A 57,671-nucleotide genomic window follows, 5' to 3' on the forward strand; every position below is an offset into this window, starting at 1 on the left:
AGATGCATTCAACCCCGGCGTGAACGCCGGGGCTTTCTGCAAGAAACCCGGTAAGGAGTGAGGGTCGTCAACCTCGACCCAGTCGCCTGGGACGACTTCCAGCACCGGCTCGGGATCGACCGCAAGGCAGTGCACGGCATCGACGGCGGACACCGCCTCGTCCGCCGAGCCGACGGCAGGCAAGCCGAGATCCTCTCAGCTCGGTACCGCTGCACCGACCAGGCCGGTTCACGCGAACCGGCCAGTCCTTCTTGCCTCGCCCCTGCAGCGGCACACGCTTGCCGGCCCCCCTGCCGACCGGCGCCGCGGCCGACGAAGTACGGATGACTACGCAGGCGGCGAGAGCCTCTCCGGTGTAACCCTGCGCGATGATCAGGCCACGATTGCCGCAGCGGGGTGTCCGTCGGGGAGAATGCCCGAACGATGACGTCGACGCCTTCCGGAGCGGCACGGGCCGGGTACACGCCCTTCGCTCATCTCACCGTGCCCAATGCAGCCCTCTACCGCCGGGTGATGGGAGCGTTCCTGGCCGCCAAGGAGCGCTTCGCCGTTCACCTGCGGCCCGAGGACGTCGTCGCGGCGCTGCCGCCGGAGCACCGGCCCGCCGACGTGGACACGGTGGTCAAGGCGCTGGACAGCCTTGTCGACTGGGGCAACCTGCGGGCGGATCCGGACACTTCCCGGGTCACCGCGGTCGAGGACTTCTACCGCAAACGCTTCATCTACCAACTCACCCAGGCCGGCGAGGCAGCCGAGCAGGCACTGTCCGCCTACGACGAGGCGCTGGGGCGGCGCGGTGCGCTGCAGGCGGTGGCCCTGCACGACATCGTCACCCAGCTGCGGGCCCTGCTGGTCCTCACCTCCGAGCAGGAGGAAGGCGAGCCGGACCCGGCCAAGACCCATCTGGCGCTGTCCGCTCTGACCAGCCGGTTCGAGGCGCTGGCGGAGAACGCGCGGGCCTTCATGGGTTCCCTGCAGCGCACGATCGACCTGCACGGTGTGGAGGTCGAGGTGTTCCTCGCCTACAAGGACAGCCTGATCCAGTACCTGGAGCGGTTCATCCAGGACCTGATCACGCTGGGCGGGCGGATCGCCCTGCTCATCGGCGAGTTGGAGGAGCAAGGCCGGGTCGGCGTGCTGTTGCGGCTGGCGGCGGCCCGGGAGGCGGCCGACGCCGCCCCGGGCGAGGCCGAGAGCGCAGAGGCGCGCGCGTACGAGCGGTGGGCGGGCAGGTGGTCGGGGCTCGCCGCCTGGTTCGTGTCGGCGGAGGGCCGTGAGTCGCAGGCCCGTCTGCTGCGCGGCCGCGCTCTGGGCGCCATCCCCCAACTGTTGGCAGTCGTACGGCAGTTGAACGAGCGGCGGGCCGGGCGCTCGGACCGCTCGGCGGACTTCCGCACCCTGGCCCGCTGGTTCGCCGAGGCGCCCGACGACGCGGCGCGGCACCGGCTGTGGCGTGCCGCGTTCGGGCTGTATCCCGCACGTCACCTCACCGTCGACGCCGACACCCTCGACCGGCGCGCCGCCCACCCGGTGGCCGCCTCCACCCCGTGGGCCGAGGCCGAGCCCCTGCGGATCAGCCCGCAGCTGCGCCGCACCGGAAGCTACGAGCGGCGCGGCAGGACCCGCCGGGTGCAGGACCGGTCCGAGCAGCGCAAGCGCCTCGCCGAGATCGCCGCCCAGCAGGCCCAGGAGATCACGGCCGCCCGCGCCGGCCTCGCGACGGACGGCACCACGAGGCTGTCCGCACTCGGCGAGCTAGACCCGCTCGCCTTCGGCCTGTTCCTGCAGCTGCTCGGCGATGCCCTGGCCACCTGGCGGCCCGGCATGACAGCCACTGTCGCGACCAGCAACGACGGCACGATGGAGATCCGGCTCACGGCCTTGACGGACGGTACGAGGGCCAGGATCCGCACTCCTGGCGGCACCTTCCGCGGCCCCGACCACCTGGTCGAGATCACCGATCTCACCCGAACCGGTCAGGCGCGCGCCGCCGGCCCTTCTGGCGCGGAGGAGTCATGACCACACCCCTGGGCGAGGTGCTGGACGGCCGGCGCACCGCCGAGTTCCACAAGGCCGCCCGGGCGCTGCTGAAGGAGCCGCTGCTGCTCGCGCACGGCCCGCACGCAGAGGAGTTCCGGCTGGTGCGCCGGCACGCCGGCGACCTGCGCGACTGGTTCGACCGCAACACCGGCTGGCCGCTGCGCGTGGACGCGGACGCGGCGCGGCTGGCCAGGGCACCCGGCACCCTGGCCGATCCCACCCATCCGGCCCGCGAGGCCTCCCGCGCCCGCGCGCCGTTCACCCGCCGCCGCTATGTGCTGCTGTGCCTGGCGCTGGCCGCACTGGAGCGCGGCGAGGCGCAGATCGCGCTCGGCCGGCTCGCCGAGCAGGTGGTCCTGGACGCGGCCGATCCCCATCTGGCCGCCGCCGGGATCGAGTTCACGCTGGAGCGGCGCGAGGAGCGGCTGGATCTGGCGTCGGTGGTACGGCTGCTCATGCACTACGGCGTGCTGCGGCGGGTGGCCGGGGACGAGGACGCCTACGTGAGCGGGGCGGGCGATGTGCTCTACGACGTCCAGCGTCGGGTCCTGGCCGGACTGCTCGCCGCCCGCCGCGGCCCGTCGATGATCACCGCGGACGGTTTCGAGGACCGCCTGTCCGAGCTGACCTCCGAGAGCGCGCTGGACAGCGACGAACTGCGTTTCCGCGCCATCCGTCAACGGTTGACCCGGCGCCTGCTGGACGACCCGGTGCTGTACTACGCCGAGTTGGCCGACGACGAGCTCGCCTATCTCACCCGTCAGCGCGCCTTCATCACCGCCCGGATCACCGAACTGACCGGTCTGGTAGCGGAGGTGCGTGCCGAGGGCATCGCCATGATCGACCCCCTGGACGACCTGACCGACGTACGGATGCCCGAGCAGGGCACCCACGGACACGTCACCCTGTTGCTCGCCGAGTACCTCGCGACCGCCGACGGGGCGGTCAGCCGCGGCGAACTGGAGCGCCGGGTACGCGAGTTGACCACCGAACACGGCGGCTTCTGGTCCAAGAGCGCCAAACAGCCGGGCGCGGAAGCGGAGTTGGTCGACCAGGCCCTGGCCAAGCTGACCTCGCTCGGCCTGGTCACCGTCGCACAAGGCGGCGTCGCCCCGCTGCCGGCGCTGGCCCGGTACGCGGTCGGTGACACCGTCGTACGGGATCCGGGAGTCCCCGCCCCTCGTACCTCTCAGCGAAAGGCGTGACCGCCGTGACCGCCCTGCCCACCCCCGCGCCCGGCCGGTGGCGTCCGCTGCGGATCGGCCTGGTCGATCTCTTCTACTACGACACCGAGGAGTTCTGGTTCCGGGACGGACGGCTGCTGTTGCGTGGCAACAACGGCACCGGCAAGTCCAAGGTCCTCGCCCTCACCCTGCCCTTCCTCCTGGACGGCGACCTGTCCGCGCGCCGCGTGGAGCCCGACGCCGACCCCGGCAAGCGCATGGAGTGGAACCTGCTGCTGGGCGGGCAGCATCCGTACCCCGAGCGGCTCGGCTACACCTGGATCGAGTTCGGCCGCCACGACGAGGCCACCGGACAGGACCGCTTCCTCACCCTGGCCTGCGGATTGAAAGCGGTGGCGGGGCGCGGTATCGCCCGTCACTGGTACGCCGTCACCGACCAGCGGATCGGACCGGAGCTCAGTCTGCTCGACGCCACCGGCACCGCGCTGTCGCGCGACCGGCTCGCGGAGGCTCTCGCCGGGCGCGGCATGGTGTACGACACGGCCACGGCGTACCGCAGGGCGGTGGACGAGGCGCTGTTCGGGCTGGGTGAGCGGCGGTATGCGGCCCTGGTGGACCTGCTCGTCCAGCTGCGCCAGCCCCAGCTGTCGAAGCGGCCCAATGAGACGGCTCTCTCGCGTGCGCTGACCGAGGCGCTGCCGCCCATGGACCAGGCGGTGATCGCCGATGTGGCCGAGGCGTTCCGGTCCTTGGACGAGGAGAAGGAGGAGCTGCGGGCGGCCACCGAGGCCGAGCGCGCCGCCTCCGCCTTCCTGGACCACTACCGCCGTTACGCCCGCGTCGCCACCCGCCGCCGTGCCCGGCTCCCCCGCCACGAGCACGCCCGCTACGAACAGCTGAACCGCGACCTCGTGCAGGCCCAGACCGAGCGGTCGCAGGCCGAGGAGGACAGGGAGCAAATCGCCGTGCGGCTCGCGCAGTTGGAGGAGAGTGCCGCACGGCTGAAGGCGCAGGAGGCCGCGCTGCGCGAGGGCCCCGAGATGCGCAGCGCCCGGGAGTTGGAGCAGGCGGCGGCGGACGCGCGCCGCACCGCCGGGGAGCTTTCCCGCACCGAGGTGGACCGGGAGCAGGCCGCCCAGGCGCACACCCGCGCCCTGGGCCGCCTGGAGAGTGCGGGCAGACGGTTCGCGGCGGCCGAGGAGCAGGTCGCGGACACGCTCGCGCGCGAGCGGGAGGCGGCCTCGGCCGCCCGCCTCGACGGTGGCCTGCGCATCGAGGGCGCGCCGGAGGCCGAACTGCGGCGGGCGGCCGAGGAGTCGGTGGCGCGCAGGCGGCGCACGGTCGACCACGTGGAGGAGATGGCGTTGCGCGCCGAGGAGGCCGCCGCCGAGCGGCGCGTCGCCGCCCGCCGGCTGGACGAGGCGCAGACCGAGGCCGGGCACACCGCCGAGCGGCAGGCCCAGGCGGAGGCCGCCGCAGTCCGGGCGGGCCGGGAGCTGGTCGCCGCCGTACGCGAACACCTGGACGTGTGCGAGGAGTTGACCCCGCAGGACCCGGTGGGTCTGCTGGACGGTCTGCAGGACTGGGTCACGCATCTGCGGGGTCCCTCTCCCGCGCGGGTGCATACCGCCGACGCCCATCGTGCGCGAGCCGCGTACCTGGCCGACCGAGCGGCGGCTCTCGGCCAACGGCTGACGGAGCTGACCACCCGGCGCGCCGAGAGCGAGCGGGAGCTGGCCGACCTGGAGGCGGGCGGCCAGCGCGGTCCCACGGCACCGCACACACGTGCACCCGGCGCGCGTGAAGAGACGCCAGGGGCGCCCCTGTGGCGGTTGGTGGACTTCCACGATCACGTCACCGCCGGTGAACGCGCGGGTCTGGAGGCGGCGTTGGAGGCGTCGGGCATCCTGGATGCCTGGGTGTGTCCGGACGGCACCGTCCTGCACACAGACCTGCATGACGTCCTGCTGTCACCGGGCGCCCCGCTCACCGGGCCGGTGCTCGGCGACGTGCTGCGCCCGGCCGTCGACCACGGCGATCCGCGCGCCGTGGCGGTGGGCGAGCAGACGGTGGCACGCCTTCTGGCTGCCGTGGGGCTCGGCGCCGGTGGCGACACGTGGGTGGCGGCGGACGGCCGTTTCCGCGTCGGAGCGCTGACCGGCAGCTGGTCGAAGCAGGCCGCCGTGTACGTGGGCGAGGGCGCCCGTGAAGAGGCGCGCCGGGCCCGGATCGCCGCTCTGCGCGGCGAACTGGACGCTCTGGCAGGCCAGTTGAACGAGGTGGAGGCCGAGCGGGCAACGGTGGCCCGACGTCGCCGTACTCTGGATGCCGAACTGGCCGCCGTTCCCGACGACGCCGCCCTGCGCCACGCACATGCCCTGGCCTCGGCCGCCGCAGACGCCGCCCACCGGGCCCGCGCCCGCCAGGACGAACGCTCCGCGGAACTGGCCGCGGCGGCCGGGCAAGAGGCCGAGATCGCCACCGAACTCACCGACACGGCAGCAGCCGTGAACCTGCCCGCCGACCGTCCGCAGCTGCTCGTCGTCCGCCAGGCACTGGCCGACTACGCCGCCGTCCTGGCCGCTCTGTGGCCCGCCCTGCGCGAGCGGGCAGATGCCGGACGCACGGTGGTCGACGAGCGCGCGGAAGCCGAGGCTGCGGGCGCGCGGGTTGCGGAACTGGCTCTGCGTGCCGAGGAGTCGGCCCGCCTGGCGGCCGCCGCCGACGAACGGCACACCACCTTGCGTTCCACCGTCGGTGCCGCCGTCGCGGAGCTGGAGCGGCGCCTGGCCGCCACCGCCGAGGCCCTGGTCGCGTGCGACCTCGATCAGCGCCGCTCCCGCGACGAGCACACTGCTGCCGGACGGCGCGTCGGCCATGCGGAGGGCCGTATCGAGCAGTTGGAGAAAGACGTGGACGAGGCCGCCGCCTCCCGCGCCGAGGCGATCGCCGCGCTCCAGCGGTTCGCGGCCACCGGACTGCTGGCCGTGGCGCTGCCCGAGGTGGCCCTGCCCCCACCGGACGGCGGGCCGTGGGCGGCCACCCCGGCCGTCGCGCTCGCCCGTGCCATCGAGGCGCAGCTGTCGGGCCCGTCCGGCACCGACGACTCCGACGGCGCCTGGGAACGCGTCCAGAAACGGCTCAGCGAGGAGTACAAGAAACTCCAGGACGCCCTCTCCCGCGGCGGCCACACCGCCACCGCCCGCATGGTCGAGGACGGCATGGTCGTCGACATCGTCTACCAGGGCCGCCGACGCACCGTGCCCGACCTGGCCGCGGCCCTCTCCGCCGAGGTGACCGAACTGGCGCACATCCTGTCCGCGCACGAACGCGAGATCCTCGAAACCCACCTGCTCACCGAGGTCGCAGGCACCCTGCAAGAGCTGATCGCCGCCGCCGAGCGGCAGGTGCGGGCCATGAACGCCGAACTGCTGGAGCGGCCCACGTCCACCGGCATGAAGCTGCGTCTGGTGTGGCGCTCTTCGCGCAAGGCGCCGACCGGGCTGGCCCAGGCTCGGGAGCGCCTGCGCCAGTCCGCGGACGCCTGGGCGCCCGAGGACCGGGCTGCGGTCGGGGAGTTCCTGCAGGCCGAGATCGCCCGCCGGCAGTCCGACGACGCGGCGGGCAGCTGGCTAGAGGTGCTCACCGCGGCGCTGGACTACCGGTCCTGGCACGAGTTCGGCATCGAGCGCCATCAGCACGGCGCCTGGGTTCCGGCCACCGGCCCCGCCTCCGGCGGCGAACGCGTCCTGGCCGTGTCCGTACCGCTGTTCGCCGCCGCCTCCTCGCACTACGCCACGGCCGCCCCCGACGCCCCGCGCCTGGTGACCCTGGACGAGGCGTTCGCGGGTGTGGACGACGACTCGCGGGCCAAGTGCCTGGGCCTGCTGCACGCCTTCGACCTGGACGTGGTGATGACCAGCGAACGCGAGTGGGCCTGCTACCCCCAGGTCCCCGGCATCGCCATTGCCCAGCTCTCCCGCGTCGACGAGATCGCCGCGGTCCTGGTCACCCGCTGGGAATGGGACGGCACGGATCGCGTACGGGGCAATGAACCGGACCACCGCCTGACGACCCTCCCCATCCAGGCGGCTCCCCCGGCCGCCGGGTTCGACGCGGAGGCACCCGTACCCAGCGACGGCACCGACTCCGGCCGGGACCCGCTGTGGGCATGAACAGGACCGGGCTGCCCGGCTCCTCCGACGAACCCGGCCCGCGCATCGACCTCGACCGCCTCGGCCGGCTGCTCGGCGATCCCGGCCTGGCCTGGCTGATCGAGCGCGTCCGGCGCCGCATGGAGCGGGACGAACCCCTCACCGGCCCGCTCACCCTGACCAGCCCCACCAGCGCCGAACGCGCCGCCGCCGAACGCCTGTTGGGCCGCGCCCCACGCGCCGGACGCTCACTGACCGTGCGCCTGGACGCGGTGGATACCGTGGTGCGGCGCTCCGGCATCAGCCCCGACGGCCTCGCCGCGGCCGTCACCGCCCTCACGGGCCCCGTCACCCGGCTCGCCGACGTACGCGAACAGGAGACGAACGCCTGGCAGGAGGCATACGCCCCGCTGACCGTGCTACCGCCCGAACTGGCCGAGTGGGCCCACCAGTTGCGCAAGGACGGTCTCGTACGCCGTCTCGCCCGCACCCCGCACGCAGCGAAAGTCCTGCTCACCGACGCCACGACGGCCCTACAGCCACTCCCCGCCGACCCGGCGGTGTCCCTGCCCGCCTTCGCCGCCACCGCTCTCGGCGACGCTCACGCGCTCGACGACGGAACACCGCTCGCCACGATCGTCCTCTCCGGCATCCGTGCCCTGACCGGCTTCCCCGACGGCAACGGAGCCGAATGGCGCCGCGAGGCCTGGGCCTCGGCCGGCCTGCTCAGAGACGCCCTCTCCTCCACCGTCCTCACCCTGGGCCTGCGCGGCACCCCCGCTCTCGACTGGATGACCGACGCGGGCGAACCGGCCGTCCTGACACTGCGCCAACTCACCCACAACCCGCCGAGGACGACGCCCGAGGTCGTCTACGTGTGCGAGAACCCGACCGTCGTGGCCACCGCCGCAGACACCCACGGCCCCACCTGCCCGCCCCTGGTCTGCCTCCAGGGCCAGCCCTCGGCCGCCGCCCTCACCCTGCTGCGCCACCTCCACTCCCACGGATCCATGCTCCGCTACCACGGCGACTTCGACTGGGGCGGCCTGCGCATCGCCGACGCGCTACTGCGCCGCGTCCCCTGGCAGCCCTGGCACTACACCGCCGCCGACTACCGCACCGCGGCCGCCACCACACCATTGGCCCCACCCCTGACCGGCACACCGGCCACCGCGGCATGGGATCCCGACCTGACCGCGGCGCTGACCGAACTCGGCGTGCGCATAGAGGAAGAGACGGTCCTGGACGTCCTTCTGGCCGATCTCGAGCCCTGAGGTCGCCGCGCCGGACGACCGTGGCCATCACCGTCAACCGCCCGAGCCTTCCGGGCGGCGCTGGGCTCCTGTTCCGTGCCTTGGAGCGACGCGCTCGTTAAGGCATCGCTACATCACGGCCTCAAAGCTGGTCGTCGACTGCGGGGCCACCCTCCTGGGCGCCTTCGGCTGAGAGGACCACAGCCCGGCCGCCACGCTCTCGGCCATACGCACGAAAGCGTCACGCGTCGCGACCGGGACGTCCTGGCGCCCGGATGGTGTCCGGCCGAGTGGTGTGGGCGGTCAGGGCCCTGGAACGCGCGGGTGTCTGCCCGGGGCGTGCACCCGCTGTCGGTGACTACTCCCTGAACAAGAGGCAGGCCACCGCGTAAGTCTCCCTAGTGAACGGGCACTTCAACCGGAGGAGCACGCGATGGCCTTGTCCCAGTCTGACCTGATCCAGCTGCAGGGCCCGTCCTCGCTGTCAGTCGGCGAGTACCAGGCGCCCAGTCTCCCCCGACTGGAGGCAGACCGCGCGGCCGGGCAGACGCACATCGATCGGAGAAGCCTCCGAAGCCGCAACGGCGATCGCCGGCCGCCCCCGTGCAACCCGCGCGCCCTTCCGGGGGTGTTACTTACGGAAGTTCGCGCTCACCGACCGGGGCGCCGAGCACGACATGAAGGAAACGGGGAAGTCGGGGTGTGCGTATGACCAGCCCTTGTACGCCTGCCGCCTCTGGGCGAGAGGCTGCGAACAGAGCGGACCGGGAAGCCGCCGACAGGATGAGAACGGGCCGGAAGGAGAACCCGCCCGAGGCGGACCTCGATGTGGGGGACTTCGAGACGTACGCGACCGCCCGCTGGTCGTGGATGCTTCGCTTCGCCTATCTGTTGACCTACGGCGACCACCACGAGGCGGAGGATCTCGTCCAGACCACACTCGCCAAGGTGTACCTGCGCTGGGATCACATACGCACCCTCGGAGCACCCGACCGTTACGTCCGGCGCGCGCTGATCAACAACAACACCACGCGACAGCGCAAACGACGGGTCGTCCACTTCCTCACCCCGCACCTGACCGAGCCGGGCACACCTGCCGGCCATGTCAGCGACCACGACAGCTACGACATGCGCACCGAACTCCTCGCCGCTCTCGCCACCCTCCCGCCCCGCCAACGCGCCGTCGTCGTGCTGCGCTACTGGGAGTGCCTGGGAGAGCAGGAGACCGCGGACATCCTCGGTTGCTCGGCCGGCACCGTGAAGAGCCAGGCGAGCCGAGCCCTGAAGAAGCTGCGCGACTGCGCGGTCCTGTCCGACTACGCCGCGACAGCGGCACAAAGCTGAGGGGAAAGGGCCCACACGATGACGACTGACATGTCACCGCAGCCACCGGTACCCGAACTGTGGCAGGCACTCGACGACGCCGCGCACGGCTGCACCCCACCGTCGTTCCCGCACGAACGGATCATGCGGCAAAGCCGGACCATCGCACGACGACGCCGGTGGGCGGCGGCCACCCTTGGCGCGGCCCTGCTGGTGCCCATGGGTATCGAGATCGCGGCCCTGTCCGAGCCGACGGCCTCGCACAGCGTCACCAGTACCGACCCCACACCCGCGCACTCCCCCACCCGGCCCGCGTCGCCGAGCCCCCGAACTCAGGTGCGGATCGTAAGCCCCGGGGAGAAGGTCCAGGCCGGACTCGGCGTCTGGTACCTGCTCAAGCCCAGGGAGTTCTGCGACGCGGCACCCGGTCACACAAAACCCGTCTGTGTGGGCTACCTCGACGTCAACCAACCGGGCGCAGTGCCGATGACCATGAACGTGCACCCGCTCGCCCAAGGAACCGTATACATCCTGGCCTATACCGGTAAGACCCCGGCCGCCAGGATCACCATGGCCCTCAAGGGCCGGATGACCGAACTCCCCATCGTGCGGCTGGACGGCCGACCCGCCTACGTGAGCACCTACGCGGTCGGGCCCCCCGAGAACATCCCGCAGGAACAGAGGAGCGGGCAGCGCGCCAACCGTCCCGTCTTCCGGGCGTACGGCGCCGACGGCAAGGTGCTGGCCGAGATGTCGTCATTCTGAGCAGAGTCCGCCCCGGCCAGACATGCCCGTGTGGCCCCGGGCGGGCCTGGCCGGGGCCACACGGGCGGGCCTCTCACAAATGCCCACCATCCCGGGTTTCTCGCACACCGGTTCGTCCACTGGTGGGGCGGGACGTGCCCGAGCCGAACGGTCCGCGGCACACCCCGTACTCCCTGCACACCCGCTTCCCCCCACTGGGCCATGCATCACCCTCGAGCGGATCCACCGTGCCGTCCAGACACAGGCGGACACGACGCGCGACACCGCCTGGCCGACGCGGTCGACTCCGCCGGCGCGCAGACCCGCAGGCACACCGCCCAAGCCCGCAAAGACGACTCCGCCCCGCGCCGCCCAGATCTCCCACGGTTGTCGGCGGCGTGCCCGGTGTGCCGTCAGGGCCGAGACCGAGCACAAGTCCCAGCAGCGTCGTCGCGAACGCAACATGCCATCACGCTGTTGACGCTCTTTGAAAGTCCCCAACCCCCGCTCAGGCAGGGGACAGACGTGCTCGCGCGATTCCCCCACTGCTGATGCCGGGGCACGGCCGGAAGGCGGCTCTTCGGATACGAGCTCGCGGCGATCGGTCTGCTCAGTGGCGAGCCGTTCCTGCACCACCAGAACCTCCGCGCAGATCAAGCCGTTGATCGGCAGCCAGGACATGGGGCACGGAGTCCAGGAGGCGCGCTGGATGAGACGTTGAAACGGGCATGGCGTTGATCAAGATCCGTGGTGCGTGGTGAGCAGCCGCGTCTGTGCGGTCGCTCGTTCTCTCTGCCGCCAGATGCCGGGCGGTTCTCCGTGGTGGCGGCGGAAGGCGGCGGCGAAAGCGAAGGGGGAACCGTAGCCGACGGCGTCGGCGATCTGGGGCAGGGTGAGATCGTCGGCGCGCAGGTGGTCGCGGGCGATGGTCATGCGCCATTCGGTCAGGTACTGCATCGGGGCCTGACCAAGTGCCTCCCTGAACACCCGCGCGAAGGCGGCCCGGGACAGGCCGCTGATCTCGGCGAGTTCGGGGACCGTCCACGGGTGGGCGGCGTTGTCGTGGATGGCTTGCAGCGCGGGGCCCAGCCGTGGGTCCGCGGCGGCCCGGTACCAGCGTGGTGCGGTCGTGCTGCGGCGGAAGTCGCTGCGGATGGCCAGGACGAGGAGCAGGTCCAGGAGGCGGTCCAGGACGATCTGCTGGGCGAGTTCGTTGCGTACCAGTTCGCGGGACAGCAAGGTGATCACGTCCCGCAAGGGGTCGTCGTCGGCCGCTGAGAGGGTCATGACCTGGGGCAGCGCGTCCAGGAGCCCGCTGCCGACGTCGCCGGAGAACTGGTAGGCGCCGCACAGGAAAACGGTGGCCTGCGGGTTGTCCCCCGGGTGCGTCTGGGCGTGGCGTGCCCGGAACTCCTCCGGCTCCAGGCAGGCGGCGCCCGGCTCATGCCCGATGTAGTGGTCCGGTCCGCCGCGAACCAGCGTGACGCTTCCTGGGATGAGCTCCACAGTGCTGCCGGGGGTGTCCAGCCAGAGGTAGCCGCGGCCGCGGACGACCGTGTGCACCGACAGCTGTATCGAACCGCCCAGCCGCAGGCCCCACGGCGGTTCGGCGACCGTCCGCGCGAACACCGCGCCGGTGGCGCGTGCCCGCACCAAGTGGTCAGTCAGCAGGTCCATGGGGTCAGCGTGCCCAGAACGAACATCCAGGGTCAAGGTGTGAGAGCCTCACGTAAAAGATCGAGCGAATCGCACATGGATTATCTCGCTCCGGGCTTCGAGCATGGAGCCATGAACAACGAAGCACCCATCGCACTCATCCTCGGCGGCACCGGCCGGTCCGGTTCACTGCTGGCCGACGCACTCGCCCAGCGAGGAATCACCCCCCGTACCGCAGCGCGTAGCGGGGCTGACGTCCGGTTCGACTGGGACGACCCGGCCACCCACCAGGCCGCCCTGGACGGCGTCGACCGTCTCTATCTGGTGACACCCACCGCGCGTATCAGCTACGCCGGCCAGGTCAGGGCCTTCCTGGACCTCGCCGAGGCGGCCGGCGTGCGCCATGTCACCTACCTGAGCGTGTACGACGCCGATCAGGCGCCGCCGGAGGTCGACATCGCGGCCGTCGAGGCCGATCTGGCGTCCCGGCAGGGCATCACGCACTCGGTCCTGCGCACGTCGTGGGTGATGCAGAACTTTGCCGACGGCCACCTCCCCATCATCGACGGAGTGATGATGGTCCCGAGCGGCGGCGGAGGGGAGGCGTTCGTCGACGCGGCCGACATCGCGGCGGTCGCGGCCCAGACACTGCTGGACCCCGAGACCCACGCCGGTGCCGTCTACTCGCTCACCGGCCCGCAGGCCCTCACCTTCCAGCAGGTCGCGGACATCCTCGCTTCCGTGAGCGGCCGTCCCGTCGCGTACCACGACCTCGACCAGGAGATGTGGATTGCCGGTGCGCTCGCCGCGGGTGTCCCCGCCGACTACGCGGTGATGATGCGCTGGCTCACCGGCGCCATCATCGCCGGCAACGGTGCCACGCCCACCGGTGACGTCGAGAAAGTCACCGGCCGTCCGGCGACCGGCTTCCGCGCGTTCGCCGAGCGCAGCGCCCACGCCTGGACCTCGGAGGCGAAGTGAGCAAGACCGTTGACGACAACGCTTCCTTCGGGGCGAACAGCCCGTTCTTCCGCATCATCAAGAAGGGGCTGGACGGCCTGGTCGACGGGGAGGACTACTACGCCCTGCTGGCCGAGGACGTGGTCTTCGAGTACGTGATCACCGTGCCGGGCTACCCCCGCCGGGTCGAGGGACGCCAGGGGATCATCGACCTGTACAGCGACTACGGCAACTACATCAAGCTGCACAGCGCGGACAACCTCCGCGTTCACCGGGACCCCGAGACCTCGGTGGTCGTCCTGGAGTACGAAGTCCACGGCACTTCGGCAGTGACGGAACGGCCATACGACAACCGCTTCGTCTCCGTCGTGACCGTCAAAGACCGCAAGGTGACGCACTGGCGCGACTACCTGGACCCCATCGCCGTATTCGACGCACAAGGATGGCCGCAAGACCCCCGCTCGTAACGCCGGCGTACCCGCCGAGACCAGCATCAGTCGAGCGATTGACTTCCTCGCCAGGACGCCCAATGGCTGAGCCCGTCGCACGCCCGCGTCTTCTGTAAGTCGACGCGGGCGTGATGTCTGCCGAGGAGCCTCCTGCTGACGAGCAGCAGCCCTGACGATCTCCACATGGCCGGCTCAGGCCCACTGGCGATCAATAAACGAAGTGAGGAACGAAGAGCGGGACCGGGGATTTTCACGAAGCCTCATCAACGCCCGGAACACGCGACTGGGGCCAGACCCCGGCACCACGGCCAGCGGTACCGGTTGCGGAATCCATCCCACCTCCTGTCGCGGGCAAGCCGCACTCACACAGTGACGACTGCCATGGACAGGTGCGTTGCGGTCAGGAACGAGGCACCCGCGATCACCGTCCCTTCACGGGATGGGCGACACCGATGACGGAATCGCCCACCTGCGCCGCAGCAGCCGCGCACATGATGAACGACCTGGCGGGACCCGACCACGCGAGGGGCGCGACCAAGACCGCCCCCTGGGGTACTCCTCTGGTCGTGAAGATCCGGGTGAGGATCATCAGAGAGTGTCTTCCGGCGGCCGAGTCTGTCCCTCGCGCAGCCGCCTGTCACTGACCCGCTCCGGACCCTGCGGGCCGCATTAGTAAGCACCTGTGCCTGCTGCGGCCCGGACGGACGACCCTGCCGACGGTGGCGCCGTGGCATGCTTCGCATCACCGGACCGAAGTCCAGCGAACGGCTGCGCCACGGTCGGCGCCCAGCAGCAACCGCAGCCATTCCCTCGGAGCGCTCACTAACGCCCGCACCCCGACCTCCGTCAAGCGTGCGTTACCTGCGTGCCCAGGCAGACCGTCCGGCGGTCCAAGCCCGCACCCGACGCAGAGGCCCTCCAGCTGGGCCCGGCGCCGTGCCGCTGCGGGATGCCCCGTCGCTTCCACGAACGCCGACACGGCGACTTCTCCCCTTCCGCATTCCGCCACGGCGCAGCCGCCGCCACTGCCAAGCCCCACTCTCCGGGGAAACGGGGTACTTCAGTCCGCGGACGTCTCCAGCGGTGTCGGCGGGGCCGTCACCCTCTTGGCGAGGAACTCGCGCATGAGGTCCTCAACTTCTTCGAACTCCCGGCCCGGGGCCGCGAAGCCACGGAAGAGGGTTTTGCAGTACTCACGGGAAAGGGACTCCGCATCCCACTCACCGTCGAGTCTGACCCATTGGTAGGTGTGGTTGTGCATGTTGAGGAACTGGAGCGTGGCCAGCCTCGGGTCCAGCTCGCGGAACGAACCATCCTCCATCGCGAGCACGAGAAGCCCCTGCACGATGTCCTCGAACTCCCGGCGCTGGCCCAGCAGCCGGGCCAAGTTGGCGCCGTCCAGGTTGCGGTAGTCATGCTCGTAGACCCAGACGTGATCGAGCCTGGCCAGGATGTTCTCCACCAGTGTCTGCGACAGCATCCGCAGCTTCAGGACCGGGTCGGCTTCCACGTCCGCGATTCGGCGCGCGGAGGCCAGCAGGGGTCTCATGACCCGGTCCTGGATCTCGACAAGAAGGTTCTCCTTCGAGCCGATGTAGTAGTACAAGGCACCCTTCGCCAGTCCGACCACGGTGCCCAGCTCAACAATGCCGGTCGCCGCGTACCCCTTCCGCGCGAACAGCGCCGCCGCCTTATCGATGATGTCCTGTCGCCTGACCTCATAGTCCGGACCGTGTCCTGGTGGTCTCCCCATAACGCGCCACCCTAAGCCGTCCCGCCAACGGCCGCCCCCGCCGACATGATCATGGGCCCAGCCCCTCGAACTCACCAGACACCAGACCCACCGGACCCGACAACGTACATCCCGTGGCCACAAAGGATCAGCCCGACGACAGCCCGTACTCCCCCTCTCCCCAAACTGTCAGACATCAACAGCGCCACAGACCCACTGCCCCGCGCCAGCCTCATCACGACCCTCGCCAAGACGGGCATCACGGTGCGCGCCGCCAGCTGCATCGTCCTTAAGCTGCAAGCCGCAGGTGGGGTGGGGCGCAAGCGGCCCAGGCGGCGGTGAGGATCTTCTGTCCGTCCCGGCCGTACTCCTCGGCCCGGGCGGTCACGGCCGCCTTCCCGCCCGGCAGTTTGCCAATCTCCACCCGGCGCCCGTATCGCTTGGCCCACTCGGGCTCGATCTGCGGCGCCAGCCAGGCGGGGGCGACCTCGGCCAGTTCCTCCAGGGCTGCTCGCAGCGACTCTCCGACCAACTCCAGGCGGCTGAGGGTCCGCACCGCGGCCAGTACATGGGTGGCGTCGGTACGCTGCCGGCCCCCGGCCTTGAGGAGGCCTGCCGCCACCAGGCGCTCCAGCATCAGCTCCAGTAACTGGTCGGCGGCGCCGTCCTGTTCGGCCAGCCGGGCCCTGAACTCGCACAGGACCGAGTGATCGAATCCAGGATCTTCCAGCTCAAGGCCGAGCGCGTATTTCCAGTCGATCCTGGTGCGGACCGCGTCCGCCGCCGCCCGGTCGGACAGGTTCTCCGCGAACTGCAGCACCGACACCAGCGCGAGCTGCCCCGGCGACAGTCCCGGCCTGCCGTCATCCGGATACAGACTGGCGAACTCCTCGTCCGCGAACAGGACATCCAACCGGTCCCGGATGAGCATGGCCGGGGTGCCCTTCGGACACGCCGCCCGCGCCGTTTGCACCGTCCGTACCGGAATTCGCTGGTGATCCTCCGGCCGCAGCGACACCGCGACCACCTCCACCGACGACACCACCCCGCGCACTCCCAGCCAAGCACCGAGCACAGCCAGCCGTCAGCGGCTTACCAACATCACCAGCAGAGTCACGGCATTGGGCCTAGCCCGGGGTGGTCATGTCTACGCTGAAGGCGTGACATTGGTGTGGGTTACGGGCAATTCAGGGACTGGTAAGTCCACGGTCTGCGGGGGGGGTTGCGAGCGCGTGGCTACTTTGCACTCGACGCCGACGAGGACGGGTTCAGTCGCTGGATCGACCGGGCCAAGGGCAAGGTTGTGGTGGATTCTCCGTATCCGGTTCCTGGGGGCTCGCTCGACCGATACGGGTGGGCGATCGTCCGTGAGCGCGTTGAGACCCTCGTCGAGGAGTCTCGTTCCCGAATCGCGTTCTTGTGCGGGTCGGCGGAGAACGAGGCAGACGTCCGCGATCTTTTCGACCTCGTCGTGTGCCTGGTGATCGACGAGGAGACCCTCCGCCACCGGCTCGCGACCCGCACTACGAACGCGTTCGGGCAACATCCCGAAGAGCTCACAGCGGCCCTGAAGTGGAACCCTCGGATGCGAGCGATCTACGAAAGCCGTGGCGCTACGATCATCGATGCATCCAAGCCGGTGACCGAGGTGGTGGGCAGGGTGGTCGACGCAGTTCAGGGGCTGACAGGGTCCACCCGATAAGCAGAAGTAGTACTTCACCGCATCGCTCATCGGCAGCCCAACCGCCACGCCCCCGGACCCGGCGAACCCCTACGGTCACAGCACTAGCGTCAACAAACTCGGCACCTACCTGCGGCCGAGCGTCCTCGTGGTCGACGAGGTGGGCTACCAGCCCCTCGAACATTCCGAGGCCAACCTGGTCTTCCAGGTGATCTCCAAGCGTTACGAGAAGGGCTCGATCATCCTGAGCTTGACTCTGTCGGGGATCTTGGAGTTTCCCGGTGAGCCGATCGATGCTGCTGTCGCGGTGCCCGTTGTCCCTTCGCCCGCGTTCCGGTGAGCAAGGCCCGCCTCTGACTGCGCAGGTTGCGCGGGCGAGCAACCCGGGTGGTACGACGGCGATATGGGTGCGTGACCGGCTCGATGGGCTGTGGCGCGACGAGGACTTCGCCGACTGGTTCGCGCGGGACGAGCGTCCGGGTCTCTCGCCTGCTCAACTGGCCACCGTCTGTGTGCTGCAGTTCCTGCTGGGTCTGTCGGACCGGCAGGTGGCCGAGGCGGTCCGCTGCCGCATCGACTTCACACGCGATGGCCATGGAACTGGACGAGCCCGGCTTGCATCACAGCGTGCTGGCCGACTTCCGCGACCGTCCCGCTGAAGGCGACCGTGCTGACCGCCTCTTCGACCTCGCGCTGGCCCGCCTCAAGGAGGCCGGCCTGGTGCGCGAGCCCACCACGCAGCGCACCGACTCCACCCACGTCCTGGCCGCAGTCCGGGACGTGACCCGCCTGGAGCTGATCACCGAGGCGGTCGGTGTCGGCGTACGCGTGAACGTGCTCAACCCCGTACAGGTGAACGTGCTCAGTTGGTGATGGCTGACCACGGGCTCTCTTCAGTCCGCTATAGATGGTCGACGGCACCGGGCGGCCAGGCCACTTCTCATGCCACCTTGATGACAACCTTGCCCGCGGCGTGGCCGTTCTCGACGGAGGCGAGTGCGGCCAGGGCGTCGGAGAGCGGATGGACCGCAGTGATCACGGGTGTGAGAACTCCGTCGAGGGCCAGCCGGGCGGACCGCTCCAGACTCTCCCGGTCGAGGCGCCGCTCGACGAAACGCCCACCGAGATCGGGCACAGACATATCACCCACGGCGATGACGTTGCGGGGATCCCGGGCCAGCGGAGCGACCGTCCGCAGCGAGGCGCCCCCGACCAGGTCGACGATCCCGTCGAAGCCTTCCGGAACCAGCTCGCGTGCCGCGGCGACGACGTCCCCGGTGGTGTAGTCGATGAACCGCACCCCGATGGCCTCGGCCTGCTCGCGCTTGGCAGTACTCCCGGTGCCGATCACACGCAACTCGCGCCCGATGGCCAGCCGGGAGACGACGAGGCCGACCCCACCCCCGACCCCGTTGACCAGGACCGTGGCACCGGGCGGGAGGCCAAGCTGGTCGAGGACGTCCACCGCGGTCGTCCCGGTCACGGGCAGTGTTGCCGCCACGGTCGCGGACAGGCCCGCCGGGATGCGCGCGGTGTTCGGCGCGGACAGCACCGTCGTCTCGGCATAGGTGCCGCCACCAGTGAGTGCGAAGCCGAAGACCGCGTCACCCACCTCGAGCCCGTCGACGTCCTCGCCCCGGGCGAGAACGGTTCCCGCTGCCTCCATCCCCAGCACAAGGGGAAACGGACGCCCGCCGTCGAGCCCGGGGACCAGACCCGAGCGCAGCATGTGGTCGAGGGGATTCACGCCAGCCACGTCGACCCGGATCAGCACCTCGCCGCGACCGGGGACGGGATCGGGACGATCGAAGAACTCCTGCACCTCGGGCCCGCCATACCTGCCGAAACCCCACGCCTGCCCCATCTTCTGCCGCCTCCCATGTGACCGACCCGGTGATTCCGGGCCCTGCAGCCATCCTCACCTCTCACATCGATGTCAGGGGCAAGCGACTGAGACGCAGGTCACAGGATCAGGCCAACGGTGCCGCCGGCTCCGGCGACGTGGACAGCTCCGCCCGGTGTCGGCTGTTGGCCCTGATCAGCACGTCGAGCGCATCCCGGGTCTCGATCAAGTGCGCGATGTCGGCGTCGATCCGGTCGCGCTCACGCATCATCGCCGTGAACGTCTCCTCGGCGACGCCCAGGTCACCCGGGACGTCCACACACGGCAGCACTGTCGCGATCACCCGGCTGGACATACCCGCGTCGAACAGCTGCCGGATGAGCGAGACGCGCTGGACCGCCGCAGCGGAATAGTGACGCTGCCCGGTATCGGAGCGTGAGCTGGTCAGCAGGCCCTGCTCTTCGTAGTACCGCAATGAGCGCGGACTCACGCCCGTGCGCGTGGACAACTCGCCGATCCGCATTCCTGAGAGCCTACGCTCGCGTGCTCCAGGCGCAGACCGCCGGCGAGTCATGGACACCCACGGACGCCGCCCCAACCGCAGGGTTGTCGTCCCGGTCCCACAACTGAGCACGTTCGTCTGTACGCTCCTGAGCACTTTTCTCAGTACGCCGACAGTCGGCGCCGCGCTGGAAGAAGTCGCCGGGACCTCCCCTCACCTGCTGGACGAGTTGGTCGACGAGGACTGGGGGCGCCGCTACGGCCGGCCGGTCCGCCTGGGCAAGAACCCCACCAAGCCCAAGACCAGGATCCTTGCCACCGAGAACGACGCCGTCCGGCTCCTGGAACACCTCTACCGGCGCGGAGCACAATCTACGTCCGGCCCTCGCATCCGGGCCCTGCGGCAGATCATGACCGTGGGATTTCCCCCACGAGAACTCCGCGACCTGCGACTTCGCGTCCGCACCGAGCAGCAGACGCCCGAGTGGAAGATCCGCTATGCGGTGCGTTCCGGGGTGGAGGGCACGGTCAACGAATTCGCCCACGGACATGGGATGCGGCGTTGCCGCCGCCGAGGACAGGGAAAGGCCCACATCCAGCACGTCCTGACGGCCATCGCCGTCAACATCGAGCGCCTCAGCGGACTGACACCAACCGAAGAAGCCCCCGCACCTCGCCGGCCGACTGCTTTCCAGAACTCCCTCGACGAGCGCGACATGTCCCGGCCGAAGTCCTGGCGAACCCTGGGCACCTGACCTCGACGGCTCCAAGATCCCCGACAGAGTCAAGCTCAGGTGATTGCATCGATGTCCACCGGAGTGGACGTGGCGCTCGGAGGAGGGGTGAGGACCACCATTGGCTGACCGAGGGTCGGAGGCGGTGGGGTCAGATCGGGCGACGGCAGATCAGGCGGAGTGGTCTGGCGCAAGAGGGTCTGGTCGAAGTTGACCAGACCCGTCCTTTCCATAACCGTAATGTGATCCAGTACGGTGTCGTTGGCCTGATCGGCCAAAGCCCGAACGAGCGTATTCTTCGTGGTGGACCGGATTTTCGCCACCGTGTTGAAAATCGACCCGTGTGTCATTCGCAGGATGTTGGCAAAGTCCGTATCAAACTGCTCACGGGTGTCTGCCGTCAGTGCGGAAACAAAGCCCTGCTGCTGAGGGCTCGCGACATTGGGCAGCATAATATTCAATAGCGGTGCTATCTTTCGGCAGGTGGTGTCCAGCGCGGAATGTCCGTCGATGAGGTGCCGACTCGCAGTGACAACGGCCTCCGTATTGCCTTTCTGCAACCCGAGCTGGCCAACGGGATATTCCCACAGCCCAGCCGCACGGACCTTCACAACAAAGTCCCGGTCCGACTCGGTCAAAGGCCCCCACTGCGTCACGGCAATCACGCTGTCGTGCGAGGCGGGGCCACCACTGGCGCCCGACGAGCCCGGGTAGATGAGAGCCGCGGCCGCAAGACTCACTGCGCCCCCGACAACGAAGGCTCCCGTCATATTCCACGAGAAACGCACTGTACCTCCAGCAGGTCGTAGATCCGTCCACAGACGGGTGCAACCAGCGATACGCACACAGCACGCTGATGACTCGACGACTCGAAGAAAAACGACAGACCCCGGGAGGGCCGTACGTAAGGTAATGCCCGTTTCTGGATGTTTTGGATGCAAGGACGCCAGTGGAGATTCTGTCGGCTATTGCTTCCTGGCGAAGTTGCCGGTAAAGGCCTCGGTGAGGATCCCGAGTCGGGGGTAGTCCGGGTGCTCGGGCAGGTCCGGCGCGACGGTGGGGAGCCGGTCGGCGAGCCCGGTGACGGCCTGCGGGTGATCGTGAGGCGCTCCAGGTGCATCTCGGCCTCGCGTAACCGGGTCTGCAGGTCGTCGATCTGTGCACGGAGGTCGTCGTCCAGGGCCTGGGCGGCGTCTGCCTGGATGTCCAGAGCATCGAGCAGGGGCCAGCTGTTCACGCTGCCACCGCCTGCGCCGCAAGCCAGGTGGGAGTGTTCATGGCGGTGAAGCGTCGGGGCATGACGTGGGTCATCGCCTTGTAGTCGCGGACCAGGCGCCGGTGCACTATCAGGATCCCGTAGGTCTGCTCGACCCTCCATCGCTTCGGCTGCGGCACGAACCCCTTGTCCTGCGGGTTGCGTGCGACGATCTCGACGCCGATTCCCAGGCCTGTGATGTGCATGACGACCTGATCCTGAAGCCGTGATCGACCAGGGCTTTGCGGACGGTTCCGCCGGCCTGCTCAGCGACCCGGTCCAGCAGGACGATCCCCGCGGCGTTGTCGGGGGTGTTCGCGGAGAGGACGACGACCGCGATGACCACGCCGAGGACGTCCACGGCCAGTCCGCGTTTGCGGCCGGGCACCCGCTCGGCCGGATCGTGGCCACTGGGGACGGCGAGGACCCCGGCGGCCACATGGACATTCTGGGTGTCCAGGACCACCAGGATCGGGTCCTCTAATCGGCGGGCGCGTTCACCGACCTGGCAGCACAGGAGTTCATGGATGACCTGGTCGGTCCCGTCGTCCCGCCACGCGGCGAAGTAGTAGTACATCGCGCTCTTCTACGGCAGGTCGTGCGGGAGACAGGCCCACTGGCAACCGGTCCGCCCTGGCAGAGGATCGCGTTCACGATCTCCCGCATGCCGTAGGCGCCCTGGTGGCCGCTGACCGAGCGGTGCCGGTCCTTCCACGCGGTGATCACCGCGCTCGATCAACGACCACTGCTCGTCCGATAAGCCACTCGGATACGGCTTGCGTTCACTCACCCGAACGCATCACCAGATCAACAACCGCGGACCGGCAGATGTCGCCCCGCCGCCACACCATCAAGCGACAGCAGAACCACTCAAAAATTCATGAACCGCCCAATAAGTCGGAGGCTGAATAGCTGTAACTACCTACAGTGATTTGTAACAGAAAGTGACCATTAGGCGGATCCAGCAGAGCTGCGATGTCGCTCGCCAGCCGCACGCGTGTCGTTGCGGCCGCCGGACAACGGCAAGGATCCCCCGCTCCGCTTGAGGCGGGCCCAACCCTCGTCGGCGATACTGGGTCCATGGATTACGTCGGCTGGGTGCCCGCCCCGCCGCTTGACCGGTTCATCGACGACGTCTATTGCCTGACCGGGGTGCCGGGCCAACGCCGGATAAGCGTCTCGCCAATGCCGTCGGCGCACCTGTACATCAATCTGGGCGAGCCCGCACGCCTGTGGGAGTCCGACCCGTCGGCGCCTCCGGCAGCGTTGGCAGATGGTTGGTTCATGGGTCTGTGGACCAGGCGTTTCGTCCTTGAGTACCCCACGCGGGTACACCTCGTCGGGGTCCACTTCAAGCCCTGGGGATTGTCACCGTTCGCCGGTGTGCCGGCGAACGAGCTGCGGGACCGATGGGTGCCGGTCGACGCTCTCTGGCATCGTTCCGTGGACCGGATTCGCAACCAGGTCGGCGACGCCGCTTCGGCCGCCGCAACGCTGCGGGTACTGGAAGGAGAGCTTCGATCGCGGCTCGTCGAGGCGCCGGCGCGCGGTCTCGACCTGGTTCAGCACACAGGCGGGTGGCTGGAAGCCTCGCACGGCGCGATCCCGGTCGCTGCGCTGAGCGATGCCGCCGGGGTGAGCAACAATCACCTGGCGGCGCAGTTCAAGGCTCATGTCGGGGTCACTCCGAAACGGGTTGCCCGGATCTACCGCTTCGCGCGGCTGATCGAGTCCGTGGACTCCCTGCGCCCGGTCGACTGGTCGCAGCTCGCGCTTTCGGCGGGCTATTTCGACCAGGCCCACTTCAGCAAGGAGTTCAAGGACTTCACCGGCCGCACTCCCACGGAATACCTGGCGCTGCGGCGCCGGTTCACTGCCGAGCAGGGGTTCTCGCAGCCTGGTGGCCCGATGCCCGTTGAGTGATTTTTTACAAGCGCGGCTGTCCCTGGGCTGAAAATATCGGACGCGTCCGCTCAAAGTGACGTCATAGGGGACCCTCATGGGCGCAGTGATCATGCACAACGTGGTGTCGGTAGACGGCTTCATTGCCGACAAGAACGACGGAGTCGGTCCGCTCCACGACTGGTACTTCAACGGGGACACCAAGCTTACGGAAACCGGCGCCGGGGACGGGGATTACGACCACTCCGAGGGGGGAGACGGCTTCAAGCTCTCGCGTGCATCGGCGGCGTACGTCCAGCCGGTGTGGGACTCGATCGGCGTGATCGTGATGGGCCGCACCTTTTTCGACCAGATGAACGGCTGGGAGGGCCAGCCGCCCGCGGGCGACCACGTGGTCGTGGTTTCTCACCGGCCTAAGCCCGAGGGCTGGCACCCTGATGCTTCGTATCACTTCGTCGATGGCGTGAAGGCCGCGATCGAGAAGGCCCAGGAGCTCGCCGGTGACCGGGTTGTCGCCGTGAGCGCCGGCGAAGTAGGCGGCCAGATCCTCGCGGCCGGTCTTGTGGACGAGGTCGCGATGGACATGGCGCCGGTGGTATTCGGATCGGGCAAGCGCTTCTTCGGAAGCTTCGACGGGCATCAGCTGCTGGAGGATCCCCACGTGGTCGTCCAGGGCAACCGGGTACTGCACCTGAAGTTCAAGGTGCGCCGCTAGTCAAGCTCATCTGGGCCCGGATGCCGGTGCCCGGCCCGCAGCGCGTGGCGTCACACCAGACGACCGCGTCGGCGCTGTCGCCCAGCACCGCGCCGACGGATCAGGAATACGGCTCCTCAGTTCAGACTCTCCGCACCACAGCAGGATTCACCATCACCTGACCTACCCAAGATCACCAACAGGGTCACGGCCTTGAAGCTAAGTGTTGTCATGCAGCGCGTTCACGGCCGGCATCCGGCCGGAGGCGGGACGCCAGTCGGTGCATCCCACGGCGCGCGTGACTCTTGACGGTCCCCAGGGGCCAACCAGTGAGTTCGGCGATCTGAATCTGGGTGAGATCGTCGGAACTGCGTGTGGGCGTTGGACCGCTCGGTGAACGTCCCGGTCCGGCGGTCGCACACGGCGATCCCGGCGGTGACGCCCGGCGCTACGTCCACCAACGCCGCGCGCGAGGTGCTGGGCGAGGGTGTCCGGGCGCGGGCGGGCACCGCCGTGGCGAACAGGGCAGCCACCAGGACCAACCAGGCCGCCACGAGGACGAATCCGCCTCACGGTCCGGTGAAGAGAAGGGTGACACCAACGACTCCCCGGCCCGGACGGGGCCCAAGAGGAACGCGTCGGGGCCGGCCACCGTTAGAGGGGCCGGCCACGACACGGGTGTCAACAGTTGCGGACGGACCAGACGGGGTTCCAGTCCTGCTCACCCACCTGCGGCGGGGAGAAGGCACGCAGCACGTTCCCGTTGGCGTCGTAGAGGTAGGAAGTGACCGACCCGGTCTGCTTGTTGAGGTAGTAGCCGTTGCCGTACCAGTTGGACAGGTAGTAACGGTTGCAGTTGTAGAGGTAGAAGATCTTCCACTTGGACACGGTCGGATCCCACACCTCGAGGCAGAGGTTCCCCGGCCCGCAGGTGAACGTCTGGTCGTCCGTGCGGTAACTGACGGCGGTGGACGGAGAGATCGTCGGAGAGACGGCGGCCGCCGCCTGTGCATGGTCACCGGTACGAGGGCCGGAGGCGGTTGCCGCCTGTGCCGGACCGATGGCGAGGACAGCCATCAGCATGCAGACCACCACGCCGATGATGCCGAGCAGCGAGCGCTTCGCGCGCATGGATGAGACCTCCGTCGAGACGGCAGCAGAACATCTGGAACAGCGGCACGGAACGTGCCCCGACGGCGACGATCGCCGATCGCGCGAGCCGGCAGAAGCCTTTCGAACCTGCTCGAAAGGCCACTGCCCCCGGGGACGGCCGCATCACGCACACCGACCGCCAACTGACCCAGGTCACATGCCAGTTGAGGCGTGATCACCCCACAGGACAGCACCGGCACGACCCCAAGGCGCCGTTGACGACGCCCGCACCGAACGCCACCGTGGTCCGGCCACACACGACGACCGTGCACGACCCCACACGGCCATCGGACCGGGGACAACCACGCCACGAGCATGCGCGAACACCGCCATGCCGGACGGGAGACTGCCAAACCGTGCCCACCAAACGCTCACTTGCCGGACTGTGCGCCGCCCTCACGATGGGGGCGGCCCTCCTCACCACCGGAACCGCGCAGGCCACCCCGGCCTCGCACGGAACCTCCCACGGTCACATCATGACCATGCCCGCAGCACCGAAAACGGCCCGCCCAGCGGCGCTCCTGGCCGCGGCCCCCTCCACCTCTCCGGCCGTCCGCACGGCCTACGCCGGTGCCGGCGGGGGCGTGTACTGCCAGAGCGGCTACTTCTGCGCCTCGGTCTGGGACCCGACGGCCGCCAAGTTCAAGATCTTCTTCTTCTACTCCTGCAACCGCTACACCCTCTCCAACTGGATCGACTGGGCCGAGGCCCAGAACAGCCAGACCGGAGGCGCCGTCGCCGGTCTCTACGGCTCCGGAGGCGGTCTGCTGCAGACCGTCCCGGCCGACAACGCGGTCTACGCCGTCAACTGGTCACCCGTGTACTCGATCCGCAACTGCTAGCCGGACAGACTCTGCAGCCCAGCGCACAGGGCAGGACTCAGACGTCATCCGCATTCCGAACCTGACCGTTCAGCTCGAGTGACCGGCCATGAACTCCCTCCCGCGGCAGGAGACATCGACAGGGCGTGAAACAGACCGGAAGGAAATCCACTACCGACAACCGGCCATCACGCCGGGACCCGAAACGACCCCAACCAAGGTCCATGATCGCGGCGATCCCGCACACAGGCTTGTCCCCACTCCTGAATTCCGGCCGCTGAAAGGAAAGATTTCACTTCACCTCGGGAGCAGTCCACTCCAACGTCTGGTCAGGCAGATTCTCCATATTGCGACTTCCGTCAGCACTCTCCAGAACGGTGAAACCGTGATGCCTGTAGAACTCGCGAGCATCAGCGTTCAGTTGGAAGACGTGCAGGATCAGTCGCCCCAGACTGTTCCGCTTCGCCTGGTCCAAAAGAAGTGTGCCGATAGCCCGACGGCGGAAGTCCGGCCGCAAGTACAGGTGTTCCAGCAGATCCCCGTCGAGGGCGGCATAGCCGAGCACTTCCCTGTCCTGCACCGCCACCCAAGTACGGCATTCCTTCAGCGGAACCTCTTCAGCCTATTTCGTCACTTGCGCATGATAGCGCTTCTGGGGTGGCAGATAAGGCATGGAAGCCGCCCGCGATGCCCTATGAATATGCGCAATGTCCGATGCGTCCGCGACTTCTGTCGATCGAATATTCACCGGTTCCTCAGTATCCACAGACATCACCCTACCCACCCGGCCGGCCCCGAATCCGGGCGCGCAACTCGTCGAAGCCCGCGCCCGGCAGGATCTAATACTCCGGCTGTAGATCGCTCTTGAACTGCTGGCGCCTATGCTTTTCGTGGCTTACGCCGCTTGCCCCAGCTGCCTTGCGGCCGGTTCTGGTCGTGAGCCATCATCGCCGCGTCGAACTGGGCTTTGCTGGTCACTGCTCGTGGTTCAGGTACGAGCGTGGTCGCAGTCGATCGCCATGGGACAGCCGAGGCCCAGCCGACCAGGGGCATAGTCTCGTCGTAGTGCGGAGCGAACTGCGCGACGGCGATGGCGGGCATCCGGTACCTCAGGCTGCGGACGTGTTCGATGAACGCGCCAGGCAGCGAAACATGGTGCGTTTCCACGTAGTGCGGGAAGTCCTGGCGCCACAACCAGGTGCCGTCGGTCACCAGGGAAGAGCATCCCGGAGAGTGTCGGTGGGTGCTGCCGGTGATGACGTCGTGGCCCGCTTCCATGACGTCGATCAGGACGTGGCCGACGTCCAAGTAGGCCACCACGTCCGCCTCGTCCGGCTCGCCGACGGACCGGACGGCATCGCGGATCGATCCGTTCGGCTGGCCGGAGGGGGTGTCGAGTTCGTCGTAGAAGCCCAGCAATCCCAGCACTGCGTCTCCTTCGACGAGCCATGCCTCCCTGCCGGCACTGGCAGGTGCGGCCACCGTTGATCATCGGTGTGTGAAGACAAACGATCACGCGGTGGCCGCAGCTCACAGCGTAGACGCCGCCCCCTGGCAGGAAGCGTTCGAGGGTCTGATGGACCGCATCGCGGGCCGGTTCGCCCAGGTCGAACCCCGACGGCGAATACGGCACCTGGTCCTGGGACTGCTCGCGGACCTGCCTCGAAAGAACTGCTGGACCATCGCCGAATGGGCTGGCGAGGCCACTCCCGACGCCATGCAGCACCAGCTGAGCCGTGCCAAGTGGGACGCCGGTGCCGTCCGTGACGACCTGCCCGACTACGTGGTCGGGCACCTGCACGACGCCCAGGCGGTGCTCGTGGTCGACGAGACCGGCGACGTGAAGAAGGGCAGCCACACCGTCGACGTCCAGCGCCAGTACACCGGCACCGCCGGCAGAATCGAAAACGCCCAAGTCGCCGTCTACCTCGCCTACGCATGTCGGCGCGGACATGCCGCACTCGACCGCGCGCTGTACATCCCACGCTCGTGGACCGACCAACCCGACCGCTGCCGGGCCGCCGGACTCGACCCGGACACCTCGTTCGCCACCAACCCCGAACTGGCCGCCCGCATGATCACGCGATTCCTGGACTCCGGCCACCAGAAACCCTGGGTGGCAGGGGACGATCCGCTTGCTTGGAGTGCACCTCAAGGTCATAGCGTCGAGACAGCCGACCCGGACACCCGACGCGTCGGCGCATGATCCCGCACGACCAACGAGAACGGCGGCAAGTGGTGGACAACCAATTCACAACGCATGCGGAACTTTTCGATCTGCGCGGAAAACGCGCGCTCGTCACCGGTGGCACCAGAGGCATCGGAATGATGATCGCGCGTGGCCTCCTTCAGGCGGGCGTCCGCGTGGTCATCAGCTCACGCGACGCGGGAGCGTGCGCTCAGGCACAGGAGCGGCTGTCCAAGTTCGGTGAGGTCCGGGCCATCCCCGCCGACCTGTCCCGTCACGACGAGTGCCGGCGACTGTCGGACCTCGTCACCGCCGACTCGGAGCGTCTCGACATCCTCGTCAACAACGCGGGCGCCATGTGGGACGAGCCGCTGGAGACCTTCCCGGACGCGGCCTGGGACACGGTCGTCGACCTCAACCTGAAGTCGCCGTTCTGGCTGGTCCAGGCGCTGCTGCCCGCTCTTCGCAAGGCGGGCACCGCCGACGATCCCGCGCGGATCATCAACATCGGCAGCATCGCCGCCATCCACATCCCCCACCGCCCCAACTACTCGTACTCCAGCAGCAAGGCCGCACTGCATCAACTCACCAGAGTGCTCGCCAGGGAACTGGGACCGCAGCACGTCACCGTGAACGCGGTGGCGCCGGGACCGTTCCCGTCGGCGATGATGGCTGCGACCCTCGACGAGTTGGGCGAGGCGATCGCGGCGTCGGCCCCACTGCGCCGGATCGGCCGCGACGACGACATGGCAGGTGTCGCCGTGTTCCTCGCCAGCCGGGCAGGCGCATACCTGACGGGCGCCGTGATCCCCGTCGACGGCGGCATCGCCACAACCGCCTAGGCCACCTCAGCCCCGCGAGACTGATACAAGGCCGCCCGTCCGGCAACGGCCTCACGAGGCTCCCGGAACTCAACGCAGCCTCGCGCACGGGTTGGTCCCGCTGCGTGGCCGACTCCTCCCACACCTAGGCGTTAGCGACGCTGGGCGGGATGCTCTCACTGGCCTCATGGAGGGTCAAATAGATCTAGATATGCAGTAGTTGAGAGACCACTAGGACTGACTGCGCCCCTCGCCCGGGACGGGATGCCGCCACGGTCCTCGCGGGTACCTCCTCGGCAGCAGAAGGCCCCTCACCGACGACGGGCGCGCCGATGTCCGCGCCTGGATCATCGAGATCGACCGCCGCTCGGCCTTTCACCTCGCCGAGCACATGCTCGACGGCGGTGGCCGCTCTATCCCCTGGGTGAACGACCTGCCTCGCACCTTCCGCGACCTCAGTCCCTCAACAGCGTCAAGGCCTCCTCGCATCCGAAGTCCGTTCGCTTCAAATCGACCGCCGACCGACAAGCCATTCCGACGTCTGGTAGCCGGTCAACAGGATCAAGGACGCCTTCGAAGTGCTGAGCCGTCGGTTACCCTCCAGCACGAGGTCGCCGGTTCGCAGGGACCTGTATGCCGTGACGACCGGCAACAGTCCTGTGTTCAGCATGGACTGACTGGCCATCAGGTCACGCCCAGCGATGCGGAAAGCGTGTCGTCGAGTCCGAGGCCGGCCCGGTGGCCCACCTGACACTCGACGACACGGCCGCATCCTCCGGCTTCGCTACGGCAGACCCCAGGGCGCCCCCGGCTCACTGACGGCAACGGGCGCGATGACGAGATCGGGACGGGAACCGGCGTGCACCAGCACCTCACGGCCCTGGGGAAGGTCGATGGCGAGGGTGCCGTCGCCCAGATCGTCGGTGTGGGCGGGAGTGCCGTCGTCCAAGAGCACGGTGAGGGTCCCGGTGAGGCCGTGCCGGAGCTTGAGCGGTTCGCCCGCCAGGCTTCTGATCCTGATGAACCGGGTCACCCCGGCTTTTCGCACAGCGCTGACCAGGAAGGCACCCTGGGTGCGGAAGTCGTGCAGGGTGACGTCCGCCCAGGAGGACGGGACGGCCGGGAAGACGCGAATCACGCCGCCCCAGCTCTGACAGAACATGTCGTGCAGGGACTGCGAGGCGGACAGGGGCGTCTCGATGACCGGCCCGGCCTCGGTGTAGTGCGTGTTGGCACGGCAGGGGTAGCGCGTGGTGGGATCGAAGAACTTCCGCAGGTACGTGATCGCGGTGTCTCCGTCACCGGTCATCGCGTACATGGAGGCGGCGCCGGTGTAGCTGTAGCCCCGGTGGGCGCCGGTCAGCGCGTGCCAGTGGGCCACCGACTTCGCGATCAGGTCGCGACTGCCGGGCTGATCCCAGTTGACGAGATAGAGCGGATACACCATCAGCAGATGCGAGTAGTGCCGGTGGGACTGCGCGTACGGCGTGTCGGCGCCGATCATGAAGCCGTTGTCGTCGACCGGGTACGGCGTGAGCCTGGCCAGCACCTCCTGCCACCGCGGGATCAACTCGTCGTCGGCTGCCAGTAGTTCGGCGGACTCGATGAGCGTCTGGCAGCCCCAGCGGATCAGGGCCAGGTCGTAGTTCGTGTCCTGGGGCGGCACGACGGGGTATTCGGGCGAGAGCGTGCTCGGCAGGTGGAGTCTGCCGTCGCTGCCCGGGGTGAGGAAGTGCAGGTAGTAGTTGATCGCCCGGCGCAGCACGGGATAGATCGTGTCGCGCAGCAGCGCCTTGTCCATGGAGTGCCGGTAGGACAGCCACACGTTGTGCAGTGCCCAGGTGAGGTCGCCGGTCTCGGCGCCGCTTCCCGGCCTGCCCACACCCCGGTTGGCGAACATGTCGGAGCTCCGGCCGATACCGGAGCTGTCCGCCTGGTAGGCGGTGGGCACGTTGGCGGCGAGCTGTTCCTGGTTTTGGCGCAGCGTGGTGGCGAGCGAGTCCAGCTCGGGGTGGTTGAAGCCGTGGATGAGCCAGTACTCCAACTGGACGTTGAGGTTCCACCAGACCGCGGGCCAGGGCGTGGGCTCCAGCCACGGCCCGGAGGTGGCCATGACGGGACCACCGGCACGGCTGGCGGAGGCGACCTTGTAGACTTGGATCCAGTGGAAGCTCTGGAGGCGCTGGTCGGGGAACGAGACGAAGCTCTTGCGGTAGAAGGCGTGCCACCACTGGGTGTGCCGTCTCCTGAGAGCGGTGTACGAGGCCACGCGCCGAAGGTTGCGCAAGGAATCGGCCTCGGCGGCGGTGTCTGAGGGCGAGCTGTGTCCGACGCTGAGCAGCAGGTCGTGGCCGGTGCGGCGGTAGGCGGTGGCGGTCTGGCCGCCGGTGAGGGGCTGGAGCACCTGCTCGGTGCCGTCGGCGGAAGTCCGCGTGGACCAGGGCGGGTTGGCGGTGTAGCCCGAGGGCGGAGCCTCGCTGATGCGCCGGGGGCTGAGCGCTTCTTCGGGGTGGAACGTCCAGGTGACCCGTTCGTCACCGCCGGCCGTCACCCGGGCGGCGAAGACCTCGTCATGGATGAGGGCGGAGAGGGTGAGCGTGCCCGCGGTGGTGGTGACGGTACCGGTGAGCTCGGCGTTCCACAGGCTCAGCCGCCAGTCCACGGAGGTGATGGTGCCGACCGGTTCGAGTGTGAGGTGGCCGACCGGCAGGCGACAGGTGCCCCAGCCGCTGCCGAACTCGGGCCGATGGTCCTGGACCCGGCCGTGCTGGACGGTGAAACGGATCTGGTTGGTGCCCGGCTCCTGATACACCATGCTGCCGAGCTGGCCGTCACCCAGGAACGGCCCCTCGTACCAGAGGGTGGGCAGCCTGCTCCACAACAGATCCTGGCCCCGCAGAAAATCTTCCCAGGCACCGTCGGCACGCATGGTGTCGCGGAGTCTCCAGGGGCTTCTGCGGGCCCGGGCCGCGGGAACAACGTCGGCCACACCCTCCGCCCGTGCTGACTCGTCGGCGTGGGCCGTCCCAGCGGGCAGGGCCGCGGCCGCGGCTCCCCCCAGCGCGGTGCCGAGTAAGACTCTGCGAGGCAGCGGTGAGTGCGTTCCCGGCTGCGAGGTCATCTTCGTCCTCCAGAACTGACGGTCACTGATACATCGGGTGTATCGAGAACGTAGGCACACATCAAGCACCTGTCAATGACCTCAACCGATTGGCCTTCCACCTGTAATAACCTTCCATACATGGCTATTCAGGAAGGGATGTATGCACCCGCGATCCCACCTCAAGCCCTTAACTCATCCGATGTATTGCGGTTTCCTGCCTTCACGATCCGGCACCTGCTCCGCGCCACCGGACGACCTTGCTGGACCAGGACGTGGGAAGCCCTGGCATCCGCGTCTCCGACCGGCTCGGCACGACGCCGCTCCACATCGACGCCACGGCCTTCGCCGCACCCGGAGTCCACCACTCCGAAAGACCCACGCTCCGCCGCTGGTACAAGGCGTTCAATCTCCTTCTGCGCGCGCCACATCCCTCACAGTCCCGGTCGGCCAGGACGCCGTGAGCGGTCCGGTTCCCGTACGGGTGCCTGCGGACACCAACCCGCTGGACAGCCTGTGTGCACGCACGACGACTCAGGCCCGGCGACGTATCACCGCTCACCGCAGACCTCGTTCCTCAGCCCGGACGGTGCTCGCACGGCGGAGCCGGCATCAGGGGCAACCGCGGACCACTGAAGGGCACCGGCCTCAGCGCCGTGCTCCGGCTCTACCCCTGATCGTCGTGAAGGGCATCCACGGCAACCCCACCGGGGCGGCTCCCGCCGCCCGGGCCTTCGCGTACCGCGAGATCGTGGCGCGCGCCCATGCCCGCGGCATCCGTGTCGTCGGCGGTACGACCACCTCTTACGGCGAGAAGTGCGGCTGAATCGGGGACCGTGAGTCCGTACGTCAGTTCGTCGACGACCTGATCCGGCGCGGCAAAATCCGCGACGCCGCCGTCCGTGATCCCGACGTCCCGACCGGACCCTGCCGGCCTTCGACTCCCGCGTCCACCCGCACGTCAATGACGTCGGTCCGCAGGCGACGGCCGACAGGATCAGCCTCCACTCCCCACAGACCGCCTTCGCATACAGCTGGCAGACGCCCTGGAACCTGGACCTCAGCGACCGGGACAGCTACAGGGGCGGCTTCCATCGCATGCGGTGTACCGCAACCAACGAGCCGTTCGCGGAGGGCGGTTCCACCGACCCACGCACGGAAATGCACTGGCAGGTCGACTGCACCACGGGCAACCACTTGTGGGACGCCGGCGTCCACCTCCCCTCCGGCACCGACGGCACCTCTTTCGCCCAAATCCTGCGCGCGTCCGCCCCTCGGACACCCTCGCCACCGACATTTCGACGACTCCCTCGTCCGGACCGTCGCCGACCGGCGTGCCGCCACCCGCTCTTTCAAGAACGGCGTGTACGACCACGGTTCCGGCCGTGCCGAGGCACGCTTCCGCGACCTCCGCCAGGGAGCGACGTCGGATCCTGCTGTCTCGCACGACAGCACGTACGGACCGTCAGCCGCTGGTCGTGAAGTCGGTGAAATCGTCTTCGCTCGGGTAGCCCGGGTTGGCAGCGGTGCCGAAGAGGCCTACGTCCTGGGTATGCGCGGCGGAGGGAACGTCCGCGGTACTCAGAGGCGTCCAACTGGTGCCGTCAGTGGAGTAGTAGCCGGTGAAGGTGGTGCCGGAGCGGACCAGCCGGATCCAACTGGGCAGAACGGGCTTGCCGACGCCGGAGCCGTTGGGCGCGGTGCCGGCGTCGAGCCGCCCGTCGCCGTCTGCGTCCCACTGCATGAAGTAGCCCTTCTTCGCGCTCACTCCCACGGTCACGAAGCCGGGCGAGTTGCTCGCGCCGGTAATGTCGTTGCGCACCATGATTCCGGTCTTGGCCCCGGAGTTCTGGTATCGCTGCCACGTGACACGAACCGTCGTGACGGAGCCGTCGTGTTCCGCGCCGGGGACATAGAGCGCGCCGTATTCGTTCGTCGGTCCGTAGACGCCCGCGCCGGCCGCACGAATGCCGAGTGCGGAGCCGACCTGTGAGAAGTTCGCGGGCTCCGGCGAAGAGGAAAAGGTGTGGAACGGAGCCTGAACGGGCTCGTCGAGCAGAACGGACGTGTGCCCGGCGGCCGAGCCAATGGTCCGTGCCCCGGTGCCGGTGTTCCAGCGGAAGTGGGCGACGGCGTCGAGCCGGACCGTCGGGAAGAGCTGGTTGATGGATGCCGGTGGCGTGACACGGTAGGTGGCGCGGACGGTCTCGCCGGGCGCGACGGAGGCGAAGGAGGCGGGCGAGACAGGGGCGACCGTCCAGCCCTTCGGGACGGGCAGCGCCACGTGGACATCTGACGCGACGGCGGTGCCCCAGTTGGTGAAGTCCGCGTTGACCGTGGCCTGTTGACCGGTGCCCAGGATGCCGGGGGCGGTCACGGTGAGGCCGGTCTGAGGGCGCCCCGGCGCCTTGCCTGCGGTCCACGGACGTACCCGGAACAGCGCCGCGCCGTGCACGGGGACCGAAGCCGCGACGGTGGCGCCGGAGGACCGGGTGACCTCGTGCGTCCACAGGTTGTCGAGGCGGTACGAGGAGGACGCGGGCAGGCCGGCCGTGGCCGCGGCGACGGAAACGGTCTGCGCGACGGCCCCGGTGTTGAACAGCCCCAGGATCACATCGCCGTTCGGCTCCGTTTTCGCGAAGACCTGTGCGGTCGCGCTCTTGCTCACCCGAGAGGCATTGACGGTGTCCTGGTCCACGGAGATCACGTCACGATTCGCCAGCAGCTTCAGATCGGCGGCGTCCAGTTTGGTCAGGTCCGTCCCCAGGAGCAATGGGGAGGAGGCCAGCGACCACAGGCTCAGCTGGGTCTGCCGCTCGTCGGGGGTCAGCCCGCCGTCGCTGCCGTTGCCGACCTCGATCGAGTCGTAGTCGTTGAACGCGCCGGAGCCACCGAACGGTTGCCAGGCCGCGACCTGGTCGAACCGGGCCGACGTCCGCTGCCAACTGGTCAACGGGACGCTGGATCCGTTGACGCCGCAGTAGCACTCGATGTCGCCGCCGGTGCGCCAGCCGTTGCTGGTGGCCTGCCAGGTGGCGGCGTCGGCGATACTGAGCGAGTTGGAAAGCTCCAGGTGCATCGCACGACCGGTGGCGACGATCGCCTGGTGCCACGCCCGCATCTCGGGGCGGTTGTCGGCGGCGACGAGACCGCCACCGGGGCCGACGAAGTCCATCTTGATGTAGTCGACGCCCCAGGAGGCGAACAGGTCGGCGTAGCCCCGCACGTACTCCGCTGCGCCGGGCTTGGTGAAGTCGATTCGGTAGGAGTCGTTGTGCGTGTTGCCGGGCTGTGTCGGGTCCGCGATGTCCTGCATGTGGTAGGCGGTGCCCTGGACCGGAAGGTTCTTCTGATACGCCTCGATCGGGATGCCCGGCGTGAGGTAGATACCGAACTTGAGCCCCAGGCGGTGCAGATAGGCAGCGAGAGCGGGGATTCCGTCCGGGAAGCGAGTGGTGTCCCAGGCGTCTCGCCCGTAGGCGTCCAGGTGGTCGGACCAGCCGGCGTCGATGTTGATGTAGCGGTAGCCGTAGCGCCGCAGTTTGTCGTGCATGACCCGTGCCTGGGCCTTGATGCCGTCCTGGGTCAGGCCACCGCCTTCGCGCAGCGCGCTCCAACTGCTCCAGCCCATGGGCGGCGTGGACGAAACGGAGGCAGCTACGTCCCTCGGAACCATGGCGGCGGGCGTGGCCACCGCGGGCGACGTTCCCGCCGCGAGCCCAAGTAAGAGCAGCAGCGGCAACAAACATCTGGTCAATCTCGCATACATCGAACGGCTCCTCAGAGTGGCCAGCGGCAACGTGCCTTGTCCCTACCGGTCGAACCGCACATGTTCTATGCGCGATCCACTGCCACGTCAACACATTCATCCGATGTATCACCGAGGGTCATCACGTGATGGCCAGGTTTCCGCAGTCGAATGGCCCAGGCTTCGCGTCAGAGGCGGCCACGGGGAGCGGGCCGGCTCGACGCGTGAGACAGGCCCCACCGACGGGTTGCCTTCTCAACCTCACCTCTCACTCCGGGCACCGAGACTCTCCGCGTGCGGGGATCCACATGGGTGGAGGGTTGGGAAGGTTCTCCCCGCAGCGCAGCCTCCAACCAGCCCATCCCGGCCTTGTCCCAGTCGTACATGGCCACCAGTAGCACCTCGACCGCCGCCACCGCGGAAAACGATCCGGCGACGACAACGGCCGCGACCGCGCTGCTGAACCGGCTCCACACCACATGCGCCTCCGCGAAGGAGACCCGCCGCTGCTCCGGCGTGGACTGCTCGTTCCGGACCACGCGGGGAAAGTCGCCGGCAGGCGGCCGACAGCCGCTTCATGCTCGCGATCAAACCGCCGTACGCCTCCCGGCGCGCTGCCTCACGCCGGTGCTCGCGGGCGGACTGCAACTGCCGCTGCCGCTGCCGCGCACACCCTTGACCGGGCAGGGTGACCCGACCACCGACCACCGCCCCCAGCGCCGATCGCCGTACCCACCACACCCGTCACGCTCGCGTCCGTCACCGCATGTTGGACCGCGACGGCGCCCGCCGGATTCCGCCCCGCAGGGCAATGTCCCGGGCGAGCGTGAGGCTCCCTATCAGCTCGGCGCGGGTGCCGAGGGCGGACGCGACGACCAGGACGCGGTGGTCGAAACCCGGTTGGGCGAGCCGTTCGATCGAGTCGCGGACGCCGTCGACGAACGCCTCGCCCGCCTGGCTCATCTCGCCGCCGATGACGACGGCCGCGGGGTCGAGCAGTGCGCACAGGTTCGCCAGGACGCGGCCGAGGGTGCGACCGGATTCGGCCAAGATCTTCCGGGCCACCGGGTGCTGGGCGATCTCCGGCAGCCGTGCCCGCAGATCGGTGTCGCCCGGGTAGAAGTGTCTGACCTGCTGGAGCACCTGGCGGACCGAGACGATGGTCTCCAGGCAGCCGCGGTTGCCGCACCGGCACCAGTCCCCGTCCGGGATCACCTGGGTGTGCCCGATCTCGCCCGCGGCTCCGAAGCTGCCGCTGACCGGGATCCCGTGGACGATGAGGCCTGCTCCGATGCCGTCGGACGCCTTGACGTAGATGAGGTTGCCGCGGTGGTCGGCGCCGCCGTGCCGGTGTTCGGCGAGGGCTCCGAGGTTCGCGTCGTTGTCGAGGGAGACGGTCAGTCCCGTCCGGGATCCCAGTTCGGCCGCGAGATCGAGTCCGGCCCAGCTGGACAGGATGGTGGGCGAGGCGATCGCCCGTTTGCTCATGTCCAGCGGCCCGGGTATGCCGACGGCGCACGCGCTCACGGGCCCGTCGACGGTGAGCCGGACTTCCTCGACCGTCCGCCGGATCATGTCGGCGGTGATGTCGAGGGCCGCGGTCGGTCGGGTGTCCACATCGATCGCCACCCGGTGCTCGGTCCGGACGGTGAGGTCCAGGGTGGCCGCGGCGACAGTGAGATGCCGGTGGCTGACGTCGACTCCGATGACCGCGCCCGCCGGGTAGCGCGGCCGAAGGCGTCGGCCGGGGCGCCCACGGCCGCCCGTGTTCTCCCCCTGGTGCTCGGTCAGCAGTTCCTCGGCGAGGAGGTCGCGGACGACGGCCGCGACGACCGGACGGCTCATGCCGAGCGCCGTCTGCAGTTCGGGGCGGGACGCGCTCCCGTGCCGCCGGACATGGGACAGGACCTGGTCACGCGCCGACACGTGTCACCTCCTTGTGAGGGCGTCAATTTATGTCCGCCAAGTACGGAATTCCAGAGGGTTGACGCATCGAATGTGCGAATTTAACCTCCTTGAGCATTCGATCTTTTATAGAGCCACCTGTATTGACTCGAATTCTGTCCATGGGAGACGTAAATCGTCGGGCACTTCAGTGGTGAGGAGTTGGCATGGAGCTCGATCGGAGATCGGTAGGACGCCACGGCACCCGTTTACGCCGTACGGCGCTGATCGCGGGCGTGAGCGCGGCGCTGATTGCCGGGGGCACGGCCGCAGCTCCCGGCGCCTCGGGCGCGGGCAGCGCGGGCGTGACGATCAAAGTGTCCCCGCGCGTGGCCGCCCTCATCGCCCGGATGACGCTGGCCGAGAAACTGTCCTTCGTCCACGGCGGCACCGATCCGAAGACGCTCGGCCAGGCCGGATACATCCCGGGGGTGCCCCGTCTCGGCATCCCCGAACTGCGGCTCACCGACGGCCCGGCGGGCGTCCGGGTCAACGAGCACGCCACGGCGATGCCGGCACCGGTCGCTCTCGCCTCGTCCTTCGACGACGGGCTGGCCCGTGAGTTCGGCCGGACCGTCGGACGCGACGGCCGCGCGCTCGGCCAGGACGTCCTGCTCGCCCCGATGACGAACACCGTCCGAGTGCCGTACGCAGGGCGGAACTTCGAGACCTTCAGCGAGGACCCGCTGCTCAGTTCTCGGATGGTGGCCGGCGAGGTCGAGGGCGTCCAGAGCCAGGGCCTGATCGCCACCGTCAAGCACTACGCGGAGAACAACCAGGAAGACAACCGCATGGGGGTGAACGTCAACGTCGACGAGCAGACCCTGCGTCAGATCGAACTGCCCGCCTTCGAGGCCGCCGTCAAGGCGGGCGCCGGGGCGGTGATGTGCTCGTACAACTCGGTGAACGGCAGCCACGGCTGCGGCAGCGACGAACTGCTCGACTCGATCCTCAAGGAGCAGTGGGGCTTTTCGGGCTGGGTCATGTCGGACTGGGGCGCGACCCACGCGACGACCGACATCGTGAACGGCCTCGACCAGGAGATGCCCAGCGGCGTCTACCTGGGCGAGGAACTGAAGACCGCGATAACCGACGGCAGCATTCCCGTCTCCGAGCTGAATGATTCGGTCGCGCGCATTCTGCAGCAGATGACGAAATTCGGTCTCCTCGACGGTGCGGCGACCCGGCGGCCCGCACGCGATACGAAAGGCGGCGCGAAAGTCGCCCAGAAGGTGGCCGAATCCGGCGCGGTCCTGCTGAAGAACACCGCCAGAGCGCTTCCGCTGACCGGCAAGGACACCGGCATCGGACTCATCGGCCCGACCGCGAAGACACCGAAGGTCACCGGCGGCGGCAGTTCCAGCGTCGTACCGGACTCCGCGGCCTCGCCACTGGACGCCATCACCGTGCGGGCCGGCCGGCACACCACGGTGCGCTACGCGGCCGGCGTCGACACCGGCGACCCCATCCCCGCCTCGGCCCTCAGCCCCGCACTACCGGTCGACGCGGACGGCACGATCCCCGTCACACCGGACGCCTCCTTCGACTACAGCGGCACCCTCACCGTGCCCACCGACGGCGACTACTCCTTCGTCTTCGACCTCCCTGCCGCCTACGGCCTGCTGAAGATCGACGGAAACAGCGTCATCACCGGCTTCCTCGGCTCCAGCACCGCCACGGTGCACCTCACAGCGGGCACGCACAGCCTCGCGGCCGGCGCCCTCGCGATCCAGGGCGGACCGACCAAGGTCCGGCTGAACTGGGTCACCCCACAGGCCGCACAGGCCGCCCGCGAGCAGGCGGTGGACCTGGCCCGCCGGGTGAAGACCCCCGTGGTGTTCGCCTACGACGACGGCACCGAGGGCTTCGACCGGAAGAACCTCTCCCTGCCGGCCGACCAGGACGGGCTCATCTCCGCCGTCGCCGACGCCAACCCGAACACGATCGTCGTCCTCAACACCGGATCGTCGATCACCATGCCGTGGCTGTCCAAGGTCAAGGCGGTCCTCGACATGTACTACCCCGGGGAGAACGGCGCCGAGGCCACCGCCGGGCTGCTCTACGGCGACGTGAATCCCTCGGGCAAGCTCACCCAGACGTTCCCCGCCAGCGAGTCCGTCACACCGGTGGCCGGCGACCCGCTCAGGTACCCGGGAGTGGGCAACCAGGAGAACTACTCCGAGGGCATCTACGTGGGCTACCGCTGGTACGACAAGGAGCAGGCCGCCCCGCTCTTCCCCTTCGGCTACGGGCTGTCGTACACCTCCTTCGCCTACCGCGACCTCGCGGTACGGCAGAGTCACGGCGCGTTGACCGTCTCGTTCACCCTGAAGAACACCGGCACCCGCGACGGTGCCGAGGTCGCCCAGGTCTACGTCGGCGCGAGCCCGGGGACCACCGAGCCGCAGGCGGTGCGCTCGCTCGGCGGCTACCAGAAGGTGCGGCTGCGCGCGGGGCAGTCGACGACCGTACGCATCCGGGTCGACGCCCAGCAGCTGAGGTACTGGAACACGTCCTCCCACAGCTGGGTGCTCGGCACCGGGAAACGGGACGTGTGGGTCGGCTCCTCGTCTCGGACGCTGCCCCTGCACGACAGCGTCGGCGTCACCCGCTGACCGCGCTTTTCCCCCCACTCCCCACCAGGTGTGCCGACCGCGGTGCCGCGGCCGGCATCCCACCTGAGAGGTCCCCATGACTGCCAGCAGAACGCGTACTGCCCTGGGTGGCGCGCTGATCCTGTCCATGACCGCCGTCGGGCTGCTCTCCGCGACGCCGTCCGTGGCCGCGTCCACGAGTGCGGCGACCGTGGTGCCCACCGACAAGGGCCCCGTGCGCGGTGCCGTCTCCCACGGCGTCGAGCGGTTCGTCGGCATCCCCTACGCGGCGGCCCCCACCGGCTCCCTGCGCTGGACGCCGCCGCGGCCGGCGGCGCGCTGGACCGGCGTCCGGGAGGCCACCGCCTTCGGCAACCCCTGTCCCGTACTGCCCAGCGGCAACGGCCCGCGCAGCGAGACCGAGGACTGTCTCGACGTCAATGTCTGGCGGCCGGCGGGAGTACGGACCGGCGCCCGTCTTCCCGTGCACGTGTTCATCCACGGCGGTGGCCTGACCAACGGCAGCGGTGCGCAGAACGACGAGTCGAAGCTCGTACGGGAAACGGGCGTCATCGGTGTCTCGCTCAACTACCGGCTCGGTGTCTTCGGCTTCCTCGGGCTGCCCGCCCTCACCAAGGAGGGCGGCGAGTCCGGCAACTACGGCTTCATGGACCAGCAGGCCGCTCTGCGCTGGGTGCAGCGCAACATCGCGGCCTTCGGCGGGAATCCCGGCGCGGTCACCGTCGACGGCGAGTCCGCAGGCGGCTGGTCCGTCTGCGGGCATCTGGTCTCGCCCGGCTCGCGCGGACTTTTCGCCCGGGCCGTGATCCAGAGCGGCTCCTGCCCCAGCGTGCCCGAGGCTCAGGCAGAGACCGCCGGAGCGGCGTTCGCCCGGCAGGCGGGCTGCGACAGCACCGACCGGGCGGCCGCCCTCGGCTGTCTGCGGTCCGCTTCGGTGGGTACGCTCCTCGACGCGAGCCGGACCTTCTCGGCCGACTTCGTGGACGGGACCCCGACGTTCCCGGTCAACGTGCGCCAGGCGGTGGACAGCGGGCACTTCACCCGGGTGCCCATGCTCGTCGGCGCCAACCGCGACGAGGGCCGCACCTTCGCCCAGGGCTACATAGGGGCAAGCAAGGAGGCCTACCTCGCCTTCGTCCGGGGCGTCGCCGGAAACCGCGCAGACGAGGTCCTCGCCCGCTACCCCTGGCCCGAGACGTCCGACGCGTACACCGCGGCGTACCTCGTCGGCGCGATCATGACCGACTCGGGGCTGATCAGCGGGATCGGCGGGTGCGGGCAACGCTCGCTCGTCCGCACCTTCGAGCGGTACACCCCCACCTACTCCTACGAGTTCGACCACCGGACAGGGCCCGGCCTGACGCAGATACCCGGTTACGTCTGGGGAGCCGGCCACGCCGCGGAACTCGCCTACATCTGGCCCAGCTTCGACAACGGCACACCGATCGCCCCGCTGTTCAACGCCGCCGAGCGCCGGCTCGCCCGCGAGATGACGCGGTACTGGGGCGCCTTCACGAGAACCGGCCGACCGCATGTCGTCGGACAGGACGCCTGGCCCGCATACCACAGCGGCAAGGGCTTGACGCTGTCGCTGCGGGCCGGCGGCAGGAGTGCTCTGATCGACGACGTTCAGTACTCCGCGGAACACCAGTGCTCGCTCTGGGACACCATCGCGGTCCCGCACAGTTCCTGAGGACACGACGCGTTCGACGCGACCGACGACCGCACGTCAGTCGGCAGACGGTCGTCATCGGCGGGTCCGGGCCGCGCTCCGAACGGCCGCCGGGCCGGCACGGACGGACACGGTCCGCCGGCCCGGAACTCATCGGCGCAGCATCCCGCTCCCCCTCAGCGGCCGTGGGTCGAGGTGCTGCGGTAGTCGGTGTACGTGTAGGGGTTGTCGAGGACCTTGGTCTCGGGGACGTCCGGGTTCATGCCCTTCGCCCAGGCGTCCTCGCCCATCGTGGAGCGCAGATGGTCCACGGTCCGCTCGACGGTGCGGCGCACCGCGGCCAGGTCGGTGTCGAGGAGACGGTGTTCGTGCTTGACCACCTTGCCGTCCACGATGACGGTGTGGACGTCGCCGCGCTGGGCCTGGAAGGCCACGTGGCCGTACGGGTTGAGCAGTGGGAACGAGACCGGTGAGTGGTCGTTCTTCAGCAGGACGAGGTCGGCCTTCTTGCCCTCCTCGACGCTGCCCAGGTCGTGTTCGCGACCAAGTGCCCTCGCACCACCGCGCGTTGCCCATTCCACCACCTGGTCGGCGCGCAGCGCGGCGTGGGTGACGGTCTCGCCCTGGGCGTGGGCCTCGAGGTGTTCGCGGGCGCGGTCGGCGCCGAGGGTGGTGCGCATGGCGGAGAACAGGTCGCCGCTCCACCACACGCTCGTGTCCATCGACAGGGAGACGGGGATGTCGTGGGAGCGGACGGCCCAGGTCGTGGGATAGCCCTGGCCGGCGCTCTGCTCGCTCTCCGTGGACACCGAGACCGAGCCGCCCGTGGCCGCGATGCGGTGGTAGGAGTCGGCCGACAGGGTGGAGGCGTGGACGTAGACCGTCTCGGGGGTCATGAATCCGTGCTCGTACATGAGACGGATGCCGTCGTCGCCTGTGGCGCCCCAGACTCCGGCGTGGGTGGTGACGGCGACGCCCAGGTCGCGGGCCACCTCGAAGGCGGGCTTCTCGGGGAAGGCCGGATCCCCGGTGACGTCGAAGGCGATCTGGAAGCCGAGCATGTCGTCGCCGGTGATGCGGCGGCGCACGAAGTCCCGGAACTGCGGTGCCGCGGTCCACTCCGCCGGAGCCTGCTGGATGTTGCCGTAGGCGAGGACGAACCGGCCGGGCACGGCCCGCAGCGCGTCGACCGCCGCGTCCGCGTGGTCGACCGTCTGCAGCCCGTGCGACCAGTCGACGACCGTGGTCACCCCGGCGTCCAGCGCCTCGACGGCGGCCAGGAGGTTTCCGGCGTACACGTCCTCGGGCCGGAAGGCGGTGCCGTGTTCGAGGTAGTACCAGACGAAGTACTGGGTCAGGGTCCAGTCGGCGCCGTACCCACGCATCGCCGTCTGCCACATGTGCCGGTGCGTGTCGATCATGCCGGGCATCACGATGCCGTCGGACGCGTCGATCTCGGCGGTCCCCTCCGGCACGGCGAGCCGAGGGCCGACCGCGGTGATCCGGTCGCCCGTCACGAGCACGTCGGTGTCGCTCAGCACCCGCCGTGCGCGGTCCATGGGCAGGACGGTGCCGCCGCGCAGGACGACGGGTCGTCCCGCCGCGAAGGGGGTGGACCGGCTCGTCACTTGGCTCATCCCTGGATCTCCCACTGCGAATCGGACGACTGTCCGCATGGCGGCTCATGCTTGGTGACCGATCGTCGTCAGGGTGCAGTCCGGTGTCAATACTCCGCGTATTCCGAATTCCGCCCGGCAATGTCCACGGCCGTCCGCTCTGCGGTCGGTTCCCAGCCGATGCGTCCGGACCATCGCGACGGAGGGCTGTTCTGCTGCGTAGAGTGCCTTCGACGGGTGTCCGCAGGGCGGACACCCGGAGGGCGAAGCCGACGGCGACCAGAGGAGCCACCATGCCGCGCGAAGGAACCGGACCCGATTTCATCGAGGCGCTGGCCCGGGGCCTGGAGGTCATCACCGCCTTCCGCCCCCGCCGGCCGGTGATGTCCCTGTCCGACGTGGCGAGTGCGACCGGGCTGGCCAGACCGACCGCGCGCCGGATCCTGCTGACCCTGACCGAACTGGGCTACGTGCGCCAGCAGGCCGGCGGTTTCGTGCTGACCCCGCGCGTCCTGGACCTCGGCGTCGCCTACGTCCGCTCGACGGGACTGTGGGACGTGGCCCGCCCGCACCTGGAGTGGCTGGTGGAGCGCACGAACGAGTCCTGCTCGATCGCCCAGCTCGACGGCTCGGACATCGTCTACGTCGCCCGGGTCTCGGTGCCCAAGATCGTGACCCTCGCCGTGCAGATCGGCACCCGCTTCCCGGCGCTGCCCACCTCGCTGGGCAAGGTGCTGCTGGCCGCACTGCCGCCCGACGAGGCGGCCCGGGTCATCGCCGAGCCCAGCCGCTCGGGCCTTCAGTCCGTGTGGCACCCCGGCCGGGCCGAATGGGAGGCCGAGCTGCGGGAGGTGCGCGCGCGGGGATGGGCGGTGACCGACGAACAGCTGGCCAGGGGCATCCGCTCGGTGGCGGCTCCGCTGCGGGACGGCTCGGGCCGCGTCGTCGCGAGCGTCAACGTGAACGCGCACGCCGCCGAGACCTCCATGGAGGTGCTCCTCGACGGCCATCTGCCGCTTCTCCTCCAGGCCGCCGGCGAGATCAGTGCGGACTTCGCCCGCCTGGAGTCCGCGCCCCATGCGATCCGGCCGTCCGCACGTCCGGCGCGGCTGTGACGCCTTGACGCCTTCGCCGTCCGGGACAGAGAATCACTTTCCGGACGACTGTCCGGTGTACGGACAGAAAGGCGAGGTTGATGTCGCAGAGCGCCAAGCCCACTCCCCCGGGCACCGCGGGCCCGCTCTCCGGGGTGCTGGTCGCGGACTTCTCACGGATCCTTGCCGGGCCGTACGCCACGATGCTCCTCGCCGACCTGGGGGCCGACGTCGTCAAGGTCGAGGGACCGGGCGGCGACGACACCCGTGCCTGGATGCCTCCGACACGCGACGAGGTCTCGACCTACTACCTCGGGATCAACCGGGGGAAGCGCTCCATCGCCCTCGATCTGCGCACCGAGGAGGACGCGGCGGTCGCCCGCAACCTCGCCCGCCGCGCGGACGTCCTGATCGAGAACCTCAAGCCCGGCGGCATGGCGAAGTACGGGCTGGACTACGACTCGGTCCGGCAGGACAACCCCGGGCTGATCTACACGTCGATCACCGGCTTCGGCGCCGGAGCGGGCCGGCACGTCCCCGGCTACGACCTCATGGTGCAGGCCATCTCGGGGCTCATGAGCCTGACGGGCGACCCCGACGGGCCTCCCTACCGGGCCGGGATCTCCGTGTTCGACGTGATGGCCGGCAACCACGCCACGATCGGCATCCTCGCCGCACTGCGCCACCGGGACGCCACGGGGAGCGGCCAGCTCGTCGAGGTGAACCTGCTGTCCTCGGCCCTGACCGGACTGGTCAACCACAGCTCGGCCTACGTCGCCGGCGACACGGTGCCCTTCCGCATGGGCAACGCCCACCCCAGCGTCTTCCCCTACGAACCGCTGCCCACCGCCGACAACGACCTCATCGTGACGGCCGCCAACGACGGCCAGTTCCGCAGGCTGTGCGAGGTCCTCGGCATACCGGAGACGGCCGAGGACCCGCGGTTCGCGCGCAACGCCGACCGCACCGCCCACCGCGACCTGCTGCGCCCGCTGCTGGCCGAGAGGCTGAAGACGCGCGGGGCCACCGAGTGGTTCGAGGCCCTGGTGGAGGCCGGCGTACCGAGCGGACCGATCAACACCATCGACGGCGGCTTCGCCATGGCCGACCGCTTCGGACTCGACCCCATCGTCACCGTCGGCGAGGGGGACCGCGCGGTGCCCACCACCCGGCACCCGATCCGCTTCTCCGCCACCCCCGCCTCCTACCGTCTGCCGCCGCCCGAACTCGACGAACACGGCGCGGAGTTGCGCACCTGGCTGTCCGCACCCGAGGAGGACGGCCATGTCTGAGCCGACACCGCGCCCCGCCTACCCCACAGCCCTCGGCGCCTCCGACCTGCACACCATCACCCTGCTCGGGCACGACCTGGCCGAGGACATCATGGGCTCGGTCGGCTTCGGAGAACTCGCGTTCTGGCTCGCCACCCAGCGGCGGCCGACACCCGGCGAGACACGTGTCTTCGAGGCCGTGCTCGCGGCCCTCGCCGACCACGGCTTCACCCCCACGGCCATCGTCACCCGCCTGACCTACCTCTCCGCCCCGGACTCCATCCAGGGCGCGCTCGCCGCCGGCCTCCTCGGCGGCGGATCCCGCTTCCTCGGCGTCACCGAGGACACCGGCCGCTTCCTCCACGACGTACTGGAATCCCTCGACGGAGACCTGCCCGCCGACGAGGCCGGCTGGGACGCTCTCGCGCTGCGCACGGTCCAACGGCGGCGCGCAGCCGGGGAGTTCGTCCCCGGCCTCGGTCACCACGTGCACAAGGAAGGCGACCCCCGTACCCCGAGGCTGATCCGAATCGCCCGGGAGGAGGGCGTCTTCGGCCCACATCTGAGCCTGTTCGCCGCCATCGGCCGGGTGCACCCGAAGATGCTGCACCGCACCCTCCCCCTCAACGGAGCGGGGGTGTGCGGCGCCGCCCTCGCGGACCTCGGCCTGCCCCTCCCACTGCTGCGCGGCTTCGCCCTGTTGGCCCGTACGGCCGGACTGATCGGCCAACTCGCCGAGGAACTGCGCCACCCCGTCGCCCAGGACGTCTTCCTGTCCGTCGACCTCAACAACACCCCGGTACCGCCGGAGCCCTACACCCCGGACCCGCTCACAAAGGACCGGCGCGAGGACTGACCCCGCGCCCCCCGACCCGCCACCCCTGCCACCCGCACGCAGACCAAGGAGCCGCAACCGTGTTCGTCGACGAGGACAACATCACCGAGCTGGCCGTCGAGCGGTGGGCCACCGCTCACTCCCCTCGGCTGGGCGAGCTGATGACCGCGCTCGTCCGTCATCTGCACGCCTTCTCGCGCGAGGTGCGGCTCACCGAGGACGAGTGGATGGCCGCGATCCAGTGGCTGACCGCGGCCGGCGGGATCAGTGACGACAAGCGCCAGGAGCTGATCCTCACCTCCGACGTGCTCGGACTGAGCACGCTGGTCGTCCAGTTGAACAACGAGTTCACGCCGGAGGCGACCCCCGCCACGGTGCTCGGTCCGTTCCACATCGACGGCTCGCCGACCGCGCCCCACGGCTTCGACATGTCGGACGGCATCGCGGGCACACCGCTGTTCTTCACCGGCAGGGTGACCGACACCGAGGGCAAGCCGCTCGCGGACGCCGTGCTCGACGTGTGGCAGGCCGACGCGGACGGCGCCTACGAGGCCCAGATCCCCGAGATCGACGAGGCACGCCTGCGGGCCAAGTACCGCACCCGCCAGGACGGCACCTACTGCATCCGCACCATCGCGCCGCGCGGGTACGCCATTCCCATGGACGGCCCCGTCGGCGACCTGATGCGCCAGACCGACATCAGCCACTTCCGGCCCGCCCACGTCCACTTCCTCATCGACGAGCCGGGCCACCGGAAACTGATCACCCATCTGTTCCAGGCGGACAGCGACTACCTCGACTCCGACGTCGTCTTCGGCACCAAGGACGCGCTGATCATCCCGTTCACACAACGACCTGCCGGCACCGCGCCCGACGGCAGCACCCTCGAAGTGCCCTACCTCCACGCCCAGTACGACTTCGTCCTCCAGCCCCGCTGACCCCCGGACGCAGGACAGGAGCGGCACAACCACAGCGCCCGAGGCGGACAACCGAAGAACCCAGGCGTTCGGAGTGACGCGGATGGCATGGGACACGGCCGATGTGGTGCTCGCGGGCAGCCAGTTGTGGCTGCGTGCAGGACGGGCCACCGACTTCGCGGCGCTGACTGACCGTACCCAGGAGTCCCTGGAGCCGAGCCCCACCGGCTGGACGAGTGTCCAGAACGTCGGTGTCTGCGACGGGGCCGAGCACGTGCCCACCCTGGACGCACGGCGGGGACCGGTACACGGTCACGGCGATCGAGACCGCGATCACCCTGCGGGTCGCCGAGCCGACCTGGAACGCCCGGCGAGGGGCACGTCCGGGAAACCCCGACGGCGAGTTCAAGGCCGTCATGACCATCGGCCGCCGCTCCGGCGGACACAGCAGCCGGCGGCCGTGTCGGGGCACGGCAAGATCCGAGAAGCGCGTGACGCTCCCCGCGACGGGCCGGGGGCGACCCTCACGGCTCGAAGCGGCGTAGCGTCCCGTCGCCGGCGACCAGGGTCAGGACGATTCCCAGGTCACGGGCTGCCGTGCCCGCCGCGATCTCGGTGAGAACCTGGTCGCCATCCGCCCAACGGCGCAGCAGTCGGTAGCGCTGCGCGAGGGTCAGGGTGAGGTCGCCGAGCGGGAGCGCGCCGGTCAGCGCCGCGAACGCGGCCTGGTCGGGTGTCGGGGTCACGCCGACCGCAGCAAGGTCGTCCAGCGACACCGTCGTGTGCGCCGGGCCCGCCCAGCCGGCGGCGGCCAGGCGGGGCACCCGCACCGCGGCGTCCGGGGCAGCGAGCCGGAACTCGGTCCAGCGGTGCAGCGCGTCGGACGGGTCCGGTCCCCCGAGCAGGGCGCCGAGTCCAGGCCGGCCGAACAGGTCGGAGGACGCCCTCGCCCTCAGGGCGTCAACCAGCGCGGCCGGCAACCAGTCGCCCCCGCCTGCCGGCTGACGCAGCGTCAGTGGCAAGGACGCGGACCGGTTGTCGGTGCCTCCAGTCTGCGGCTCCGGGGCCTTCGGCGCGCTCGACTTCACCTGTTCCGGGGCGACCTGGATGCCGAGACGGTCGGTGAAGAGTGCGGCGACGTTGTCCAGCCAGCCGGCCGCGACCGCGGGGTCGATGTCCGGCCGTACCGCCTTGCTCATGTAGCGGCCTGACTTGTCGTTCACGGTCCACGCCCGCAGGCTCTCGCTCCAGCGGAACTCGCCCGACACGCGGCTCGCGCCGGGCCGCGCACGACCGCCCTCCTCGAAGACAGCGGCGATGCCGGTGTGTCCGAGGCCGTCGATCTCCGCCCGCAGCGACTCCGCCGTCGTCTCGGGGCGTCGGGTGCGGACACCGGCGAGCAGCGCGTCGAACCGGTCCTGCGCCATCACCTGCGAAGGCTCCTCGCTGCCGAGGAGCACACGACCGTCGTCAGTCACCGTGTACAGCCACCCCGCATCGTGGTTGCCGGTGATCAACAGGTCGGGGTCCACCTCTTCGAGGGGGATCCACAGCGGGTTCGCCCGTACGTCGCCCTCGTCGTCGCGCTCCTCGTCCTTCACCCGCTTCGGCATCACAGGGGCGCCGAAACCGGCTGTGAGGTCACCGCCCGGACCGCGCTGCGGCGCCGTCGGCAGCAACGTCTCGTAGTGGTCGACGCCGTTGTAAGCGACGTACACGGTAGGCCCGTCGGCGTCCTCGGAGAGGCGGTGCAGGACGGATCCGCCCTGGCCGTCGGGCTGGACGACGACGAGGTCGATACCCAGCGACTGGGTGAGCAGCAGGGGTACGTCGTCGTAGAAGGGCGTGTGCCACAGTTCGGGCGAGCGGATAGCGCGGTCGACCAGCCCGCGCTCCCCCAGCGTGACCGTCTGCGCCGGGGTGGCGGGCACGACGGCCGGCAGGTGGCTGCGGATCTCCCGCCACAGCGACCGCGACCTCGCCGTGGCCGGGCCGTGCAGCGTACGCAGCACCAGTTGGCGGACGTTGTTCGCGTGCGCCTGATCGGTCAGTCCGCGCCGTCGGGCGATCGCCTCGGGCGCCCTACCGTCCTCCAGCCCCTCGGTCCTCAACTGGGCCTGGATGCGCGCCTGTTGCGTGGAGGTCAGCGGGAGGTGCGACCGCAGTCCCAGCAGGGCGAGCAGGGGCCGCAGACTGCGCAGGTCCGGGTACCTGTCGTGAACGATCGTCTCCAACGGGTCGCGCGTGGTGTGCTGGTGAGCAGCGGCGGACGTCCCGTACCAGTCGGCGATGTCGCTGCGCAGGTCGGCGACCGTCATCGCGCCTACGGTTCTGCCCCGCACGGTGTGGCCGGGGTGCTGGGCGCCGATGCCGGCGATGACGGCGGAGAACAGGCAGTTGCCGTCGGGACGCACGTTCTGGACGGTCATCCGCCGACCGTCCACCAGGACAGTCCTGGCGGGCGGCGGCTGCTTGTCACCGACGGACTTGACCGGTGCGCCAGAGTCGGGCTTGCCCTTGCCCTTCGGATCCTTGCTCTTGGTCTCCTTGTCCTGAGTCTCCTTGCTCTTCGTGTCCTGCTCCCTCTTGGCCCCGTTGCCCTTCGTGTCGACGTCCTTGACCTCCTCGGTGTCCTCGGTGTCCTTGTCCTTCGGCGGTTCCGTGCTTCCAACGGGAGGCGCCGGCACCGGTGTCGCAGACCGGGGACGGGCCGACAGGTAGCTGTCACCGCGCCGGTAGACGGTCACCTGCCGGAGCGGGCCCGCCGTCGGGTCATCGGAGCCCGGGAAGAAGCGGTAACTGCCGTCCTCCCCCACGACCGTGATGTCCACCCCGAGAGAACGCGCCGTCAGGCCTGCGGCAAGGTCCGCCGTCGCGTCGTCCCAACGACGGGCCCGCTGCACCTGCACCCGAACAAGACTCTGCCGCTGGACCGGGGTGAGTGCGGTGAGCAGGGCGTCGGGCAGCCGGCCGCCGTTCTCCTCGACGGTGGCGGACAGGGCGGGGTCTCGCCGGAAGTGCTCGCCGAGCCTGCTGGTCAGTTCGGCCGTACGGAACACCGCTCGCGGGTCGAGCGTCACGTCCGGGGGCATGTCCACGCTCCGGGCCACGCGGCCGGCCAACCCGGCACGCCGGGTCTCCGACACCGCCGCCGGCCCGCCGCGATCCGCGACACCGAGGACCGCCGTGAAGAACCCGTTGCCGTCACCGTCCGGTTCATGCAGGTCGTACACCCAGCTCCGGCCGTCGGGATCGGTGGCGGTCAGGGTGCGGTGGTCCTGGGCCGCGTCGAAGCGGCGCAGCGACGGGTCGGGGGTGCCGTCCGCCTCCCACGGCGGACGGCTGAACGCGGGTCGCAGGTCTGCGTCGCCCGCCGCGTCGCCCTGCTCCCTGCCGTCCTTCTTCCCGGTGTCCTTCTTCTCCGCGTCCTTGGCGCTGGTCTTCTTGTCGGTCGTCTCGGTGGTCTTCTTCTCCGTCACCGGTGCCTTCGCGGTGCCTGGTGCCGGTGGGGCCCGAAAGGCGACCTCGTCCGGTTCCGGGGTGTCACCGAGCTGGGCGCGTCCCGCCGGTGTGGCCGCGAGCTGGTGCCAGCGGGTCAGGCGGTCGGCGGCTTCGCGGACGCGTGCGTACTCGTCGGCGAGCGCCTCGGCGAAAGCACGTCGTTCGCCCAACTCGGCGGTGAAGGAGTCCAGTTGGTCGCGTGCGGTGTCACGGGCGGTACGGGCCGCGGTGACCTCGGCGTCGGCCGCACGCAGCAGGGCGATCACGCGGTCGTGCGCGGCGTCGTGTTCCGCGTAGTGGAGTTGCGCCCAGCCGTCGTGGGCGGGTTCCGCGCCGTCGTTGTCCTGTTCCAGGCGGGTGAGTTCGCGCCGTGCGGCGATCACCTGGGGCAGGGTCTCGGGGTCGCGGGCGGTGAGGGCGGTCAGCAGGTTGTCGGCGTCCGTGAATGCGCTCTCGCGGCGCGGGCCCTCGTCGCGGCGCAGCTCCCAGTACTTCTTGTCGGCGGCCGTCCACTCCTTGTCGGCCTTGGTGACCGCGTCCCACGCCTCGGCCGCCACCGGCGGGAATCCGTCGTCGGCGATGAGGCCCAGTTCACGGGCGACGTCCTCGCGGACCCAGGCCAGGACGGTGGTGTCGGTCTCGCGTGCCTGCGGGGCGCGCTGCGGGTTGCCGAACGGGCTGCGCATCGCCCGTACCGGCGCGGAGTCCTTGACGTGGTGGTGGACCGCGGCCACGCTCAGCCAGGTCGTGGGGATGGCGAACAGGAATGTACGGGTGGTGTTCGGCTTGACGTTCACCGACGCCAGGCGGTCGCCGCCCGAGGCCATGGTGTCGGACTCGGTCGAGACGTCACCCGGTCCCGAGGCGCCCATCTGGTTGGTGCCGGTGGCGGCGGTCGACGTGGCGGGACCGCCGCCGAGCGCCGACTCGGCCTGCCCCACGCGCCCGGCACTCGCGCCACCGCCCTCCACGTGCCGCTTGGGTGCCTCGTGCTTCATGCCGTCGGTGACGGCGAGCAGCCGGGCCCGCCGGAACTGCGGCCTCGAGTACAGCCGCAGGTCGGCGTCCGCGCCGCCGAAGAAGCCGCGCTCGGTCAGACCGGCCACCTCGTAGCCGCCGGGCTCCAGGGTGCGGTCGTAGAAGGCGCTCAGGGCGTTGTTGCCCGTGCCGTCCTCCAGGTTCTGGGCGGGTCCGGTGCCGGCGCGGGTGAGCGGGGTGTCCCGGGCGCGGGCGATCAGGTCGTCGTCGACCGCGCCGGTCAGCGGGAAGGACGTGTCGTAGGCGGACGCCAGGACAAGGGAGTTGGCGGTGTGGAGCTCGTCGACACCGACGATCCGGCGGACCTTGAACCCGTCCGGCGGCATGGTGAACGGCTTCATGCTGTCGTCGGGGTGGAGCGTGTCGAGCCAGCTGCCGGGGCCGGTCGTGGCCGGTGGTGCGACGCGGCGGGAGGGGCCGGGAGTGTCGAGGGCGGGCGGGGCCAGCGGGTCGTCCCGCTCGGTGGCGGGATCGACGGGGTCGGGGCGCATGAGGCTGAGCGGGTAGTGCTCGACGAGCTCCCCGACGTCGCCCTCGGAGCTGACGCGCAGCAGGCGCCGGCCGGACACCCCGCGCCAGGTGCGGTGCGCGGCCCGCTTCACCCAGCCGGAGGCGCCGGTGCCGGTCTTCGGTTCGCGGGTGTCGGTCACCTCCAGGGTCAGCCGCATCCGGTAGCGGGTGACGTACTCGGCGTGGGCCTGGGTCGTCGTCGCGGTGGCGATCCGCACGCTGCCCTCGGACCGGTTCTGGGCGGCGGTCTGCTGGGTGGAGCCGACCTCCGCGTACGTCGGTCCGGCCATCCGCACGGTGTCGTTGCCGGTGTGCGCGCCCTGGGCGACAGTGGTGCCGACGCTGGCGCCGGAGGCGCGGCCGCGGCCCTCCTGCGTGGTCTGCGCGGCACTGCGGTGCTCCTCGAACTCCACGCTGTGCCCGAGGCCGCCGAAGCCGCTGCCGTCCGGTGCGGGTGTGCCGACGGGCACCTTCACCGGGATCAGCTCGGCGCGCGCCCGCACCTTGCGGCTGCCGACCCACAGATTCGCGGTGGACGAGCCCCAACGGCCCACCCGGGCGGGCACGGAGGAGCTGCCGCCGGTCATCTCCTTGCCCAGCGCGCGCACGACACGTTCCGACATCAGCCGGTGCACCGTGTCCCGGTCGCTGCCCGTCAGTCCGAGCGGCCTCAACTGCCGGTCGAAGTCGTTGAGTACGGTCGCGGTGTCGAGCGCGGTGAGCGGGAAACTGCCGAACGGGTTGTCCAGGAGCCAGGGTTGGGGCGACCACCGGCGCCGGGTGTAGAGCGGTACGTCGCCCCAGCGGTCCCGGAGCAGTCCCATCCGGTAGGCGCTCTTCTCCGGGACGTGCCCCACCCAGCCGTCGTTGACGAGGACCCGTCGCCCGGACGCTCCGGCGAGCCAGCGGGGCAACCGCCGTATGCCCGTGGCTCGTTGGCCGACGAGGGTGGAGGTGGCGGCGATCTCGTGGTCGACGTCCGCGGTGACGAGGACCTGCCTGCCCTGGTCCTTGCGGTTGATCTCGGCGAGCGCGGTCCGGGAGACGGCCCGGAAGCGGGACTTGTCGAGGCGGTAGGGGCTGGCGACGAGGCCGTAGTTGCCGGTGGTCCCGGTGCCGGTGTCGTGCGAGTGGAGGTAGACGAGCTGGCCGCCGAAGAACAGCGTGCTGGTGCTGGTGTGGCGCCCCGAAGCCTGGGTGGCACCGCCGATGGTCGTCTCCGCCTCGATCGGGATGGCGCCCGTCACGGCGGTGAGGCTCCCGGGGCGCAGGCGGCTGCGGTGCGCGAGGACGGAGGAGCGGTCCAGGTAGGGGGCCTTGGCCCAGAGCCCGGAGGCGCGCCAGCCGGTCGGGGCGGACGACTGGTCGAAGTTCGCGGTCAGGAACTGGCTCTGGAACACGCGCAATGCCGCGTCGTGGACGGGGGCGCCCTGGTGGGTCAGCATCCAGGAGTTGCCCGACGACTCCTTGAGGACGTCCTCGGCGGCCCGGCCGAGGGCGGGGTCCGCGACGACCGCGAGGGTCAGGTACGGGTGACGCCGGTATTCCTCGCGGCCCCGGCGGCCGGCCCGCTCGAACAGGCCGCGCCTGGCGAGCGCCAGGTCCCGTGCGGCCTGCCCGGTGGTCGCGAGGGGCACAGCGTGCAGGGGGTGGTGCGGGCGTGCGGTGTCGTGGGCGGGCGTGTGCTCGACGGGCACGCCGAGCAGCACTCGTCCGACGGCGGGCCGCTTGATGTCCGGCCCGGAGCCGGCCGGGCCGATGAGGTTCTTCTCCCGCTCGGTGAAGACGAACGGCCGCGTGCCGAGAAGGTTGAGGAAGAGGACACCGCGCAGCAGCCCGCGGAAACGGCGGAAGCCACCGCGCCGCGCGGTGAGGGTGACCTCGTAGCTGTACAGGTGGGTGCCCTTGGTGCCGATCGACATGGCCTCGTGCGTGGCGGCGGCCCCGTAGCCGCTCTCCGAATCGCTACGGCCGCCCCAGCGCACTCCGAGCGAACCGGTGCCCGCGTGCAGCGGGCCGCCCGCCTCGTCGGTGGCCGCGTCCCGCAGCGACAGCAGTCCCTCCGCGCCGACGTGCGCGCCACGCGCGCTGTTCTGCCGTCCGCCGAGGTTCTCGCTGCCGGGTGCGCTGAACCGCAGCCGCAGGTCCTTCTGCGTGCCCTCGAAACGCCGGTCGGTCAGGGCGGCGTCGATCCACACGTAGCGCTGTGCGCGGGTGGCGCGGCGGGAGTCGACCAGGGAGATCCGCAACCCCGAGGTCATCATCGTCTCCAGGTTCCCCGCCATGCTGTGGAAGGCCAGGGTGTTCAGCACCTCCAGAGTGTTCGAGACCACCATCTGAAAATGATCGGAGCCGCGCCAGCGGGGATTGGCGGGATCGAGTTCGGACAGCGGCGCGACGAGGTCCGGGTAGGCGCGCGCGACCTCTTCGAGGACCTGGTCGCCGAAGTGGTCGAGGAAGGTGCGGTCCTCGCCGTCGATGTGCCGTACGTAGGAGCCGTCGGCGAACGTGAACTCCTCGACCCTGCTCATGCCGAGGGTGGGCGGCGCGTCCTGGGTGAGGTACGGCGGCACCCTGGGCGGGGTGCCGGGCGCGGGACGCGCCTCCCCGGCGAGGCGGCGGGCCTCGGTGCGGGTGAGCCGTTCCACGGCCCACGTCTGGAACGTACGGGTGTGCGGTGCCTCGCTCCAGGTGCGCGGGGGGTTCTTGCGCAGCTTGCCGGGTGTCGAGCTCGCGGCGTCGCGCCTGCGGTCGGGCAGCGGTGCCTTGGTGTCGGGCGGGGCGGTGACGGTGACGGTCTTCTGGACCAGGTAGAGGCCGGTGGGGTCACCCTTGGCCTGACCGGCCGACTTCACGGCGCCGGTCCCGCCGGTGACGGAGGCTCGGTTGCGGGAGGAGCCGTAACGGAAGTTGAGACCGGCGAGCATCCTCAGGTCGAACTTGCCCTGGTCGATGCCCAGAAGCTGGAAGGCCGGTCCCAGGGCACCGCCGATGTCGACGCCCGAGGACCTGCCGGTGGTCCGCTCGTTGCGGACCGTCGTCTGGGAGATGTCCCGGAGTTCGGCGGCGGTGGTCTCGCTGATGAGGACGGCCTCGCCGGGCTCCACCCGGACCGAGAAGACACCGAGCGGTTCGCGCCCCGCGTCGTCCTTGAACAGCGGCGGCGAGGTGACCGTCCCGGCCGCCATGACCCGGCTCATGCGATGGAACCCGTCGGTGGAGAAGAACGAGTTGATCTGTTTGCCGGCCATGCTGTCGGTGTCGGTGCCGATCTGCTGGAGCGCCCAGTCCCGGATGTGTGCGACGGGGCCGAAGCTCTCCGTGTTCATCATGCGGTAGTTCGACCGGCGGTCGAGCCGCATCCGCGCCGGCAGCCGGTCGGCCGGGGGCTTGGGGTGGGTGAGGCTGTCGGCGATGCGCACGAACAGCCCGTCCCTGACGGCGAAACCGAAAGCGACCTGGGCACGCGTGCCGGACCTGGGCCCGATCGCCTTGCCGGTCCGATCCACCGGGCGTCCGGCCGGATCGGTGACCTTGAACTCGTACCAGACGTCGTCGAGATGGGCGTGCGAGCCGTCGGTCGTACGGGTCTCGTTCTGGTTCACGACGAGGTTCTGCATGTTGTACTCGACCCGCTTGGTCCACGAGAACTGCGCGAAGACCCGTCCCCAGGGCGCGAACAGCGTCTTCACCGGTCCGAGCGGCAAGGTGGGCGCGAGGGACGTCGACGTGCTGTTGACGGCGACCCGGCCGGTGAGGGCGGTGTTGCGCTGCATCGTGTCGATCTTCACGGGGTTGGCGTAGCCGAAGGTGAACCTCTCCCACTGCCCGTACGGTCGGGCCGTGACCGTCAGAACCCGCGACCTGCCGTCCACCGTGCGGTAGTTGAACCGCTGCCCGTCCCCGAAGAAGCCGCCCGGATTGTGGACGAGAGCATGTCGTACGTCGTCCAGGAGCCCGTCACCGGCACGGTTGCCGCCTGGACGTGCGGGACGGGGTCGGACACCGGGCGGCTGCCGGAGGTTGAGGTCGAGCTGCTCGACGACGCGGTCGGCACCGCGCAGGACACGGTCCCCCTGACCGAGGGCGTAGGACCGGCGCAGCAGATTGCGCGGCAGACCGCGCAGCAACTCGCCGATGCCGCCCATGTAGACAGGCAGTTTGGCACCGTCGGTGAACGACGCGGGTCCGCCGCCGCTGTACGGCGCCGGAGGCAGATCGAGGTCGACACGCGGCGGCCGACGGGAGTCCAGGTCGTGCACCACCCAGGTCGGCCCGGGCGTGGCGGGCTTCTTGACGGGCGGGGCGGTGAACTCGGCCTCGGCGTCCTCGTCGATGGGTTCGAGCGCAGGGGTACGGCGGTTCGGCGGAGCGCCCTTGCGGGGCGGGCGCTGTCGGCGGGGCTTCTCCGGGGGGTCGTCCGTGCCGCGCGGAGGCACGGAAGTCGGCTTGTCGTCAGTGGACTTGACCACCCCGTCGACCGGTACCGACGTGATCGTGGTCGTCGCGTCGGTCGTGGTGGACGTCGTCGCGACGAGGGGTGTTCCGCCGCTCACGGTGACCACGGGCTGCGGAACGTCGGAGGACTCCTCGGGCTTGGGGGCACCGCCGCGCAGCCGCTGCGGCAGCCCGAGTCCCTTGCGGAGACGGTCGGCGAGCGCGGTCGCCTCCGTACGCGTCCCGCCCGCGGCCAGCACATCGGCGACCTGTCGTACGGCGCTTC

At 69.7% G+C, this 57,671-nt stretch carries 39 protein-coding genes and 3 pseudogenes (1 of these 42 running past the window's edge); 25 read left to right on the top strand and 17 right to left on the bottom strand.

The window, feature by feature from the left end; genetic code table 11:
- A partial coding sequence (locus tag ACWDEW_RS43200) for a hypothetical protein (protein ID WP_450520981.1) occupies positions 1 to 183 on the bottom strand: 183 nt, incomplete at its 3' end.
- Between the two features lie 240 nt (positions 184 to 423).
- On the opposite strand from ACWDEW_RS43200, the gene ACWDEW_RS43205 reads away from it, so the two are divergent.
- The 6 genes from ACWDEW_RS43205 (at position 424) to ACWDEW_RS43230 (ending at position 10,719) form a co-directional block, all read left to right on the top strand.
- A complete protein-coding gene (locus ACWDEW_RS43205) occupies positions 424 to 2,019 on the top strand; it encodes a TIGR02677 family protein (RefSeq protein WP_450520983.1) in 1,596 nt (531 codons plus the stop codon).
- Positions 2,016 to 3,245, top strand: a complete 1,230-nt coding sequence (locus ACWDEW_RS43210; protein ID WP_450520985.1) for a TIGR02678 family protein — start codon at positions 2,016 to 2,018, stop codon at positions 3,243 to 3,245. The genes ACWDEW_RS43205 and ACWDEW_RS43210 overlap by 4 nt, the downstream gene beginning before the upstream one ends.
- Complete coding sequence (locus ACWDEW_RS43215; protein WP_450520987.1) at positions 3,242 to 7,399, top strand: TIGR02680 family protein; 4,158 nt, start codon at positions 3,242 to 3,244, stop codon at positions 7,397 to 7,399. Before ACWDEW_RS43210 ends, ACWDEW_RS43215 begins: the two co-directional genes overlap by 4 nt.
- On the top strand, positions 7,396 to 8,652 hold the full coding sequence (locus ACWDEW_RS43220; protein ID WP_450520989.1) for a TIGR02679 family protein: 1,257 nt from the start codon (positions 7,396 to 7,398) through the stop codon (positions 8,650 to 8,652). The genes ACWDEW_RS43215 and ACWDEW_RS43220 overlap by 4 nt, the downstream gene beginning before the upstream one ends.
- A 762-nt stretch (positions 8,653 to 9,414) precedes the next feature.
- Entirely contained in the window at positions 9,415 to 9,975 is a 561-nt protein-coding gene (locus ACWDEW_RS43225) for a SigE family RNA polymerase sigma factor (protein WP_450520991.1), read from the top strand.
- An 18-nt stretch (positions 9,976 to 9,993) separates the two neighbouring features.
- Positions 9,994 to 10,719 (top strand): hypothetical protein, encoded by a 726-nt coding sequence (locus ACWDEW_RS43230; RefSeq protein WP_450520992.1) that lies wholly within the window; start codon positions 9,994 to 9,996, stop codon positions 10,717 to 10,719.
- A 717-nt stretch (positions 10,720 to 11,436) separates the two neighbouring features.
- On the opposite strand, the gene ACWDEW_RS43235 is transcribed toward ACWDEW_RS43230, so the two are convergent.
- Positions 11,437 to 12,375 carry a cupin domain-containing protein gene (locus ACWDEW_RS43235; protein ID WP_450520993.1) on the bottom strand — a complete coding sequence of 313 codons (939 nt, stop codon included), beginning with the start codon at positions 12,373 to 12,375 and terminating at the stop codon, positions 11,437 to 11,439.
- Positions 12,376 to 12,486: 111 nt separating this feature from the next.
- Between ACWDEW_RS43235 and ACWDEW_RS43240 the strand changes: the two genes are divergently transcribed.
- Together ACWDEW_RS43240 and ACWDEW_RS43245 are read left to right on the top strand one after the other, a co-directional pair.
- On the top strand, positions 12,487 to 13,335 hold the full coding sequence (locus ACWDEW_RS43240) for an NmrA family NAD(P)-binding protein (protein WP_450520995.1): 849 nt from the start codon (positions 12,487 to 12,489) through the stop codon (positions 13,333 to 13,335).
- A complete protein-coding gene (locus tag ACWDEW_RS43245) occupies positions 13,332 to 13,781 on the top strand; it encodes a nuclear transport factor 2 family protein (RefSeq protein ID WP_450520997.1) in 450 nt (149 codons plus the stop codon). Before ACWDEW_RS43240 ends, ACWDEW_RS43245 begins: the two co-directional genes overlap by 4 nt.
- Before the next feature lie 1,042 nt (positions 13,782 to 14,823).
- On the opposite strand, the gene ACWDEW_RS43250 is transcribed toward ACWDEW_RS43245, so the two are convergent.
- Together ACWDEW_RS43250 and ACWDEW_RS43255 are read right to left on the bottom strand one after the other, a co-directional pair.
- Positions 14,824 to 15,516, bottom strand: a complete 693-nt coding sequence (locus ACWDEW_RS43250) for a TetR/AcrR family transcriptional regulator (RefSeq protein WP_450520998.1) — start codon at positions 15,514 to 15,516, stop codon at positions 14,824 to 14,826.
- A gap of 268 nt (positions 15,517 to 15,784) precedes the next feature.
- On the bottom strand, positions 15,785 to 16,537 hold the full coding sequence (locus ACWDEW_RS43255) for a transposase (protein WP_450521000.1): 753 nt from the start codon (positions 16,535 to 16,537) through the stop codon (positions 15,785 to 15,787).
- A gap of 180 nt (positions 16,538 to 16,717) precedes the next feature.
- Between ACWDEW_RS43255 and ACWDEW_RS43260 the strand changes: the two genes are divergently transcribed.
- The 4 genes and pseudogenes from ACWDEW_RS43260 (at position 16,718) to ACWDEW_RS43275 (ending at position 18,049) form a co-directional block, all read left to right on the top strand.
- Positions 16,718 to 17,197 (top strand): hypothetical protein, encoded by a 480-nt coding sequence (locus ACWDEW_RS43260; protein ID WP_450521001.1) that lies wholly within the window; start codon positions 16,718 to 16,720, stop codon positions 17,195 to 17,197.
- Between the two features lie 91 nt (positions 17,198 to 17,288).
- Positions 17,289 to 17,426 (top strand): annotated as a pseudogene (locus ACWDEW_RS43265) (ATP-binding protein); the annotation flags it as partial.
- Between the two features lie 43 nt (positions 17,427 to 17,469).
- Complete coding sequence (locus ACWDEW_RS43270) at positions 17,470 to 17,835, top strand: transposase (protein ID WP_450521064.1); 366 nt, start codon at positions 17,470 to 17,472, stop codon at positions 17,833 to 17,835.
- Complete coding sequence (locus tag ACWDEW_RS43275) at positions 17,771 to 18,049, top strand: hypothetical protein (RefSeq protein WP_450521070.1); 279 nt, start codon at positions 17,771 to 17,773, stop codon at positions 18,047 to 18,049. The genes ACWDEW_RS43270 and ACWDEW_RS43275 overlap by 65 nt, the downstream gene beginning before the upstream one ends.
- Before the next feature lie 67 nt (positions 18,050 to 18,116).
- Here ACWDEW_RS43275 and ACWDEW_RS43280 read toward each other — a convergent pair whose 3' ends face one another.
- Entirely contained in the window at positions 18,117 to 19,040 is a 924-nt protein-coding gene (locus tag ACWDEW_RS43280; protein WP_450521002.1) for an NADP-dependent oxidoreductase, read from the bottom strand.
- Positions 19,041 to 19,146: 106 nt separating this feature from the next.
- Entirely contained in the window at positions 19,147 to 19,542 is a 396-nt protein-coding gene (locus ACWDEW_RS43285) for a MerR family transcriptional regulator (RefSeq protein ID WP_450521003.1), read from the bottom strand.
- A gap of 49 nt (positions 19,543 to 19,591) precedes the next feature.
- Between ACWDEW_RS43285 and ACWDEW_RS43290 the strand changes: the two genes are divergently transcribed.
- Positions 19,592 to 20,275: a transposase gene (locus ACWDEW_RS43290; protein WP_450521005.1), complete on the top strand. Its 684-nt coding sequence runs from the start codon at positions 19,592 to 19,594 to the stop codon at positions 20,273 to 20,275.
- Positions 20,276 to 20,310: 35 nt separating this feature from the next.
- Here ACWDEW_RS43290 and ACWDEW_RS43295 read toward each other — a convergent pair whose 3' ends face one another.
- Both ACWDEW_RS43295 and ACWDEW_RS43300 read right to left on the bottom strand, forming a co-directional pair.
- Positions 20,311 to 21,024, bottom strand: coding sequence for a DUF4142 domain-containing protein (locus tag ACWDEW_RS43295; RefSeq protein WP_450521065.1), 714 nt, complete (start codon positions 21,022 to 21,024; stop codon positions 20,311 to 20,313).
- 576 nt (positions 21,025 to 21,600) lie between these two features.
- Entirely contained in the window at positions 21,601 to 22,086 is a 486-nt protein-coding gene (locus tag ACWDEW_RS43300) for a transposase (protein ID WP_450521006.1), read from the bottom strand.
- A gap of 503 nt (positions 22,087 to 22,589) precedes the next feature.
- Here ACWDEW_RS43300 and ACWDEW_RS43305 point away from each other — a divergent pair.
- Positions 22,590 to 23,432, top strand: a complete 843-nt coding sequence (locus tag ACWDEW_RS43305) for a helix-turn-helix domain-containing protein (protein WP_450521008.1) — start codon at positions 22,590 to 22,592, stop codon at positions 23,430 to 23,432.
- 76 nt (positions 23,433 to 23,508) lie between these two features.
- Complete coding sequence (locus tag ACWDEW_RS43310) at positions 23,509 to 24,126, top strand: dihydrofolate reductase family protein (RefSeq protein WP_450521009.1); 618 nt, start codon at positions 23,509 to 23,511, stop codon at positions 24,124 to 24,126.
- 208 nt (positions 24,127 to 24,334) lie between these two features.
- Here ACWDEW_RS43310 and ACWDEW_RS43315 read toward each other — a convergent pair.
- Positions 24,335 to 24,469: pseudogene (locus ACWDEW_RS43315) on the bottom strand (RNA polymerase subunit sigma-24); the annotation flags it as partial.
- 317 nt (positions 24,470 to 24,786) lie between these two features.
- A complete protein-coding gene (locus ACWDEW_RS43320) occupies positions 24,787 to 25,236 on the bottom strand; it encodes a hypothetical protein (protein WP_450521011.1) in 450 nt (149 codons plus the stop codon).
- Between the two features lie 377 nt (positions 25,237 to 25,613).
- Between ACWDEW_RS43320 and ACWDEW_RS43325 the strand changes: the two genes are divergently transcribed.
- Complete coding sequence (locus tag ACWDEW_RS43325) at positions 25,614 to 26,099, top strand: hypothetical protein (RefSeq protein WP_450521013.1); 486 nt, start codon at positions 25,614 to 25,616, stop codon at positions 26,097 to 26,099.
- A gap of 271 nt (positions 26,100 to 26,370) precedes the next feature.
- Here the strand turns inward: ACWDEW_RS43325 and ACWDEW_RS43330 are convergent, their stop codons facing one another.
- The gene (locus ACWDEW_RS43330) at positions 26,371 to 26,685 is read right to left on the bottom strand and encodes an N-acetyltransferase family protein (protein WP_450521066.1); all 315 of its coding nucleotides are present in this window, start codon (positions 26,683 to 26,685) and stop codon (positions 26,371 to 26,373) included.
- 272 nt (positions 26,686 to 26,957) lie between these two features.
- Positions 26,958 to 27,506 carry a hypothetical protein gene (locus tag ACWDEW_RS43335; RefSeq protein ID WP_450521015.1) on the bottom strand — a complete coding sequence of 183 codons (549 nt, stop codon included), beginning with the start codon at positions 27,504 to 27,506 and terminating at the stop codon, positions 26,958 to 26,960.
- A gap of 148 nt (positions 27,507 to 27,654) precedes the next feature.
- On the opposite strand from ACWDEW_RS43335, the pseudogene ACWDEW_RS43340 reads away from it, so the two are divergent.
- Both ACWDEW_RS43340 and ACWDEW_RS43345 read left to right on the top strand, forming a co-directional pair.
- Positions 27,655 to 28,209: pseudogene (locus tag ACWDEW_RS43340) on the top strand (IS701 family transposase); the annotation flags it as partial.
- A gap of 104 nt (positions 28,210 to 28,313) precedes the next feature.
- On the top strand, positions 28,314 to 29,108 hold the full coding sequence (locus ACWDEW_RS43345) for an SDR family oxidoreductase (protein ID WP_450521017.1): 795 nt from the start codon (positions 28,314 to 28,316) through the stop codon (positions 29,106 to 29,108).
- 763 nt (positions 29,109 to 29,871) lie between these two features.
- Here the strand turns inward: ACWDEW_RS43345 and ACWDEW_RS43350 are convergent.
- Positions 29,872 to 32,208, bottom strand: a complete 2,337-nt coding sequence (locus ACWDEW_RS43350) for a glycosyl hydrolase family 95 catalytic domain-containing protein (RefSeq protein ID WP_450521019.1) — start codon at positions 32,206 to 32,208, stop codon at positions 29,872 to 29,874.
- Positions 32,209 to 32,869: 661 nt separating this feature from the next.
- On the opposite strand from ACWDEW_RS43350, the gene ACWDEW_RS43355 reads away from it, so the two are divergent.
- Complete coding sequence (locus ACWDEW_RS43355; protein ID WP_450521021.1) at positions 32,870 to 33,013, top strand: hypothetical protein; 144 nt, start codon at positions 32,870 to 32,872, stop codon at positions 33,011 to 33,013.
- 639 nt (positions 33,014 to 33,652) lie between these two features.
- Here ACWDEW_RS43355 and ACWDEW_RS43360 read toward each other — a convergent pair.
- Both ACWDEW_RS43360 and ACWDEW_RS43365 read right to left on the bottom strand, forming a co-directional pair.
- Entirely contained in the window at positions 33,653 to 35,881 is a 2,229-nt protein-coding gene (locus tag ACWDEW_RS43360) for an NEW3 domain-containing protein (protein WP_450521023.1), read from the bottom strand.
- A gap of 813 nt (positions 35,882 to 36,694) precedes the next feature.
- A complete protein-coding gene (locus ACWDEW_RS43365; RefSeq protein ID WP_450521025.1) occupies positions 36,695 to 37,861 on the bottom strand; it encodes an ROK family protein in 1,167 nt (388 codons plus the stop codon).
- 185 nt (positions 37,862 to 38,046) lie between these two features.
- On the opposite strand from ACWDEW_RS43365, the gene ACWDEW_RS43370 reads away from it, so the two are divergent.
- Complete coding sequence (locus ACWDEW_RS43370) at positions 38,047 to 40,494, top strand: glycoside hydrolase family 3 C-terminal domain-containing protein (protein WP_450521027.1); 2,448 nt, start codon at positions 38,047 to 38,049, stop codon at positions 40,492 to 40,494.
- A 76-nt stretch (positions 40,495 to 40,570) separates the two neighbouring features.
- Positions 40,571 to 42,187, top strand: coding sequence for a carboxylesterase/lipase family protein (locus ACWDEW_RS43375; RefSeq protein WP_450521029.1), 1,617 nt, complete (start codon positions 40,571 to 40,573; stop codon positions 42,185 to 42,187).
- A 155-nt stretch (positions 42,188 to 42,342) separates the two neighbouring features.
- Here ACWDEW_RS43375 and ACWDEW_RS43380 read toward each other — a convergent pair whose 3' ends face one another.
- Positions 42,343 to 43,803: an amidohydrolase family protein gene (locus ACWDEW_RS43380; protein ID WP_450521031.1), complete on the bottom strand. Its 1,461-nt coding sequence runs from the start codon at positions 43,801 to 43,803 to the stop codon at positions 42,343 to 42,345.
- Positions 43,804 to 44,075: 272 nt separating this feature from the next.
- On the opposite strand from ACWDEW_RS43380, the gene ACWDEW_RS43385 reads away from it, so the two are divergent.
- The 4 genes from ACWDEW_RS43385 (at position 44,076) to ACWDEW_RS43400 (ending at position 47,920) form a co-directional block, all read left to right on the top strand.
- Positions 44,076 to 44,897, top strand: a complete 822-nt coding sequence (locus ACWDEW_RS43385) for an IclR family transcriptional regulator domain-containing protein (protein ID WP_450521033.1) — start codon at positions 44,076 to 44,078, stop codon at positions 44,895 to 44,897.
- Between the two features lie 80 nt (positions 44,898 to 44,977).
- Positions 44,978 to 46,168, top strand: a complete 1,191-nt coding sequence (locus tag ACWDEW_RS43390) for a CaiB/BaiF CoA transferase family protein (protein WP_450521035.1) — start codon at positions 44,978 to 44,980, stop codon at positions 46,166 to 46,168.
- Positions 46,161 to 47,003 carry a citryl-CoA lyase gene (locus ACWDEW_RS43395; protein ID WP_450521037.1) on the top strand — a complete coding sequence of 281 codons (843 nt, stop codon included), beginning with the start codon at positions 46,161 to 46,163 and terminating at the stop codon, positions 47,001 to 47,003. The genes ACWDEW_RS43390 and ACWDEW_RS43395 overlap by 8 nt, the downstream gene beginning before the upstream one ends.
- Before the next feature lie 59 nt (positions 47,004 to 47,062).
- Entirely contained in the window at positions 47,063 to 47,920 is an 858-nt protein-coding gene (locus tag ACWDEW_RS43400) for a dioxygenase family protein (protein ID WP_450521039.1), read from the top strand.
- 503 nt (positions 47,921 to 48,423) lie between these two features.
- Here ACWDEW_RS43400 and ACWDEW_RS43405 read toward each other — a convergent pair.
- On the bottom strand, positions 48,424 to 57,671 hold the 3' portion of the coding sequence (locus ACWDEW_RS43405) for a hypothetical protein (RefSeq protein WP_450521041.1). The gene runs 2,533 nt beyond the window's last position; 9,248 of the gene's 11,781 nt are visible here — the last part of the coding sequence; its start codon lies beyond the right edge, outside the window; it ends in the stop codon at positions 48,424 to 48,426.

The organism is Streptomyces sp. NPDC001100, from assembly GCF_053598575.1.

Coding starts and splice junctions, on each gene's coding strand:
- ACWDEW_RS43390 (WP_450521035.1), top strand. CDS start 44,978: ATGTCGCAGAGCGCCAAGCCCACTCCCCCGGGCACCGCGGGCCCGCTC.
- ACWDEW_RS43350 (WP_450521019.1), bottom strand. CDS start 32,208: ATGACCTCGCAGCCGGGAACGCACTCACCGCTGCCTCGCAGAGTCTTA.
- ACWDEW_RS43370 (WP_450521027.1), top strand. CDS start 38,047: ATGGAGCTCGATCGGAGATCGGTAGGACGCCACGGCACCCGTTTACGC.
- ACWDEW_RS43270 (WP_450521064.1), top strand. CDS start 17,470: ATGCTGCTGTCGCGGTGCCCGTTGTCCCTTCGCCCGCGTTCCGGTGAG.
- ACWDEW_RS43220 (WP_450520989.1), top strand. CDS start 7,396: ATGAACAGGACCGGGCTGCCCGGCTCCTCCGACGAACCCGGCCCGCGC.
- ACWDEW_RS43280 (WP_450521002.1), bottom strand. CDS start 19,040: ATGGGGCAGGCGTGGGGTTTCGGCAGGTATGGCGGGCCCGAGGTGCAG.
- ACWDEW_RS43295 (WP_450521065.1), bottom strand. CDS start 21,024: ATGACGGGAGCCTTCGTTGTCGGGGGCGCAGTGAGTCTTGCGGCCGCG.
- ACWDEW_RS43385 (WP_450521033.1), top strand. CDS start 44,076: ATGCCGCGCGAAGGAACCGGACCCGATTTCATCGAGGCGCTGGCCCGG.
- ACWDEW_RS43250 (WP_450520998.1), bottom strand. CDS start 15,516: ATGGGGAGACCACCAGGACACGGTCCGGACTATGAGGTCAGGCGACAG.
- ACWDEW_RS43225 (WP_450520991.1), top strand. CDS start 9,415: ATGAGAACGGGCCGGAAGGAGAACCCGCCCGAGGCGGACCTCGATGTG.
- ACWDEW_RS43380 (WP_450521031.1), bottom strand. CDS start 43,803: ATGAGCCAAGTGACGAGCCGGTCCACCCCCTTCGCGGCGGGACGACCC.
- ACWDEW_RS43210 (WP_450520985.1), top strand. CDS start 2,016: ATGACCACACCCCTGGGCGAGGTGCTGGACGGCCGGCGCACCGCCGAG.
- ACWDEW_RS43305 (WP_450521008.1), top strand. CDS start 22,590: ATGGATTACGTCGGCTGGGTGCCCGCCCCGCCGCTTGACCGGTTCATC.
- ACWDEW_RS43395 (WP_450521037.1), top strand. CDS start 46,161: ATGTCTGAGCCGACACCGCGCCCCGCCTACCCCACAGCCCTCGGCGCC.
- ACWDEW_RS43300 (WP_450521006.1), bottom strand. CDS start 22,086: ATGTACTACTACTTCGCCGCGTGGCGGGACGACGGGACCGACCAGGTC.
- ACWDEW_RS43310 (WP_450521009.1), top strand. CDS start 23,509: ATGGGCGCAGTGATCATGCACAACGTGGTGTCGGTAGACGGCTTCATT.
- ACWDEW_RS43230 (WP_450520992.1), top strand. CDS start 9,994: ATGACGACTGACATGTCACCGCAGCCACCGGTACCCGAACTGTGGCAG.
- ACWDEW_RS43275 (WP_450521070.1), top strand. CDS start 17,771: ATGGAACTGGACGAGCCCGGCTTGCATCACAGCGTGCTGGCCGACTTC.
- ACWDEW_RS43375 (WP_450521029.1), top strand. CDS start 40,571: ATGACTGCCAGCAGAACGCGTACTGCCCTGGGTGGCGCGCTGATCCTG.
- ACWDEW_RS43205 (WP_450520983.1), top strand. CDS start 424: ATGACGTCGACGCCTTCCGGAGCGGCACGGGCCGGGTACACGCCCTTC.
- ACWDEW_RS43240 (WP_450520995.1), top strand. CDS start 12,487: ATGAACAACGAAGCACCCATCGCACTCATCCTCGGCGGCACCGGCCGG.
- ACWDEW_RS43285 (WP_450521003.1), bottom strand. CDS start 19,542: ATGCGGATCGGCGAGTTGTCCACGCGCACGGGCGTGAGTCCGCGCTCA.
- ACWDEW_RS43320 (WP_450521011.1), bottom strand. CDS start 25,236: ATGCGCGCGAAGCGCTCGCTGCTCGGCATCATCGGCGTGGTGGTCTGC.
- ACWDEW_RS43235 (WP_450520993.1), bottom strand. CDS start 12,375: ATGGACCTGCTGACTGACCACTTGGTGCGGGCACGCGCCACCGGCGCG.
- ACWDEW_RS43290 (WP_450521005.1), top strand. CDS start 19,592: ATGGACACCCACGGACGCCGCCCCAACCGCAGGGTTGTCGTCCCGGTC.